At 64.7% G+C, this 57098-nt stretch carries 48 protein-coding genes and 4 pseudogenes (2 of these 52 cut by a window edge); 31 read left to right on the top strand and 21 right to left on the bottom strand.

The window, feature by feature from the left end:
* Positions 1-668 carry the 5' portion of an SMP-30/gluconolactonase/LRE family protein gene (locus QO207_RS09625; protein ID WP_301532220.1) on the bottom strand. It extends 298 nt beyond the left edge of the window, so only the first 668 of its 966 coding nucleotides appear in the window; the start codon lies at positions 666-668; the stop codon falls past the left edge of the window.
* Between the two features lie 81 nt (positions 669-749).
* On the opposite strand from QO207_RS09625, the gene QO207_RS09620 reads away from it, so the two are divergent.
* Positions 750-1616, top strand: coding sequence for a protein phosphatase 2C domain-containing protein (locus QO207_RS09620; RefSeq protein WP_301532219.1), 867 nt, complete (start codon positions 750-752; stop codon positions 1614-1616).
* A 247-nt stretch (positions 1617-1863) separates the two neighbouring features.
* Here the strand turns inward: QO207_RS09620 and QO207_RS09615 are convergent, their stop codons facing one another.
* The 3 genes from QO207_RS09615 to QO207_RS09605 all read right to left on the bottom strand — a co-directional run bounded on the left by QO207_RS09615 (position 1864) and on the right by QO207_RS09605 (position 6137).
* Positions 1864-4272 (bottom strand): TonB-dependent siderophore receptor, encoded by a 2409-nt coding sequence (locus QO207_RS09615; RefSeq protein WP_301532218.1) that lies wholly within the window; start codon positions 4270-4272, stop codon positions 1864-1866.
* A 387-nt stretch (positions 4273-4659) separates the two neighbouring features.
* The gene (locus QO207_RS09610) at positions 4660-5622 is read right to left on the bottom strand and encodes a FecR domain-containing protein (protein WP_301532217.1); all 963 of its coding nucleotides are present in this window, start codon (positions 5620-5622) and stop codon (positions 4660-4662) included.
* Positions 5619-6137 carry an RNA polymerase sigma factor gene (locus tag QO207_RS09605; RefSeq protein ID WP_301532216.1) on the bottom strand — a complete coding sequence of 173 codons (519 nt, stop codon included), beginning with the start codon at positions 6135-6137 and terminating at the stop codon, positions 5619-5621. Before QO207_RS09605 ends, QO207_RS09610 begins: the two co-directional genes overlap by 4 nt.
* A gap of 173 nt (positions 6138-6310) precedes the next feature.
* On the opposite strand from QO207_RS09605, the gene QO207_RS09600 reads away from it, so the two are divergent.
* Positions 6311-7063, top strand: a complete 753-nt coding sequence (locus QO207_RS09600) for a glutathione S-transferase family protein (protein ID WP_301532215.1) — start codon at positions 6311-6313, stop codon at positions 7061-7063.
* A gap of 59 nt (positions 7064-7122) precedes the next feature.
* Here the strand turns inward: QO207_RS09600 and QO207_RS09595 are convergent, their stop codons facing one another.
* Both QO207_RS09595 and QO207_RS09590 read right to left on the bottom strand, forming a co-directional pair.
* Positions 7123-8652: an NCS1 family nucleobase:cation symporter-1 gene (locus tag QO207_RS09595; RefSeq protein WP_301532214.1), complete on the bottom strand. Its 1530-nt coding sequence runs from the start codon at positions 8650-8652 to the stop codon at positions 7123-7125.
* 447 nt (positions 8653-9099) lie between these two features.
* On the bottom strand, positions 9100-11277 hold the full coding sequence (locus QO207_RS09590) for a malate synthase G (RefSeq protein WP_301532213.1): 2178 nt from the start codon (positions 11275-11277) through the stop codon (positions 9100-9102).
* A 294-nt stretch (positions 11278-11571) separates the two neighbouring features.
* On the opposite strand from QO207_RS09590, the gene QO207_RS09585 reads away from it, so the two are divergent.
* Both QO207_RS09585 and QO207_RS09580 read left to right on the top strand, forming a co-directional pair.
* Positions 11572-12021 carry a GNAT family N-acetyltransferase gene (locus QO207_RS09585; RefSeq protein ID WP_301532212.1) on the top strand — a complete coding sequence of 150 codons (450 nt, stop codon included), beginning with the start codon at positions 11572-11574 and terminating at the stop codon, positions 12019-12021.
* Positions 12022-12040: 19 nt separating this feature from the next.
* Complete coding sequence (locus tag QO207_RS09580; RefSeq protein WP_301532211.1) at positions 12041-12559, top strand: glycine cleavage system protein R; 519 nt, start codon at positions 12041-12043, stop codon at positions 12557-12559.
* Between the two features lie 636 nt (positions 12560-13195).
* On the opposite strand, the gene rarD is transcribed toward QO207_RS09580, so the two are convergent.
* The 6 genes from rarD to QO207_RS09550 all read right to left on the bottom strand — a co-directional run bounded on the left by rarD (position 13196) and on the right by QO207_RS09550 (position 17767).
* Positions 13196-14083 carry an EamA family transporter RarD gene (rarD, locus tag QO207_RS09575; RefSeq protein WP_301532210.1) on the bottom strand — a complete coding sequence of 296 codons (888 nt, stop codon included), beginning with the start codon at positions 14081-14083 and terminating at the stop codon, positions 13196-13198.
* Positions 14084-14335: 252 nt separating this feature from the next.
* Positions 14336-15310, bottom strand: coding sequence for a serine/threonine protein kinase (locus tag QO207_RS09570; RefSeq protein ID WP_301532209.1), 975 nt, complete (start codon positions 15308-15310; stop codon positions 14336-14338).
* A 68-nt stretch (positions 15311-15378) separates the two neighbouring features.
* On the bottom strand, positions 15379-15750 hold the full coding sequence (locus QO207_RS09565; protein WP_301532208.1) for a hypothetical protein: 372 nt from the start codon (positions 15748-15750) through the stop codon (positions 15379-15381).
* Between the two features lie 103 nt (positions 15751-15853).
* Positions 15854-16618 (bottom strand): TOBE domain-containing protein, encoded by a 765-nt coding sequence (locus tag QO207_RS09560; protein WP_301532207.1) that lies wholly within the window; start codon positions 16616-16618, stop codon positions 15854-15856.
* Between the two features lie 93 nt (positions 16619-16711).
* Positions 16712-17434: a ComF family protein gene (locus QO207_RS09555; protein ID WP_301532206.1), complete on the bottom strand. Its 723-nt coding sequence runs from the start codon at positions 17432-17434 to the stop codon at positions 16712-16714.
* 39 nt (positions 17435-17473) lie between these two features.
* Positions 17474-17767 (bottom strand): hypothetical protein, encoded by a 294-nt coding sequence (locus tag QO207_RS09550; protein WP_301532205.1) that lies wholly within the window; start codon positions 17765-17767, stop codon positions 17474-17476.
* A gap of 241 nt (positions 17768-18008) precedes the next feature.
* Here QO207_RS09550 and bioB point away from each other — a divergent pair, with 241 nt between their 5' ends.
* From bioB to QO207_RS09500, 10 genes and pseudogenes are all read left to right on the top strand, one after another.
* Entirely contained in the window at positions 18009-19064 is a 1056-nt protein-coding gene (gene bioB / locus QO207_RS09545; protein ID WP_301532204.1) for a biotin synthase BioB, read from the top strand.
* A 98-nt stretch (positions 19065-19162) separates the two neighbouring features.
* Positions 19163-20368, top strand: a complete 1206-nt coding sequence (gene bioF / locus QO207_RS09540) for an 8-amino-7-oxononanoate synthase (protein WP_301532203.1) — start codon at positions 19163-19165, stop codon at positions 20366-20368.
* The gene (locus QO207_RS09535) at positions 20361-21086 is read left to right on the top strand and encodes an alpha/beta fold hydrolase (RefSeq protein WP_301532202.1); all 726 of its coding nucleotides are present in this window, start codon (positions 20361-20363) and stop codon (positions 21084-21086) included. The genes bioF and QO207_RS09535 overlap by 8 nt, the downstream gene beginning before the upstream one ends.
* A complete protein-coding gene (gene bioC, locus QO207_RS09530; protein WP_301532201.1) occupies positions 21079-21885 on the top strand; it encodes a malonyl-ACP O-methyltransferase BioC in 807 nt (268 codons plus the stop codon). Before QO207_RS09535 ends, bioC begins: the two co-directional genes overlap by 8 nt.
* Before the next feature lie 88 nt (positions 21886-21973).
* Positions 21974-22657 carry a dethiobiotin synthase gene (bioD, locus tag QO207_RS09525; protein WP_301532200.1) on the top strand — a complete coding sequence of 228 codons (684 nt, stop codon included), beginning with the start codon at positions 21974-21976 and terminating at the stop codon, positions 22655-22657.
* 74 nt (positions 22658-22731) lie between these two features.
* On the top strand, positions 22732-22962 hold the full coding sequence (locus QO207_RS09520) for a hypothetical protein (RefSeq protein WP_037015742.1): 231 nt from the start codon (positions 22732-22734) through the stop codon (positions 22960-22962).
* Positions 22963-23272: 310 nt separating this feature from the next.
* Positions 23273-25078 (top strand): phenylacyl-CoA dehydrogenase, encoded by a 1806-nt coding sequence (locus tag QO207_RS09515; protein ID WP_081519678.1) that lies wholly within the window; start codon positions 23273-23275, stop codon positions 25076-25078.
* A gap of 165 nt (positions 25079-25243) precedes the next feature.
* Positions 25244-26403, top strand: a pseudogene (locus tag QO207_RS09510) (diguanylate cyclase).
* A gap of 120 nt (positions 26404-26523) precedes the next feature.
* Positions 26524-28320 carry an acyl-CoA dehydrogenase C-terminal domain-containing protein gene (locus QO207_RS09505; protein WP_301532199.1) on the top strand — a complete coding sequence of 599 codons (1797 nt, stop codon included), beginning with the start codon at positions 26524-26526 and terminating at the stop codon, positions 28318-28320.
* A gap of 328 nt (positions 28321-28648) precedes the next feature.
* On the top strand, positions 28649-30427 hold the full coding sequence (locus tag QO207_RS09500; protein ID WP_301532198.1) for an acyl-CoA dehydrogenase C-terminal domain-containing protein: 1779 nt from the start codon (positions 28649-28651) through the stop codon (positions 30425-30427).
* 518 nt (positions 30428-30945) lie between these two features.
* On the opposite strand, the gene QO207_RS09495 is transcribed toward QO207_RS09500, so the two are convergent.
* Positions 30946-31824 carry a LysR family transcriptional regulator gene (locus tag QO207_RS09495; RefSeq protein ID WP_301532197.1) on the bottom strand — a complete coding sequence of 293 codons (879 nt, stop codon included), beginning with the start codon at positions 31822-31824 and terminating at the stop codon, positions 30946-30948.
* Positions 31825-31924: 100 nt separating this feature from the next.
* Here QO207_RS09495 and QO207_RS09490 point away from each other — a divergent pair, with 100 nt between their 5' ends.
* Positions 31925-32632 carry an MOSC domain-containing protein gene (locus QO207_RS09490; RefSeq protein ID WP_301532196.1) on the top strand — a complete coding sequence of 236 codons (708 nt, stop codon included), beginning with the start codon at positions 31925-31927 and terminating at the stop codon, positions 32630-32632.
* Positions 32633-32838: 206 nt separating this feature from the next.
* On the top strand, positions 32839-34812 hold the full coding sequence (locus QO207_RS09485) for a PhoX family phosphatase (protein ID WP_301532195.1): 1974 nt from the start codon (positions 32839-32841) through the stop codon (positions 34810-34812).
* A 406-nt stretch (positions 34813-35218) separates the two neighbouring features.
* Here the strand turns inward: QO207_RS09485 and fnr are convergent, their stop codons facing one another.
* Positions 35219-35929, bottom strand: a complete 711-nt coding sequence (gene fnr / locus QO207_RS09480; RefSeq protein WP_301532194.1) for a fumarate/nitrate reduction transcriptional regulator Fnr — start codon at positions 35927-35929, stop codon at positions 35219-35221.
* Between the two features lie 291 nt (positions 35930-36220).
* Between fnr and QO207_RS09475 the strand changes: the two genes are divergently transcribed.
* From QO207_RS09475 to QO207_RS09455, 5 genes are all read left to right on the top strand, one after another.
* Positions 36221-36979 carry a hypothetical protein gene (locus tag QO207_RS09475; protein ID WP_301532193.1) on the top strand — a complete coding sequence of 253 codons (759 nt, stop codon included), beginning with the start codon at positions 36221-36223 and terminating at the stop codon, positions 36977-36979.
* A 105-nt stretch (positions 36980-37084) separates the two neighbouring features.
* Entirely contained in the window at positions 37085-38374 is a 1290-nt protein-coding gene (locus tag QO207_RS09470; protein WP_301532192.1) for an FAD-binding oxidoreductase, read from the top strand.
* A gap of 13 nt (positions 38375-38387) precedes the next feature.
* Positions 38388-38939, top strand: a complete 552-nt coding sequence (locus QO207_RS09465; RefSeq protein ID WP_045212753.1) for a helix-turn-helix domain-containing protein — start codon at positions 38388-38390, stop codon at positions 38937-38939.
* A 76-nt stretch (positions 38940-39015) separates the two neighbouring features.
* A complete protein-coding gene (locus QO207_RS09460; protein ID WP_301532191.1) occupies positions 39016-40365 on the top strand; it encodes a glutamine synthetase family protein in 1350 nt (449 codons plus the stop codon).
* A gap of 304 nt (positions 40366-40669) precedes the next feature.
* Entirely contained in the window at positions 40670-40828 is a 159-nt protein-coding gene (locus QO207_RS09455; RefSeq protein ID WP_184596848.1) for a YqaE/Pmp3 family membrane protein, read from the top strand.
* Here QO207_RS09455 and QO207_RS09450 read toward each other — a convergent pair.
* The 4 genes from QO207_RS09450 to QO207_RS09435 all read right to left on the bottom strand — a co-directional run bounded on the left by QO207_RS09450 (position 40825) and on the right by QO207_RS09435 (position 45998).
* The gene (locus tag QO207_RS09450) at positions 40825-42393 is read right to left on the bottom strand and encodes a PAS domain-containing methyl-accepting chemotaxis protein (RefSeq protein WP_301532190.1); all 1569 of its coding nucleotides are present in this window, start codon (positions 42391-42393) and stop codon (positions 40825-40827) included. The two genes, QO207_RS09455 and QO207_RS09450, sit on opposite strands and share 4 nt — an antisense overlap.
* The gene (locus QO207_RS09445) at positions 42390-44570 is read right to left on the bottom strand and encodes a bifunctional diguanylate cyclase/phosphodiesterase (RefSeq protein WP_301532189.1); all 2181 of its coding nucleotides are present in this window, start codon (positions 44568-44570) and stop codon (positions 42390-42392) included. The genes QO207_RS09450 and QO207_RS09445 overlap by 4 nt, the downstream gene beginning before the upstream one ends.
* Positions 44571-44734: 164 nt before the next feature.
* Positions 44735-45058, bottom strand: a complete 324-nt coding sequence (locus QO207_RS09440; protein ID WP_301532188.1) for a hypothetical protein — start codon at positions 45056-45058, stop codon at positions 44735-44737.
* A 454-nt stretch (positions 45059-45512) separates the two neighbouring features.
* Positions 45513-45998: a Bro-N domain-containing protein gene (locus QO207_RS09435; RefSeq protein WP_301532187.1), complete on the bottom strand. Its 486-nt coding sequence runs from the start codon at positions 45996-45998 to the stop codon at positions 45513-45515.
* 479 nt (positions 45999-46477) lie between these two features.
* Between QO207_RS09435 and QO207_RS09430 the strand changes: the two genes are divergently transcribed.
* The 3 genes and pseudogenes from QO207_RS09430 to QO207_RS09420 all read left to right on the top strand — a co-directional run.
* Positions 46478-46795: a type II toxin-antitoxin system RelE/ParE family toxin gene (locus QO207_RS09430; RefSeq protein WP_301532186.1), complete on the top strand. Its 318-nt coding sequence runs from the start codon at positions 46478-46480 to the stop codon at positions 46793-46795.
* On the top strand, positions 46795-47085 hold the full coding sequence (locus tag QO207_RS09425; RefSeq protein ID WP_301532185.1) for a DNA-binding transcriptional regulator: 291 nt from the start codon (positions 46795-46797) through the stop codon (positions 47083-47085). The genes QO207_RS09430 and QO207_RS09425 overlap by 1 nt, the downstream gene beginning before the upstream one ends.
* A 272-nt stretch (positions 47086-47357) precedes the next feature.
* Positions 47358-47503: pseudogene (locus QO207_RS09420) on the top strand (transcriptional regulator); the annotation flags it as partial.
* Between the two features lie 54 nt (positions 47504-47557).
* Here the strand turns inward: QO207_RS09420 and dsr1 are convergent.
* The 3 genes and pseudogenes from dsr1 to QO207_RS09405 all read right to left on the bottom strand — a co-directional run.
* On the bottom strand, positions 47558-51358 hold the full coding sequence (gene dsr1, locus QO207_RS09415; RefSeq protein ID WP_301532184.1) for an anti-phage defense-associated sirtuin Dsr1: 3801 nt from the start codon (positions 51356-51358) through the stop codon (positions 47558-47560).
* Positions 51359-51438: 80 nt separating this feature from the next.
* Complete coding sequence (locus QO207_RS09410) at positions 51439-52209, bottom strand: nuclease-related domain-containing protein (protein ID WP_301532183.1); 771 nt, start codon at positions 52207-52209, stop codon at positions 51439-51441.
* Positions 52210-52314: 105 nt separating this feature from the next.
* Positions 52315-52856 (bottom strand): annotated as a pseudogene (locus QO207_RS09405) (Fic family protein); the annotation flags it as partial.
* A gap of 103 nt (positions 52857-52959) precedes the next feature.
* Here QO207_RS09405 and QO207_RS09400 point away from each other — a divergent pair.
* The 7 genes and pseudogenes from QO207_RS09400 to QO207_RS09370 form a co-directional block, all read left to right on the top strand.
* Complete coding sequence (locus tag QO207_RS09400) at positions 52960-53178, top strand: hypothetical protein (RefSeq protein WP_124166503.1); 219 nt, start codon at positions 52960-52962, stop codon at positions 53176-53178.
* Between the two features lie 273 nt (positions 53179-53451).
* Positions 53452-54114 (top strand): hypothetical protein, encoded by a 663-nt coding sequence (locus tag QO207_RS09395; RefSeq protein WP_301532182.1) that lies wholly within the window; start codon positions 53452-53454, stop codon positions 54112-54114.
* On the top strand, positions 54011-54520 hold the full coding sequence (locus QO207_RS09390; RefSeq protein ID WP_301532181.1) for a hypothetical protein: 510 nt from the start codon (positions 54011-54013) through the stop codon (positions 54518-54520). The genes QO207_RS09395 and QO207_RS09390 overlap by 104 nt, the downstream gene beginning before the upstream one ends.
* A 199-nt stretch (positions 54521-54719) precedes the next feature.
* A pseudogene (locus QO207_RS31520) lies at positions 54720-54821 on the top strand (type I restriction-modification system subunit M N-terminal domain-containing protein); the annotation flags it as partial.
* A 134-nt stretch (positions 54822-54955) separates the two neighbouring features.
* Entirely contained in the window at positions 54956-55909 is a 954-nt protein-coding gene (locus QO207_RS09380) for a GIY-YIG nuclease family protein (protein ID WP_301532180.1), read from the top strand.
* The gene (locus QO207_RS09375; protein WP_301532179.1) at positions 55902-56582 is read left to right on the top strand and encodes a PIN domain-containing protein; all 681 of its coding nucleotides are present in this window, start codon (positions 55902-55904) and stop codon (positions 56580-56582) included. Before QO207_RS09380 ends, QO207_RS09375 begins: the two co-directional genes overlap by 8 nt.
* A gap of 50 nt (positions 56583-56632) precedes the next feature.
* Positions 56633-57098, top strand: partial view of a hypothetical protein gene (locus QO207_RS09370; protein WP_301532178.1) — the beginning only. It continues 1181 nt past the right edge of the window; only the first 466 of its 1647 coding nucleotides appear in the window; it begins with the start codon at positions 56633-56635; its stop codon lies beyond the right edge, outside the window.

The following is a 57098-nucleotide window of genomic DNA, read 5'->3' as shown; positions in this document are numbered from 1 at the left end:
AGCCACAGGCGGCCGACCGAATCGGCCCACAGGCGGCGCGGCCCGCTGTCCTTGCCGGGCGCATCGAAGGTGGTGGCGCTGTCGGCGATGCCGTCGATCTGGCCGATGTAGTTGCCCGCCTGCGAGGCGAACCAGATGCCGCCATCGGGCGCCACGGCGATCCCGCGCGGACCCTTGCCGCGTGGCGCCTGCCAGACCTTCATGTCGCGGCTGGTCGGATCGAGGCGGCCATACACACCGCTCTGCCCGGTGAACCACAGCACGCCATCGTCATCGAATACCGCAGAGTCGAGGTTGGCGCGGGCCACTTCCTTGGGCAGGGGAATGACCTCCACGCCCAGGCGCTCGGCATCGACATGGAGGATCGCGTTGCGGCCGCTGTCGACGATCCAGGCGTCGCCGTTGCCATCGGCCACCACGCCCTGCGGGCTGGAGCCCTTGCCCAGGCTGACCTGCTCGCTCTGCCCGGTCTGCGGGTCGAGGCGGCCGAGTACGCCGAGTTTCTGCGCGGTGTACCAGACCTTGCCGTCTTCGGTGGGTGCCACGGCCTGCGGGCCGGAGCCCTTGGGCAGGTCGAAGTACTTCACCTCGGCGGCGGATGCGCCGGTGGCCAGCAGCAGGCCGGCGAGAAGAAGGCCGCTCAGGGGAAGGGACAGGACGCGAAGCATGGGGCTCTCCTTGGCAGAGTCCGGAATCAGGTGAGACTGTACGCCGGTCAGTGTGGCCGACGAAACGAGGGAGAACGGCTTGTGACGACGATTTCCGTACGCGGGGCGGCCTGCCGCCAGGGTTCACCGGTGAACGACGACGCCATCGGCTACACCGCCCAGGCAGCCTGGGTGCTGGACGGGGCGACCAGCCTGGGGCCGGGCCTGGTGGATCGCGAAAGCGACGCGCGCTGGCTGGCGCAGTGCGCCAATGGCCATCTGCAGCGCCTGCTCGAAGCCGAGCCGTATCTGCCGGCCGAAGAGCTGCTGGGGCAATTGCAGGCTGGCATCGCCGAGGATTTCCTGCGCGATGCCGGTGTTGCCGCGACCACTGCGCTGGACCTGCCCACCGCCTGCCTGAGCCTGTTACGGGTTCTGGAGGATGGTTCGCTGGAGCTGCTCAATCTTTGCGACACGCGTATCCACCTGGCCTGGGACGACGGCCACGTGGAAAGCTTCGGCGAGACGCCGCTGGAGGAAATCGACCGGCAATCGGTGCAGCGCCTGCTGGCGCTGCGCGAGGCGAACCCGGACTGGAGCCACGCACAGCTGTGGCAGGCCAGCCGCGAGTGGGTGCGGCGCAACCGCGCGCTGGCCAATACACCGGAGGGTTACTGGGTGCTCGACCCAACCAGCCGCTGGCTGCCCCATGTGCAGCGCCGCGTGCTCGATCCTTCGCGGCTGGCGGCGTTCATGCTGGTCACCGATGGCTTCGACCGCCTGCTGGATTTCCGTCGCTACGAGCTGCAGACATTGTTCGCCGAGTTGCCCGAGCGTGGCGTGGAAGCATTGATCGACGAACTGCGCGCGCTGGAAAGCGCCGATGGCCAGGCGCTGGACTATCCGCGCCTGAAGATCCATGACGATGCGAGCGTGGTTTGGGGAGAAGTGAGGGTGGGCATGGCGTAGGAGCGGACTCCGTCCGCGATGGCATCCGGCGCGATGCGGATCTATCGCGGACGGAGTCCGCTCCTACGCTGTCTGATGTACCGGAGCGGTCTGGCGGATAACGCTGGCGCGTTATGCGCCCTGCGGGTGCCGGTGATGCCGTGGGGAGGTTGGGACGGTAGGGCGAATAACCTGGAACAGGTTATCCGCCGTCTTTTGCTCGGCGGATAACGCTGGCGCGTTATCCGCCCTACGAAGGGCTGTTACGTCAGAACTTGTAGTTGACGCTGGCCACCACGTTGCGACGATCGCCGTAGTAGCAGTAGAAGCCGTCGCAGGTAGAGATGTATTCCTTGTCGAATACGTTGTTGGCGTTCAGAGCGACGTTCAGGCCGTTGAGGCTGTTGTCCAGGCGGCCGAGGTCGTAATGCACCGCGGCGTCGTAGAGGGTGTAGGAGCCGGTGTCGCCGTCCGACTTGTCGCGCACGTAGCCCATGCTGCCGATGGCGATGTTGTGGGTCTCGCCGACGTAGCGGGTGCCGAAGCCCAGGCCGAAGCCGTCGAGCAGGCCGTCATGCCAGGTGTAGTCGGCCCACAGCGAGGCCTGGTTTTCCGGAGTGAGCGGCAGCGGACGGTTCTTGTCCAGCGGGTTGGCGACCTTGGTCATCTTGCTGTTGGCGTAGGTGTAGGCAGCGGTCACCTTGAGGTTCTCGTTGACGTTGCCTACGGCCTCCAGCTCGAAGCCGCGGACCTGTGCTTCGCCCACCGGGCGGCTGATGAAGTCGCTGCCGGTGAGGACGATGTTGTTGCGGGTCAGGTCGTAGACGGCGGCGCTGAGCATCAGATCGGTGCCCACCGGCTGGTACTTCACGCCCAGTTCGTACTGCTTGCCGGTGCTCGGCTCGAAGGCCGCGCCGTTGGTGCCGCCGGCTTCGGTCTGGAACGACTCGGCATAGGACACGTAGGGCGCCACGCCGTTGTCGAACACGTAGCTGAGCGCCGCGTTGCCGCTGAAATTGCTGTCGCGACGGGTATCGGTGGCGCCGTTGGCGTTGTAGAACTTCGAACCGGTGTGCGCCCAGTCCTGGCGGCCGCCGAGGGTCAGGCGCCAGTTGTCGAGGGCGATCTGGTCCTGGGCGTACAGGCCGGTGTCGCGCATCTTCTGGTTGTAGTCGTTGTACGCGGTGTAGGCGACGTTGCTGAAGTCCTGGCCATAGATCGGCTTGGTGATGTTGCTGGTCGGTGCGGCACCGTACAGCCACTTGTAGTTGGTGTTGGCGCGCTGGTGATCCAGGCCCAGCAGCAGGGTGTGCTTGAGCGGGCCGGTGGAGAAGTCGGCCTGCAGGTTGTTGTCGATGGCGAACTGGCTGATGTCTTCGTCCACCACGTTGGCGCCGCGGGACAGGGTGCCGTCGTCGGCCACCGAGGTGGCGGTGCCGCCGGCGGTGATGCCCTGGAACGACAGGTCGCTCTTGGTGTAGCGCAGGTTCTGGCGGAACTGCCAGACGTCGTTGATGCGGTGCTCGAAGGCGTAACCCAGGGCGTAGTAGGTCTTGTCGTAGAACTCCCAGTCCGGGTCACCGAGGTTTTCGTGGTACTTCACCTCGCCCGCCGGGGTCGACAGCTTGGTGCCCTGCAGCGGCAGGAACTGGCTGGTGATGCCGGTATCGTCGCGGTTGAACTGCGAGAGGAAGGTCAGCTTGGTGTCTTCGTCGAAGTTCCAGGTCAGGCTCGGCGCGATGTTGTAGCGCTTGTTGTCGACGTGATCGACCTGGGTGTTGCTGTCACGCACCACACCGCTGACGCGGTACAGCAGGTTGCCGGCGTCGTCGACCTTGCCGGTGCTGTCGAAGGAAATCTGCTTGTGCTCGTAGCTACCGACCTGCAGCTGCACTTCATGGCTGCTCTCGGCTTCCGGACGGCGGCTGGTCATGTCCAGAAGGCCGCCGGGCGGGGTCTGGCCGTACAGCGAAGAAGCCGGGCCGCGCAGCAGGGCAACACGCTCCAGGTCCCAGGTTTCCAGCTTGGGCATCACATAGGAGCCCTTGGGCAGCGGCAGGCCGTCGAGGAACTGGGTCGGCTCGAAGCCACGCACCTTCAGCCACTCGGCACGTGTGTCGTTACCGTAGCTGCTGGCAATCACGCCGGGCATGTAGCGCACCGCGTCGTCCAGGCTCTGCACGTTGCGGTCCTGCATCTGCTCGCGGGTGGCGACGGAGATCGAGCGCGGCGCTTCCAGCAGCGGGGTGTCGGTCTTGGTGCCGGCGCGAGTGCGGGTGGCGAGGTAGCCGATGGCCGGGCCGTCCGGGTCTTCCTGCACGGCGCTGATGGTGGTGGCCGACATCGACAGGGTGTCGCTCGGCTCCGGGCGCAGGCTGAAGCTGCCCGACTCGCTCTCCACCAGCTCCAGGCCGGTGCCCTTGAGCGCCTGGCGCAGTGCGCCGACGGTGTCGTAGCGACCCTGCACGGCATGCGCGCTGCGGCCCTGGGCCATGGCCGGGTCGAGGCTCAGCGACAGGCCACCTTCGGCGGCGATGCGGTTGAGGGTGCTGGCCAGCGGGCCGGCGGGCACTTGGTAATCACGCACGGCTTCGGCGGCGATGGCCGAAGAGGTGGCCAGCAGGATGGCGGTGGCCAGCAGGCAGGGGCGAAGCGACAGTTCGAACGGGCGGCGCATTGAAAACGACTCCTGAATGAAAACGTTTCTCGATGCCTCCTTGCCGGACGAGAATTGAAAAGTGATAGGGCTGGGTGAAAATAATTTTCCGAGGCGGTGTCGACGCTGGGTGGAGCGAGCTTTTCGTAGGAGCAACTGTCTTCTCCTGGATGACTCTGCGCCTGTATATCCCCCTCACCCCAACCCTCTCCCTCAGGGAGAGGGGGCAGACTGTGCCGGCTGATGCTGTGGGTTCATCCTGCGCCGAACGGTCCCCTCTCCCTCTGGGAGAGGGCTAGGGTGAGGGCCGATCCGAGCATCGAGCTACCCCGTAGGAGCGGAGCTTCTCCGCGAGGCATTCAGCCGCTTGCGGATTCGCGGACAGGGTCCGCTCCTACGGGATGTGCTTTACCCGCGCGGCACCACGCGGGACCACCACTGGCCGTGCTTCTCTATTCGCACCGGCAGCGTCGGCTCCAGCGAACTGAGCGCCAGGTCGATGTTCTGCAGCGGGAAGCTGCCGGTGATGCGCAGGTCCGCGACCGCCGGATCGACGCCCAGGTAGCCGGGGCTGTAGCGCGCCAGTTGGTCGAGCAACTGGCCCAGGCGCACGTTGTCCACCACCAGCATGCCGTGGGTCCAGGCGTCGGCCGTCGGGCTGTTGGCGTGCTGATCACCGAAGCCGTCGGCGCGCACGCGCACCTGCTGGCCCTGGTTGATCACGCGCTCGTCCGGCAGTTGCTCCGGGCGCGCGGCCACGGCGGATTGCAGGACGCTCAACAGGGTGCCGTCGCCATCGTCGCGCTCCACCAGGAAGCGCGTGCCGAGGGCGCGCAGACGGCCTTCGTCGGTCTCGACGATGAACGGCCGGCTGTCGCCGTGGGCGGTTTCCACCATGATCTCGCCGCTGAGCAGGACGATGCGCCGCTGCTCGGCATCGAAACGCACGTCGACGGCGGTGCGGCTGTTCAGTTTCAGCAGGGTGTTGTCCGGCAGGCGCAGTTCACGCTGCTCGCCGGTGGCGGTGACCAGGTCGGAGAAGGCGTAGCGCACCGGCGTGTAGCGGTTGCCGACGCCCAGCGCCAGCGCGCCGACCAGCAGCAGTGACAAGCCGGTGCCAGCCAGGCGGCGGACCTTGCGCCGGGATTCGCCGGGCGAGCGCAGCAGGGCATTGCGCGCGGCCTTGGGCGCGGCGCCGGCCAGGGTGCGGTCGAGCATGCCCAGCTGGCTCCAGGCGCGGGCATGTTCGCTGTGCGCGGAATGCCAGTGGGCGAACTCGGCTTCGTCGTCGGGACGCGCTTCGCCGGAGCCCAGTCGCAATTGCCAACTGATCGCCTCGTCGAGCACCTGCAGGGAAACCGGTCCCTTCACGTCGGCTCGCCATACAGCGCGATGTAGCACTGGCGCAGGCCCTGGGCGATGTACTGGCGCACGCGCGGTACGGAAACGCCCAACTGCTCGGCAATCTCGGCATGGCCCAGGCCATCCAGGCGGTTGAGCAGGAAGGCGCTGCGTGCGCGGGTGGACAGTTTGCCCAGGAGGCGGTCGATCTCGCGCAGGTCGGCGAGGATCAGGCAGTGCTCCTCGGCCGAGGGCTGCACGGCTTCGGGCAGGCATTTCAGTTCTTCGAGATAGGCGTGCTCCAGCGCCACGCGGCGCCAGTGGTCCACCAGCAGGCCCTTGGCGACGGTCACCAGGAAGGCGCGCGGTTCGCGCAGGGAGGGCAGCTCGCGACGGCCGAGCACGCGGACGAAGGTGTCCTGGCTCAGGTCTTCGGCGCGCTGCGGACAACCCAGGCTGCGGTTCAGCCAGGCAGTCAGCCAGTCGCGGTGATCGCGATACAAGGCGCCAACGAGTTCGCCGCTACCCATCTGGATGGCCGACAAGCTACTCCCCCAATGATCTCGAATGGGATCAAGTTAAAAAACGATAACCATTCGCAAATGATCGCAAAGTGCAGTCACCGGCGCAATTGGCACCCGTCGGCTTTTATCGGTCATCGCCCAGGAATAGTCGGCGTTCTACAATCGAACAGGCCATTTCAACGAAAGATCCCGCCATGTCCGAGCCCTTGCTGATCATCGGTTCCTACCTCTCGCCCTGTGTGCGCAAGGCGCTGGTCCTGCTGGAAATTAAGGGCGTGGAGTACCGCATCGACTCCATCGTGCCGTTCTTCGGCAACGTCGAGTTCGAGCGCCTGAGCCCGCTGCGCCAGGTGCCGGTGCTGGTGGACGGCGAGCTGGTGCTCAACGATTCCTCGGTGATCTGCCAGTACCTGGAGGAGCGTTATCCACAGCCCGCGCTATACCCGGCGGACATCGCCGACCGTGCCCGCGCCCGCTGGATCGAGGAGTTCGCCGATGGCCGCATGGGCCAGGTGGTGATCTGGCAGTTGTTCGACCAACTGGTGATCGGCCGCGGCGTCTGGGGCCGTGAGCCGGACGCGGCGGTGCTGGAGAAGACCTACCAGCAGGACCTGCCGTCGATTTTCGACTACCTGGAAGCGCAGCTGCCGGAGAGCGGCTGGCTGTTCGGCGAGCTGTCCATCGCCGATATCAGCGTCGCCTGCTTCATGCGCAACGCGCAGTTCGCCCGCTACACGCTGGACGCCGGGCGCTGGCCGAAACTGGCCGCCATGCTGGAGCGCACCTTTGCCTTGCCGGCTTTCCAGAAGCTGCACCGCTTCGAGCTGGCCATCGCCCGCACGCCCATCGTCCAGCAGCGCCAGGCGCTGATCGCCGCCGGCGCACCCGTCAGCGCAACCAGCCTGATGCGCGAGCAGCCGGTGCGTGGGCCGATGAGCCGCAGCTGAGGCGCTGAGCAAAAAAAGGCCGCCTGAGGGCGGCCTTTCTTGTTTATCCACCGGCAAGATCAATGGTGCGCGGCATCCACCGCGATGGGCTCGCCGGAGACGTCGGCGTAGCTGCGCTTGCGGTCGGCCAGGGTGTAGTGGATCAGCGCGCCGAGGCCAGCGCCGAAGAACCAGGAGAACTGCGACAGCGCATCGAACGCCGGCGCCAGTGCCAGCACGATGGCGATCAGCGCTGCCGGTACGAACGCTGCCACCGCGCGCAGGTTTACGCCGCCGCTGTAGTGGTAGCTGGCGTCGCGGCTCTCGCTGTACAGCTCGGGCAGGTTCACCCGGCTGCGGCGCACCAGGTAGTAGTCGGTGACGATGATCCCGTACAGCGGGCCGAGCAGCGCGCCCAGGCCGCCGAGGAAGTACACGATCACCGCCGGGCTGTTGTACAGGTGCCAGGGCAGGATCAGCACCGCGATGGTAGCGCTGAGCAGTCCGGCGCGGCGGAAGTTCAGCAGGTTCGGCGCCAGGTTGGTGAGCACGTAGGCCGGGGCGACGAAGTTGGCCATGATGTTCACCGCCACGGTGACGATCAGGAAGGCCAGGCAGGCCAGCACCAGGCCGAAGGTGTTGGGGATCGCGGCGACGATTTCCGTGGGGTTCTGCACCAGCTTGCCGTCGATGCTGAACTGCGCGCCGGCCAGCACCACGGCGATCAGCGCGAAGCCCAGCATGTTCACCGGCAGGCCCCAGAAGTTGCCGACGCTGATGGTGCGGCGGTCCGGGCAATTACGGGTGAAGTCGCAGAAGTTGAGGATCATGGTGCCGTACAGCGACACCCACAGCGCGGCGGCGCCAAACACCTTCAGCCACATGGTCGAGCCGGTCGGCGCGTTGCCGCTGGACCAGGAGATCGACAGGCCGGCGCGCCAGTACATCCAGCCGGCGAGGCTGGCGAAGGCCACCAGGATGATCGGCCCGGCGAAGGATTCGTAGCGGCGCACCATCTCCATGCCGTAGGCGAAGATCACCAGCTGCACGCACCAGATACCGAGGAAGGTGATCCAGCCGAGGGTCGACAGGCCGAGGATCGAGTCGTGGTCGTAGGCCGCCAGGCTTGGCGCGATGGCGCTGAGCAGGACGCGCAGGACCACCGAGGCGAGGTAGGTCTGGATGCCGAACCAGGCGATGGCGATTACCGCGCGGATCAGCGCCGGCACCTGGGCACCGTGGATGCCGAAGCTGATGCGGCACATCACCGGGTAGGGCAGGCCGGTCTTCTGGCCCATGTAGCCGGACAAGTTCATCAGGCCGTAGATCACCAGCGCACCGAGGGCGAAGGCGGCGAGGATCTGCGCGCCGCTCATGCCGAGGGCGAAGAGGCCGATGGCGAAGGAGTAGTTGGCGATGTTGTGTACATCGTTGGTCCACAGCGCGAATAGGCTGTAGCGCCCCCAGTTGCGCCCGGCCGCTCGGGTCGGCGCCAGGTCGGCGCTGTACAGGCGCGGGCTCAGGGTTGGCGCGGCGGTCTTCGCGGACGCCGCGCCAGCGGCAGGTTGGGCAGGGGCAACGCCAGACAGGTGGGTAGGGCTGGAGTTCATGGGCTACTCGGCTTTTGTATGCACGGCTTTTTGTGGTTTGTGTGCAAAGCCAGAAGCATGCCAGTGCATCAGCACACTGCCTTTCCGCTCTCTCCGAAGTCGACTGCGAATTCCCCCGCGCCCTTGATTGGTGCGGGCTGGATGGCTGTCCTAATCGACAGGAAATTATTTTTCCATAGCAATCATTGACTTGATAGTCAGGTTGATAAAGATCCCTGGGTGGGTGGGCTGTGGATTTTGTACACAATAATTGTGCACATGCGTTACGCCTCCCGTTCGGAGTGACCGGTAAGCAATCGCGGACGAAGTCCGCTCCTACGCAGGGTCTACCCGCTGGCGTAGGAGCGGACTCCGTCCGCGATAGGCTGGGCATTGCACCGATTCCTTGATCTGCGGCCATAAAAAAACCGCCCCGGAGGGCGGTTTCTTCAACGCGGCGCGAAGTGCTTACAGGCCGTTCTTGGCCTTGAACTCGCGACGACGGCGGTGCAGGACCGGCTCGGTGTAGCCGTTGGGCTGTTTGGTGCCTTCGAGGACCAGTTCCAGCGCAGCCTGGAAGGCCACGTTGTCGTCGAAGTTCGGCGCCATCGCACGGTACTGCGCGTCACCGGCGTTCTGGCGATCCACCACCGAAGCCATGCGCTTGAGGCTTTCCAGCACCTGCTCCTGGGTGACCACGCCGTGGCGCAGCCAGTTGGCCAGCAGTTGGCTGGAGATACGCAGGGTGGCGCGGTCTTCCATCAGGCCGACGTCGTTGATGTCCGGCACCTTGGAGCAGCCGACGCCCTGGTCGATCCAGCGAACCACGTAGCCGAGGATGCCCTGGGCGTTGTTGTCCAGCTCGTTCTTGATCTCTTCCGCGCTCCAGTTGGTGTTCGGGGCGAGCGGAATGGTCAGGATGTCGTCCACCGAAGCCGGTGCACGCTTGGCCAGTTCGGCCTGACGGGCGAACACGTCGACCTTGTGGTAGTGCAGCGCGTGCAGGGTGGCGGCGGTCGGCGACGGAACCCAGGCGGTGTTGGCGCCGGCCAGCGGGTGAGCGATCTTCTGCTCGAGCATGGCGGCCATCAGGTCGGGCATGGCCCACATGCCTTTGCCGATCTGGGCCTTGCCCTGCAGGCCGGTAGCCAGGCCGACGTCGACGTTGTTGTTCTCGTAGGAACCGATCCACTTCTCGGTCTTCATGGCGCCCTTGCGCACCATGGCGCCGGCTTCCATGGAGGTGTGGATCTCGTCACCGGTGCGGTCGAGGAAGCCGGTGTTGATGAACACCACGCGCTCGGCGGCAGCCTGGATGCAGGCCTTCAGGTTGACGGTGGTGCGGCGCTCTTCGTCCATGATGCCGACTTTCAGCGTGTTGCGCGGCAGGCCCAGCAGGTCCTCGACGCGGCTGAAGATTTCGGCGGCGAAGGCGACTTCTTCCGGGCCGTGCATCTTCGGCTTGACGATGTACACGCTGCCGGTGCGGCTGTTCTTGCGAGTGGCGCTGCCGTTCAGGTTGTGAATGGCGATCAGGCTGGTGAACACGCCGTCCTGGATGCCCTCGGGGACTTCGTTGCCCTCGGCGTCGAGGATCGCCGGGTTGGTCATCAGGTGGCCAACGTTGCGGATGAACAGCAGGGAGCGGCCGTGCAGGCTCAGCTCGGAACCATCGGCCTTGGTGTAGACGCGGTCCGGGTTCATGGTGCGGGTGAAGGTGCTGCCGCCCTTGGAAACCTGCTCGGCGAGGTCGCCTTTCATCAGGCCCAGCCAGTTGCGGTAGACCACGACCTTGTCGTCGGCATCGACGGCGGCCACGGAGTCTTCGCAGTCCATGATGGTGGTCAGCGCGGACTCCATCAGGACGTCTTTCACGCCAGCGGCGTCGGTCTGGCCGATCGGGCTGGTCGGGTCGATCTGGATTTCGAAGTGCAGGCCGTTGTGCTTGAGCAGCACGGCTTGCGGCTTGGCGGCGTCGCCCTGGAAGGCGAGGAACTGAGCGGCGTTCTTCAGGCCGGTCTCGCTGCCATTCTTCAGGGTCACGGCCAGTGCGCCGTTCTTCACCGCGTAGGCGGTGGCATCGACGTGGGAGCCAGATTCCAGCGCGGCGGCTTCGTCGAGGAAGGCGCGGGCGAAGGCGATCACCTTGTCACCGCGGACCTTGTTGTAGCCCTTGCCCTTCTCGGCGCCGTTCTCTTCGCTGATCGCGTCGGTGCCGTACAGTGCGTCGTACAGCGAGCCCCAGCGGGCGTTGGCGGCGTTCAGGGCGAAGCGCGCGTTCATCACCGGCACGACCAGCTGCGGGCCGGCCATGCGGGCGATTTCTTCGTCGACGTTCTGGGTGCTGGCCTGGAAGTCGGCCGGCTCGGGCAGCAGGTAGCCGATTTCCTGGAGGAAGGCCTTGTAGGCAGCGGCGTCATGGGGCTTGCCGGCGCGAGCCTGGTGCCAGCCATCGACCTTGGCCTGGATCTCGTCGCGCTTGGCGAGCAGGGCCTTGTTCTTGGGGGCCAGGTCGTTGATTACGGTTTCTACGCCCGCCCAGAACTTGTCGGCTGCGATGCCGGTGCCGGGAATGGCTTCGTTGTTCACGAAGTCGAAAAGGACTTTGGCGACCTGCAGGCCACCGACTTGAACGCGTTCAGTCATTGCTTGCCTCACTCTGCTCAGGACCAGCTCTGGACACAGGCAAAACGCCTTGTAGTCCGAGCCGCGGAATACTACATGATGCCGTGGGAAAAATCAGTGGGCTAGCGTCGCGGTTAGACCAAAGTACGCATATCAGTCACGTAGCAGGTCTTATGTTCGCAAATATCATCTGGATTGTTCCAGATAAATCTTAAAACTGTACACGAATTACCCGAACGGGTACCTGTGGCAGCCCGTCGCAGTCCGCTAGTCTCGCCGTGCCTATACTGCCTTTTCCCTGTCGGAGAATCCCGCATGTCCGTGACGCTTGCCACCCCCACCGATCTGGACGACCTGGTCCCGCTGTTCTCCGGCTACCTGGATTTCTACGAGGTACCGGCACCCCACGCGAAGATTCGCGAGTTCCTCGCCGCGCGCATCGGCAGCGGGCAGTCCACGGTGTTCATCGCCCGCAGCATCGACGGGCTGGCGCTGGGCTTCGTGCAGCTTTATCCGCTATTCGCCTCGCTGGCGCTGCAGGCGTCGTGGCTGGTCAGCGATCTCTACGTGCTACCCGCCGCGCGCCGCGACGGTTATGGTGAAGCGCTGATGAACGCTGCCCGCGCCCACGGCGAGGCCAACGGTGCCTGCGGCCTGATGCTGGAAACGGCGAAGATCAACCACGCCGGCCAGGCCCTCTACGAGCGGCTGGGCTACAAGCGGGACGACAAGTTCTATACCTATTGGCTGGACCTCACGGCCTAGCCCTTCGCGGAGACTGCCCATGGACCACCTCGTACTGACCGTCATCGCCCAGGACCAGCCCGGCCTGGTGGAGCGCGTGGCCAAATGCATCGCCGCCCACGGCGGCAACTGGCTGGAAAGCCGCATGTCGCGCATGGCCGGACAGTTCGCCGGAATTCTCCGGGTGGCGGTGCCTGCCGAAGGTTATGACGAGCTGGTGGAAGGCCTGCAGGGGCTGAGCGAACACGGCATCCGCGTGCTGGTGGCCGAGAGCGGCATCGAGCCGGCCTGCAACTGGAAGCCGATCCACCTCGACCTGGTGGGCAATGACCGTCCCGGCATCGTCCGTGATATCACCCGGCTGCTCGCCGAAAACGGCGTGAACCTGGAGCGCCTGACCACCGAGGTACTGCCGGCGCCGATGAGCAGCGAACCGCTGTTCCACGCCGAAGCGCTGCTGGCCGTACCGCTGACCCTGCCGCTGGATACCCTGCAGGAGAAGCTGGAAGAGTTGGCGGACGACCTGATGGTCGAGCTGAATTTCCACAGCGGCGAGTAATCACAGCGCCTTTGGCGCAAGGCCTGTGGAAAAACCTGTGGGCTCTCTGTTGATGGATTGACAGAGAGCCCATTTCATATGGGCTCCTGGCTGCTTAATTTATCCACGTCCTGCTGCGCGGCTGTGCACAGATTGCGGGGATCGCGCCGTGGGCAAACTGTTGATAACTAGCCACAGCCTTCTGTTTCCGGGCGCCACAAGGATTTGAGTGCTTTTTGTACAGGTTCCAGCTCATCCCATGAGTGCTGCGCCTGACCCTACTGCTGTGCACAAATGCATTGGAAGAGTCTGTGGAGAAGCCGTTCATGGATCGCTACAGCCCCCGTCGGTATTGAGTTACAGGAGCTTGTCCACTTTCTGATCGGGTAGCTCCGGCCCATCCACACGAAACGGGGATCAGCCTGTGGAAAAGCCGGGGGAAGAATGCTGAAGGCCAAGAGAGGCGGGGCTTGTATGGAATCGATCAATAATTGATCGGGTCGTGTGGAAGCAGGAGGGCGAGGGAAGAACTGGGAATGGCTTGTGGAGAATTTTGCCCTTATCCCCGCAATCGCGGGATAGAGCTGTGGACAATCTGCGGGTGACTGCCTGCAAGCCACGCCAATTGTGGCTTGCAGGCAGTGGATCAATTAATGATCAGTCGCCGCGGGACAGGCGGTACCAGATGTCCACGCTGTAGACGACCAGTCCCGCCCAGATGCAGCAGAGGGAGATCAGGCGGGTGCTGTCCAGGTGCTCGCCGAACAGCAGGATCGCCTGCAGCAGCACCAGCGTTGGCGCCAGGTACTGCAGGAAGCCGAGGGTGGCATAGGGCAGGTGGCGCGCTGCGGCGTTGAAGCACACCAGCGGTACCAGGGTGATCGGGCCGGCGGCGGCGAGCCAGATGGCGTCCTTGGTGGTCCAGAAGTCCGCGTGCACGCTCGGGCCGTCGGCGAACAGCACCAGGTAGCCGATGGCCAGTGGCAGCAGGATCCAGGTTTCCACCACCAGGCCGGGCAGCGCGGCGACTGGCGCCTGCTTGCGGATCAGCCCGTAGAAGCCGAAGGTCAGCGCCAGCGTCAACGATACCCAGGGCAGGCTGCCCAGTTGCCACAGCTGCTGCGCCACGCCCAGCGCGGCCAGGCCGACCGCGACCCACTGCAGCGGGCGCAGGCGTTCGCGCAGGATCACCAGGCCGAGCAGAACGTTGATCAGCGGGTTGATGTAGTAGCCCAGGCTGGCCTCGATCATGTGGCCGTTGTTCACCGCCCAGACGTAGACCAGCCAGTTGCTGGCGATCAGCAGGCCGCTGGCGGTGAGCACGGCGATGCGCTTGGGGTTCTCGCGCAGCTCGCGCCACCAGCCGGGGTGCTTCCACACCAGTAGCAGCAGGGCGCCGAACACCGCCGACCAGATGGCCCGGTGGGTGATGATTTCCAGGGCGGGAATGCTTTCGAGCAGCTTGAAGTAGATCGGGAAGAGTCCCCAGATGACATAGGCAGTCAAGCCCAGGGCGTAGCCCCGGCGGGGATTGGCGGTGGCCATGGAACATCCTTGGTTAGGCAGCTAATGAGTGGCTGCACAATTCTAGGGCGCTCGCGCTGGCTTGTCTGTGCCGCTTCGCTGGATGTCCCGGTGGTGCGGGCGGTTGTGCGTAACGATGGCGTTACGGCGATGCCAGCTGTTGTAGGAGCGAGCTTGCTCGCGAACCCGCCCAGCCGCGTTGCTGCGAGTGAATCCGTTCGCGAGCAAGCTCGCTCCTACAAAAAGCCATGAGGCGTTCCCCTGGCAGGGTGATCAGAACAACCGCAACGGCTCCTCATCCAGCGCCGCCATTTGCTCGCGCAGCACCAGCACCTGTTCGCCCCAGTAACGCTCGGTGCCGAACCAGGGGAAGCTCGGCGGGAATGCCGGGTCGTCCCAGCGGCGTGCCAGCCAGGCGCTGTAGTGCATCAGGCGCAGGGCGCGCAGGCCTTCGATCAGCGGCAGTTCGCGGGGATCGAAATCGTGGAATTCCTGGTAGCCGTCGACCAGTTCGGAGAGCTGCCCGAGGCGCTCCTGGCGGTCGCCGGCGAGCATCATCCACAGGTCCTGCACGGCCGGGCCCATGCGGCAGTCGTCGAGGTCGACGACGTGGAAGGTCTCGTCGCGGCACAGCAGGTTGCCGGGGTGGCAGTCGCCGTGCATGCGGATGGACGTGTATTTCACCCGGGCGTAGAGGTCGTCGATCTTCTTCAGCAGGTCACGGGCGACCGACTCGTAGGCCGGCAACAGGCTTTTCGGGATGAAGTTGCCTTCCAGCAGGGTGGCCAGGGACTGGTGGCCGAAGTTCTGCGGCGTCAGCGCCTCGCGGTGCTCGAACGGGCGGTTGGCGCCGACTGCATGCAGGCGGCCGAGCAGTTGGCCGAGGCGATACAGTTGATCGAGGTTGCCCGGCTCCGGCGCCCGGCCGCCGCGGCGCGGGAACAGGGTGAAGCGGAAGCCGGCATGTTCGAAGAGGGTTTCGCCTTCGTGTACCAGCGGCGCCACCAAGGGGACTTCGCATTCGGCGAGTTCGGCGGAGAAGGCGTGTTCTTCGAGGATCGCCTCGTTGGTCCAGCGGCCGGGGCGGTAGAACTTGGCGATCAGTGGTTCGCCGTCCTCGATGCCGACCTGGTAGACGCGGTTCTCGTAGCTGTTGAGCGCGAGTACGCGGGCGTCGCTGAGGAAACCGATGCTTTCCACCGCATCCAGCACCAGGTCGGGGGTGAGGTCGGAGAAGGGATGGGACATGGCGACGTTCCGGCAATGGTAAAGCTGCCTAGTTTACCCAGTCCGCCCCCTTTGGGTGGGCTGCCGCCTCAGCGGTCGGCGCAGTGTTTTCTCAGGTACGCGACGAAGTCCGTGGCCAACGCCCGCCGCTCGCCCTTCACCAGGGTCAGTTTCTGCATCGTGCGGACCTTGCACTTCAGCGGCTGAGCCTGTTTGTCCGCACTGTGCAATGGCGTCAGCAGCAGGTCATAGGGCGTGCCCTGGCGAACCTGTTCGGCGAGATCGGCTTCCTCGCCGCCGATCAGCAGGACCTTGTTGTGGGTGTCGAGCTGGTACTGGTCGACCACCGGTTCGAGAATCGACATCAGCTCGTCGCTGGCGCCGACCCGCAGCACGTCGGGGCCGGCCTGGCTGGCGAAGGGCAGGAAGAGCAGAGCGAGCAGCAGCAGTGGGCGGCGCATGGTGGGAGCTCCGGATGATCGAGGTTCCGCCCGAGCCGGACGGAATTGCGATCACCATTGGAGCGCGGCGCAGCGTCGCCGGGCTTGATATGAGGCAGGGAAATCAGAGTGGCGTGCCGAGGATCACCTGGGCCGGGGAGAACTGCGCGCGCACCTGGGTGCCCGGCTTGAGACGCAGGATCTCGATGCGCTCGGGGTCGATCAGCGCGCAGAGCATCTGCCCGCTGGGCAGCTGGATGCGCACCTCGCTGGGGCCGTCGTCGGCTTCGCGGATGTCGTCGATATGCCCTTCCAGCGTGTTCAGCCCGTCCGGGCAGGGGATATGCGGCAGATCGACATACAGCCAGCCGGCCTTCATCAGCGCCACCACCGGCACGCCGTCCGCCAGCTCCAGCTTCTCGGTACTTTCGCGGGTGACCCGCGCCTGGATGCGCGAGCCGCCGGGCAGTTCGAGGGTGATCATGTCGTTGAGCCCGGACGGCTCCACCGCGCAGACGCGTCCGTGCAGCTGATTGCGCGCGCTGGTGCGCATCATCAGGCGGCCGATCAGCTCCAGGTCGGCCTGGTGCTCGACGTGCTCGACTATGTGTTCGCGCAGGGTTTCCAGGCGCTGGTACAGCGCCAGCAGGCGCTCGCCCTCGGTGGTCAGGCGCGCGCCACCGCCGCCCTTGCCGCCGACGCTGCGTTCCACCAGCGGGCGGTCGGACAGGTTGTTCAGTTCATCGATGGCGTCCCAGGCGGTCTTGTAGCTCATCCCGGCGGCCTTGGCGGCGTGGGTGATCGAGCCGAGCTGGGCGATCTGCGCCAGCAGGGCGATGCGCTGCGGGCGGCGGGTAACGTGTTGGGTCAACAGGCTGAGGGTGGTCATGGGTTCGCAGGTGCTTGTTGGTATGCAGCGAGGCTCCTTTGCTGGCGGGCAAAACGCAAGGGGCAGATGTCAGTAATGTGGCCGAACGGTCGTCTATTCCGGGGCTGGCGTGCGCGCCAGGCAGTAGACGTCGACCCGCCGCGCACCCGCGCGGCGCAGCAGGCGGGCGATGCGCTCGGCGGTGGCGCCGGTGGTCAGCACGTCGTCCACCAGCGCCAGGTGCAGGCCCTCGACGCTCGCGCCGGCGGCCAGGGTGAAGGCATTGCGCAGGTTCTTCTTGCGGGTGGCGGCGTCCAGGCCCTGCTGGGCGGGGGTGTCCTGCGTGCGCAGGACCAGTCGGTTATCCACAGGCAACCCCAGCGGCGCGGCCAGCCAGCTCGCCAGCAACTGTGCCTGGTTGAAGCCGCGTTGCCGCTCGCGCCGGCGTGACAGCGGCACCGGGACCAGCCGGTCCGGGCGCGGCAGTCCTTCTTCATAGGCATGCAGCAGATGGCGTTCGAGCAACTGGCCGAGCAGCCGCCCGAGCGGCGCATTGGCCTGGTGCTTGAAGCGAGTGACCAGCGCGTCGACGGGGAAGCCATAGCGCAGCGGTGTCTCGACTCGATAAAAAGCCGGCGCGCGGCGCAGGCATTGCCCGCAGGTCAGTCCGCAAGCGGGGAGGGGGAGGGCGCATACCGAGCAGTGCCCGCCGAGCCAGGGCAGGTCGTCGTCACAGCCGGCGCAGAGCGGCAGGCCGGTCTGCTCGGCCGCAGCGCCACACAGCAGGCATTGCACGCGAGGGCGCCACCAGACGGGACGCCATTGAAGCCAACGCATTCAGCCCCTCCATGGTCGGGGCTGTGCGGCTGAGGCGGCTCAGTGAATCAGCCAGCTCAGCACCACCAGGCCCAGCACCGTCCAGATCAGACCGCCAAGGATCGAGCGCCGCAGGAAGGCGCGGATGCCACTGTAGAGCAGCAGCAGGCCGATGAAGAGCAGGACGAAGCTGAAGATCGAGACGTCGATTCCCACAGCCCGTGCCAGGCCGTGGAAGAACTCGTCCATGGCGCGCCACAGGCCGCCGAGCACGCCCGACAGCAGATCGACGATGAAGCGGATGGCCTTGCCGACCATCTGGCCGAGGCCGTCGAAGAATCCTTCTGTTCCCATCTGGGGTATGACTCCTGAATGTTCTGCCTGATTGGAGCGGCGATTGGGCGGATCGGTTCAGCCGCAAGCGCAACGGCACCGCTGTAGTTGATCAATAAATGGTCACTTGTCGACCTGTGTCGCGAGAGTGGTTGACAGCGTCACAGCTCCACATATGATGCCTTGAGCCTGATTTCCCCGGTGGCGCGCCGCCGGGGCACCTTAGACAAGAGGCGCCCCCAAGCGTCGAAGGACTTTGCCGATGAGTGCCACCGCAGCCCAAGTAACCCGCCACGACTGGACCCTTGCCGAAGTCCGCGCCCTGTTCGAACAGCCCTTCAACGACCTGCTGTTCCAGGCGCAGAGCATGCATCGCGCGCATTTCGACCCGAACCGCGTGCAGGTTTCCACCCTGCTGTCGATCAAGACCGGCGCCTGCCCGGAAGACTGCAAATATTGCCCGCAGTCCGGCCACTACAACACCGGCCTGGACAAGGAAAAGCTGATGGAGGTGCAGAAGGTGCTGCAGGCCGCGGCTGAAGCCAAGGCCATCGGCTCGACGCGCTTCTGCATGGGCGCCGCCTGGAAACATCCTTCGGCCAAGGACATGCCCTACGTGCTGGAAATGGTGAAGGGCGTGAAGAAGCTCGGCCTGGAAACCTGCATGACCCTGGGCAAGCTGACCCAGGAGCAGACCCAGTCGCTGGCCGAGGCGGGCCTGGACTACTACAACCACAACCTCGATACCTCGCCGGAGTTCTACGGCAACATCATCACCACCCGCACCTACAGCGAGCGCTTGCAGACCCTGGCGTACGTGCGTGAGGCGGGGATGAAGATCTGCTCCGGCGGCATTCTCGGCATGGGCGAGTCGGTGGACGATCGCGCCGGCCTGCTGATCCAGCTGGCCAACCTGCCCGAGCACCCGGAGTCGGTGCCGATCAACATGCTGGTGAAAGTGAAGGGCACCCCGCTGGCCGAGGAGAAGGACGTCGATCCGTTCGACTTCATCCGCACCCTGGCGGTCGCCCGCCTCATGATGCCGAAGTCCCACGTGCGCCTGTCCGCCGGCCGCGAGCAGATGAACGAGCAGATGCAGGCCCTGGCCTTCATGGCTGGCGCCAACTCGATCTTCTACGGCGAGAAGCTGCTGACCACCACCAACCCGCAGGCCGAGAAGGACATGCAGCTGTTCGCGCGTCTGGGCATCAAGCCCGAGGAGCGCGAGGAGCACGCCGACGAGGTGCACCAGGCCGCCATCGAGCAGGCACTGGTGGAACAACGCGACTCCCAGCTGTTCTATAACGCGGCTGTTTAAAGCCGCTGCAGGCTACAGGCGGTAGGCCGCAGGCGGGAGCGTCGCAGCCTGCTGTGGCTCAGCCTGCTGCCTATAGCCTGCCGCCTGGAGCCTGCTTCATGCCCTTCGATCTCTCCGCCCGCCTGGCCCAGCGCCAGGCGGACGACCTCTACCGCCGCCGTCCGCTGCTGCAATCGCCGCAGGGGCCGGAAGTGGTCATCGACGGCCAGCCGATGCTGGCCTTCTGTTCCAATGATTACCTGGGCCTGGCCAATCACCCCGAGGTGATTGCCGCCATGCGTGCCGGCGCCGAGCGCTGGGGCGTCGGCGGTGGCGCCTCGCACCTGGTCAACGGCCACTGCGGCCCGCACCACGAGCTGGAGCTGGCGCTTGCCGAGTTCACCGGCCGCCCGCGCGCGCTGCTGTTCTCCACCGGCTACATGGCCAACCTCGGCACCGTCACCGCCCTCGTCGGCAAAGGCGACAGCGTGCTGGAGGACCGCCTCAACCACGCCTCGCTGCTGGACGCCGGCCTGCTCTCCGGTGCGCGCTTCTCGCGCTACCTGCACAACGATGCTGCCAGCCTCGCTTCCCGCCTGGAGAAAGCCGAAGGCAACACGCTGGTGGTCACCGATGGCGTGTTCAGCATGGACGGCGACCTGGCCGACCTGCCCGCACTCTGCGCCAAGGCCAGGGAAAAGGGCGCCTGGGTGATGGTCGACGACGCCCATGGTTTCGGCCCGCTGGGCGCAACCGGCGGCGGCATCGTCGAACACTTCGGTCTGGGGATGGATGATGTGCCCGTGCTGGTCGGCACCCTCGGCAAGGCCTTCGGCACCGCTGGCGCCTTCGTCGCCGGCAGCGAGGAGCTGATCGAGACGCTGATCCAGTTCGCCCGCCCCTACATCTACACCACCAGCCAGCCGCCCGCCGTGGCCTGCGCCACGCTGAAGAGCCTGGAACTGCTGCGCGCCGAGAGCTGGCGCCGTGATCACCTGAATGCGCTGATCGCGCGCTTCCGTGCTGGCGCCGAGGCTATCGGCCTGAGCCTGATGGACAGCCCGACGCCGATCCAGCCGATCCTCATCGGCGGCAGTGCGCAAGCCATGGCGCTGTCCGCCGAGCTGCGCCAGCGCGGTATTCTGGTCGGCGCGATCCGCCCGCCCACCGTGCCGGCCGGCACCGCGCGCCTGCGCGTGACCCTTTCCGCCTCGCACACCGAGGCGCAGGTCGACCGCCTGCTGCTGGCGCTCGCCGAAAGCTGGCAGCGTGTGTCGTCTAGCCTTCTGGCAGAGATCGATGCCGAGGAGGGCGATGATGCGTGACCAACTGATCCTGCTGCCGGGCTGGGGCCTGGGCAGTGCGCCGCTGGAACCGCTGCGCGACGCGCTGCTGGAGCAGGCACCGCATTTGAATGTGCAGATTGAGCCGTTGCCGGCGGACGCCGACCCAAACGCCTGGCTTGATGAGCTGGACGACAACGTCGCTCACGACGCCTGGATCGCCGGCTGGTCGCTGGGCGGCATGTTGGGCGCGGAGCTGGCGGCGCGGCGTGGCGAGTCCTGCCGCGGGCTGGTCACGGTGGCGAGCAACGTCTGCTTCCGCCGCCGCGAGGACTGGCCGGACGCCATGGCCAATGACGTCTTTGAGGACTTCTTCGAAGCCTTCCTGCTGGAGCCACACCTGGTGCGCAAGCGCTTCACGATGCTGGTCAGCCAGGGCGCCCGCGACCCGCGCACCCTTGCACGCCAGCTGCAGGTGGCGCTGCCGCAACTGAATGTCGAAGGCCTGACCGCCGGCCTGCAACTGCTCGGCCAGCTCGATGCCCGCGCCGCCCTCGGTCGCTATCCCGGCCCGCAGTTGCACCTGTTCGCCGCCAACGATGCGCTGGTCCCGGCAAGTGCCGCCGACGCGCTGCTGGAATGGCTGCCGGACGTTGAAGTCAGCCTGCTGCCCGGCGCCAGCCATGGCCTGCCGCTGGAGCAGCCGGACGAAGTGGCCGGCGCCATCCTGAAGTTCATCCACGAGGGCGACGATGCCTGATTGCAGTACCAGCGCGCTGCCCGACAAACGCCAGGTAGCCGCCTCCTTCTCCCGCGCCGCGTCGACCTACGACGCGGTGGCCGAACTGCAGCGCGCCGTTGGCAACCGCCTGCTGGAGCTGCTGCCGGCGCAGGCCGCGCTGCAGCGCTGGATCGACCTGGGCAGCGGCACTGGCTATTTCACCCGCGCCCTGGCGGCGCGTTATCCACAGGCGCAGGGCCTGTCCGTCGATATCGCCGAGGGCATGCTGCGGCACGCCCGCGAGCAGGGCGGTGCGCAGCACTTCATCGGCGGCGACGCCGAGCGCCTGCCCCTGCGCGATGGCGCCAGCGACCTGCTGTTTTCCAGCCTGGCGATCCAGTGGTGCGCGGACCTGCCGGCAGTGCTGGGCGAGGCGCGCCGCGTGCTGCGCCCCGGCGGCGTCGCGGCCTTCAGCAGCCTGTGCATCGGCACCCTGGGTGAGCTGCGGCAGAGCTGGGAAGCGGTGGACGGCTTCGTCCACGTGAACCGCTTCCGCGCCTTCGAGCAGTACCAGCAGCACTGCGCCGGCAGCGGCCTGGAAGTGCTGGAGTTGCGTACCGAAGACCGCGTCCTGCACTTCCCCGACCTGCGCAGCCTGACCCACGAACTCAAGGCGCTCGGCGCGCACAACCTCAATCCGGGGCGGCCCGACGGCCTCACCGGGCGCGAGCGAGTGCGTGCGCTGATCGCTGCTTACGAGCGCTTCCGCCAGTCCGAGGGGCTGCCGGCGACCTATCGGGTGGTATACGCCGTCCTGCGCAAACCTGAATTCCCGTAGGAGCGGACTCCGTCCGCGATGATTTCCGGCGCGATGCGGACCTATCGCGGACGGAGTCCGCTCCTACGAAAGACGCCAGAGGAAAGCCATGTCCCACGCCTACTTCGTCACCGGCACCGACACCGAGATCGGCAAGACCACCATCGCCGCCGGCCTGCTGCACGCAGCACGGTTGACTGGCCTATCAACGGCAGCCGCCAAGCCGGTGGCGTCCGGCTGCGAGCGCAGCTCCGAGGGCCTGCGCAATTCCGACGCGCTGGCGCTGCTGGGCGAGTGCAGCGTGCCGCTGGCCTATGAACAGGTGAATCCCTTCGCCTTCGAGCCGGCCATTGCCCCGCACCTGGCCGCCCGCGAACAGGGCGTCAAGCTGACGGTGGAAGCGCTGAAAGGCCCGGTGCGGTCGATCCTGGAACTGGGCGCCGACTTCACCCTGGTGGAAGGCGCCGGCGGCTGGCGCGTGCCGCTGGCAGGGGAGGAGAACCTCTCCGACCTGGCCATCGCCCTGGAGCTGCCGGTTATCCTCGTCGTCGGCGTGCGCCTGGGCTGCATCAACCATGCGGTGCTCAGCGCCGAGGCGATCCAGCGCGACGGCCTGCAGCTGGCCGGCTGGGTGGCGAATATCGTCGACCCGACGACCTCCCGTCTGGAAGAAAACCTCGCGACCCTCGCCGAACGCCTGTCCGCGCCCTGCGTCGGACGCGTGCCACGCCTGGCCCGCGCGACTCCGGCGGCGGTGGCGGCGCACGTGGACCTGGGCATCCTGGATTTGTAACCGACCCTTGGCCTGCCGGGCGGGGTCTGCTTGAATAATGGCCACTTGCTGCTTTTTGCTCTGGAGGCGTGTCGATGGAAATCTCCGGTAATGCTTTCTCTGCGGGCCTTTACGGCGTGCAGAACGGCCAGCGCCGCGTCGACCGCGCCAGCACCGACATCGCCACCGCCGGCACCGCGCCCAGCGAAGTGCTCAACGACCGCCTGGTCGACCTGCGCCGCGGCGAGCACGAGGTGAAGGCCAACGCCAAGGTCATCCAGGCAGCCGACGAAACGCTCGGCACCCTCATCGATATCCGCGCCTGACGGCGACCGTTTCCCATCCCTGAATCTTTCCGAGCGGCCGGCTGTCCTTGAGACACGCCGGCCGCTCTGCCATGGGCTTTAATTAGCCTCATGGGCGCTGCGTGAAGGCACCCCGCAGACACCCCGGCAAGCGTGACCGCACGGTCGGTTTGCGCGCTTGACAAGGGTATGGCGTAAACGTATGTTTCAAACGCCTGTTTGACTGTCCGGATGCGTGCGCGCACCGACTGGGCGGCCGGGAATGCTCCCGCACTGCGACCGCAGCTATCGGTCGCCCATTAACCAGAACCCTTCGTAGAGGTTTACCGCTATGCCTGATTACAAGGCCCCCTTGCGTGATATCCGTTTCGTTCGCGACGAGCTGCTGGGCTACGAAGCGCACTACCAGAACCTGCCGGGCGCCGAAGACGCCACCCCGGACATGGTCAATGCCATCCTCGAAGAGGGTGCGAAGTTCTGCGAACAGGTAATCGCTCCGCTGAACCGCACTGGCGACCTGGAAGGCTGCAAATGGAGCCCGGAAGGCGTCAAGACTCCGACCGGCTTCAAAGAGGCCTACCAGCAGTTCGTCGAAGGCGGCTGGCCGAGCCTGGCCCATGACGTCGAGCACGGCGGTCAGGGTCTGCCCGAATCCCTGGGTCTGGCCATCAGCGAAATGGTCGGTCAGGCCAACTGGTCCTGGGGCATGTACCCGGGCCTGTCCCACGGCGCCATGAACACCCTGCACGCCCACGGTACCCCGGAGCAGCAGCACGCCTACCTGACCAAGCTGGTTTCCGGCGAGTGGACCGGCACCATGTGCCTGACCGAGCCGCATTGCGGCACCGACCTGGGCATGCTGCGCACCAAGGCCGAGCCGCAGGCTGACGGCACCTACAAGATCACCGGCACCAAGATCTTCATCTCCGCTGGCGAACACGACATGGCCGACAACATCGTCCACATCGTGCTGGCCCGCCTGCCCGACGCCCCGCAGGGCACCAAGGGCATCTCGCTGTTCATCGTGCCGAAGTTCCTGCCCAACGCCGAAGGCAACGTGGGCGAGCGCAACGCCGTTTCCTGTGGCTCCATCGAACACAAGATGGGCATCCACGGCAACGCCACCTGCGTGATGAACTTCGACGCCGCCACCGGCTTCCTGATCGGCCCGCCGAACAAGGGCCTGAACTGCATGTTCACCTTCATGAACACCGCTCGCCTGGGTACCGCGCTGCAAGGCCTGGCCCACGCCGAAATCGGTTTCCAGGGTGGCATCGCCTACGCTCGCGAGCGTCTGCAGATGCGTTCGCTGACCGGCCCGAAAGCTCCGGAAAAAGCCGCTGACCCGATCATCGTGCACCCGGACGTACGCCGCATGCTGCTGACCGCCAAGGCTTTCGCCGAAGGCAACCGCGCCATGCTGTACTTCGCTGCCAAGCAGGTCGACATTGTCCAGCGCAGCCAGGACGAAGAAGAGAAGAAAGCCGCTGACGCGATGCTGGCCTTCCTCACCCCGATCGCCAAGGCGTTCATGACCGAAGTGGGCTTCGAAGCCGCCAACCACGGCGTGCAGATCTATGGCGGCCACGGCTTCATCGCCGAGCACGGCATGGAACAGAACGTCCGCGACAGCCGCATCTCCATGCTGTACGAAGGCACCACCGGCGTTCAGGCGCTGGACCTGCTGGGCCGCAAGATCCTCATGACCCAGGGCGAAGCGCTCAAGGGCTTCACCAAGATCGTGCACAAGTTCTGCCAGGCCAACGAAGCCAACGAAGCCGTGAAGGAGTTCGTTGCACCGCTGGCTGCGCTGAACAAGGAGTGGGGCGACCTGACCATGAAGGTCGGCATGGCTGCCATGAAGGACCGCGAGGAAGTCGGCGCCGCATCGGTCGACTACCTGATGTTCTCCGGCTACGCCTGCCTGGCCTACTTCTGGGCCGACATGGCTCGCCTGGCTGCCGAGAAGCTGGCTGCCGGTACCAGCGAAGAGGCCTTCTACCAGGCCAAGCTGAAGACCGCGCGCTTCTACTTCCAGCGCATCCTGCCGCGCACCCGCGCGCACGTCGGCTCCATGCTGTCCGGTGCCAACAACCTGATGGACCTGGCCGAGGAAGATTTCGCCCTCGGTTACTGATCACGGCAGGGCGGCATGCCGCCCGTCCGCTGACCAGTAGAAAGCCCGCCGCCAGGCGGGCTTTTTCGTATCGCGATCCGTACAAATAGCCGCAGAAAATGCCATCATTACGCCACTTGCCGATCGACTGACGGCGAGCCCGGCACCCACTCTGCGGAACCCTTTGTGCGACCCACGGCCCCTTACCGGCTCAGCCATTTCATTGCGCCATTGCTGCTGATCCCGGCCGGCATCGCCGTCGGCTCCCTGGGCCAACTGTCGGACTTCTTCATCTCCCTGTTCAACGTCCTGCCGACCCTGTTGCTGCTGCTCGGCGGCGCCCTGTGCATGGTCTACGGACGCCAGCGCCAGCTGTTCATGCTGGCGGCGGTGTACATCGCCTACTTCCTGCTCGATACCCAGGTCGACTACTTCCAGGCCAAACGCGTGGTGATGCCGGATGCGGCGCTGGTGTTCCACCTGTGCTGCGTGCTGCTGCCGCTGCTCTACGGGATGTACGGCATCTGGCAGGAGCGCATGCACGTGCTGCAGGACCTGCTGGCGCGCAGCGCCGCGCTCATCGCCGTCGCAGGCGTGGCTACAGCACTGGCCAGGCGCTTCCCCCAGGGGCTGGCGGAATTGCTCAGCGACACCTACTGGCCGGCCCTGCACGGCCAGTGGATGAACCTCGCGCAGCTGTCCTATTTCGGCTTCCTGCTGGCCTTCATCGCCCTGATCGCCGCCTACGTGCGCCAGCCGCGGCCGCTGCACGCAGCTCAGTTGATGGGGCTGCTCGGGCTGCTGTGGATGCTGCCCAAGGTGTTCATCCTGCCCCATGCGCTGACCGTGATGACCAGCCTGGTGATGCTCACCCTGGCCGGCGCCGTCGCCCACGAGGCGTACCAGATGGCCTTCCGCGACGAGCTCACCGGCCTGCCCGGACGCCGCGCGCTGAACGAGCGCTTCCAGCGCCTGGGCCAGCAGTACGTGTTGGCGATGATCGACGTGGACCACTTCAAGAAATTCAACGACAGCCACGGCCACGACGTCGGCGACCAGGTGCTGCGCATGGTCGCCAGCCAGCTGCGCCGCACCGGTGGCGGCGGCAAGGCGTATCGCTATGGCGGCGAGGAGTTCACCGTGGTCTTCGCCGGCAAGACGGTGGAGCAGTGCCTGCCGCATCTGGATGGCGTGCGCCAGGCCATCGAGGGCTATGCGATGCACCTGCGCGATCGCGGCAGGTGATCAAAGGTGCCGACCAGGCGCTGTACTCGGCCAAGAGCGGCGGACGCAACCGCGTTGCCGTGCACGGCCAGACGCGCCGGGGCGCCGTACGTACCGCCTGAAGCGCAACCGGTTATGACCGCGCATTCAGCGCGTGCAGCGTGATTGTCCGCGCCGTCGTGCGCCGTTAGGTTCGAGGTTTCCGCGCCACGCTGGCGCCCCGAACCGAACGGAGATTCGCGATGCCCGAGTACAAGGCCCCCCTGCGCGACGTGCGCTTCCTCACCGACGAAGTCTTCGACTTCACCGGCCGCTACGAAGCTCTCGGCGCCACCGACGCCACCCCGGACATGTTCGCCGCCATCCTCGAAGAGGGCGCCAAGTTCTGCGAGCAGGTCATCGCCCCGCTGAACCGCTCCGGCGACGAGGAAGGCTGCCACTTCGACAACGGCGTGGTGACCACGCCCAAGGGCTTCAAGGAAGCCTTCGCGCAGTACGTCGAGGCCGGCTGGAACGGCGTTTCCAGCGACCCGGAATTCGGTGGCCAGGGTCTGCCGCCATCCCTCGGCCTGCTGGTCAGCGAGATGATCGGCGCATCCAACTGTTCCTGGGGCATGTACCCCGGCCTGACCAAGGGCGCCATGGCTGCCATCCACGCCCACGGCACGCAGGAGCAGAAGGACACCTACCTGCCGCGCATGACCAGCGCGGTGTGGACCGGCACCATGTGCCTCACCGAGCCGCACTGCGGCACCGACCTGGGCATCATCAAGACCCGCGCCGTGCCCAACGCGGACGGCAGCTACGCGATCACCGGCACCAAGATCTTCATCTCCGCCGGTGAGCACGACCTCTCCGAGAACATCATCCACCTGGTCCTGGCCAAGCTGCCCGACGCGCCGGCCGGCACCAAGGGCATCTCGCTGTTCATCGTGCCGAAGTTCAATCTCGACGCGAACGGCGAGGCCGGCGAGCGAAACGCCGTCGCCTGCGGCTCCATCGAACACAAGATGGGCATCAAGGCTTCCGCCACCTGCGTGATGAACTTCGACGGCGCCCGCGGCTTCCTCATCGGCGAAGCCAACAAGGGCCTGGCCTGCATGTTCACCATGATGAACCACGCGCGCCTGGGCACCGGCATGCAGGGTCTCTGCCTCGGTGAGACCAGCTACCAGGGCGCCGTGCGCTACGCCCAGGACCGCCTGCAGATGCGTTCGCTGACCGGCCCGAAGGCGCCGGAGAAGCCCGCCGACCCGATCATCGTCCACCCGGACGTGCGCCGCATGCTGCTGACCATGAAGGCGTTCAACGAAGGCAACCGCGCGCTGGCCTACTTCACCGCGCAACTGCTGGACATCGAGCACCTCTCCCAGGACGCCGAGGAGCGCGAGCGCGCAGGCAACCTGCTGGCCTTCCTCACCCCGATCTGCAAGGCCTTCATGACCGAGACCGGCCTGGAAGTCACCAACATCGGCATGCAGGTGTTCGGCGGCCACGGTTTCATTCGCGAGTGGGGCATGGAGCAACTGGTGCGTGACTGCCGCATCGCGCCGATCTACGAGGGCACCAACGGCATCCAGGCGCTGGACCTGCTGGGCCGCAAGGTCCTCGGCAGCCAGGGCAAGCTGCTGATGGGCTTCACCAGGCTGGTGCACCAGCTCTGCCAGCAGCACGCCGAGCACCCGCAGCTGAAAGCGCAGGTCGCCCAGCTGGCGACGCTGAACAAGCAGTGGGGCGAGCTGACCCAGAAGGTCGGCATGGCCGCCATGAAGAACCCGGACGAAGTCGGCGCCGCCTCGGTCGACTACCTGATGTTCTCCGGCTACGTCACCCTCGGCTACTTCTGGCTGCGCATGGCACTGGTCGCCGGACAGAAGCTGGAGGAGGGCGCCGGCGAGGCGGCCTACTACCAGACCAAGCTGGCCACTGCCGAGTTCTACTTCAGCCGCCTGCTGCCGCGCGCCCAGGCACACGTTGCAGCGGCGGAAGCCGGTTCCGAGGTGCTGATGCGCCTGTCGGCCGAGCAGTTCGCCCTGTAATCCCCGAATGGCTGCGTAGGGCGCATAAAGCGGAACGCTTTATCCGCCGGCCGGAATGGCGGATAACGCCGGTGGCGTTATGCGCCCTACGCGCTGTCGGCGGAGCGAATCGTTCGCTAATCCGCGTGCTAGACCCGGAGGCCCGCTTCTAGCGGGCCTCCTCGGTTCTCGCTACATATTGTGACCAATATGTCATTGCTCGGTCACAACATGACGCTTAAAGTCTGAAAAGTTGTTGGAGTAAACTCCGGCGGCGTACCTTCGTGTACCTCCTATTCTGATACCGCTGGCTGCCTGATCAGCCGTCGTTTTCGTTCGAGGATCCATCATGGCTGACTACAAAGCTCCCCTGCGCGACATGCAATTCGTCCTCAATGAAGTCTTCGAGGTCGCCAACCTGTGGGCCGAACTGCCCGCCCTGGCCGAGACCGTCGACGTCGAGACCGCTGCCGCGATCCTCGAAGAGGCCGGCAAGGTCACCGGCGGCGTGATCGCCCCGCTGAACCGCAGCGGCGACGAAGAAGGCTGCAGCTGGAGCGCCGAGGGCGTGAAGACCCCGACGGGCTTCCCCGAGGCCTACCGCACCTATGCCGAAGGCGGCTGGGTGGGCGTGGGCGGCGCGCCGGAATTCGGCGGCATGGGCATGCCCAAGGTGATCGGCGCCCAGGTCGAGGAAATGGTCAACTCGGCCAACCTGTCCTTCGGCCTGTACCCGATGCTGACCGCCGGCGCCTGCCTGTCGCTGCTCAACCATGCCAGCGAAGAATTGAAAGCCAAGTACCTGCCGAACATGTACGCCGGCACCTGGGCCGGTTCCATGTGCCTGACCGAGCCGCACGCCGGCACCGACCTGGGCATCATCCGCACCAAGGCCGAACCGCAGGCTGACGGCAGCTACAAGATTTCCGGCACCAAGATCTTCATCACCGGCGGCGAGCACGACCTGACCGAGAACATCATCCACCTGGTCCTGGCCAAGCTCCCCGACGCGCCGGCCGGCTCCAAGGGCATCTCGCTGTTCCTGGTGCCGAAGGTGATGGTCAATGCCGACGGTTCGCTGGCCGAGCGCAACGCCGTGTCCTGTGGCTCCATCGAGCACAAGATGGGCATCAAGGGTTCCGCCACCTGCGTAATGAACTTCGACGGTGCCACCGGCTGGATCGTCGATGCGCCGAACAAGGGCCTGGCCGCCATGTTCACCATGATGAACTACGAGCGCCTGGGCGTTGGCATCCAGGGCCTGGCCACTGGCGAGCGCTCCTACCAGAGCGCCGTGGAATACGCCCGTGAGCGTATCCAGAGCCGCGCACCGACCGGCCCGGTTGCCAAGGACAAGGCCGCCGACCCGATCATCGTCCACCCGGACGTGCGTCGCATGCTGCTGACCATGAAGGCGCTGAACGAGGGCGGCCGCGCCTTCTCCAGCTACGTCGCCATGCAGCTGGACACCGCCAAGTACAGCGAAGAGCCGACCACCCGCAAGCGAGCCGAGGAACTGGTCGCCCTGCTGACTCCGGTGGCCAAGGCATTCCTCACCGACATGGGCCTGGAAACCACCATCCACGGCCAGCAGATCTTCGGCGGCCACGGCTTCATCCGCGAGTGGGGCCAGGAGCAGCTGGTGCGCGACTGCCGCATCACCCAGATCTACGAAGGCACCAACGGCATCCAGGCGCTGGACCTGATGGGTCGCAAGATCGTCGGTAGCGGTGGCGCCTACGCCAAGCTGTTCACTGATGAAATCCGCGCCTTCACCGCCTCGGCCTCCGCCGAGCTGGCCGAATTTACCGGCCCGCTGAACGCCGCCGTGCAGAACCTCGATGAGCTGACCGCCTGGGTCCTGGATCGCGCCAAGGGCAACCCGAACGAGATCGGCGCCGCTTCGGTCGAGTACCTGCACGCCTTTGGCTACACCGCTTACGCGTACATGTGGGCTCTCATGGCCCGCGCTTCGCTGGGCAAGGAAGGCCAGGACGAGTTCTACACCAGCAAGCTGGGCACCGCGCGCTTCTACTTCGCCCGCCTGCTGCCGCGTATCCACTCCCTGTCCGCCTCGGTGAAGGCCGGCAGCGAATCGCTGTACCTGTTGGACGCCGCGCAGTTCTAAGCGGCTGACGAAAAAGCCCCGCTTCGGCGGGGCTTTTTCATGGGGTTATTTCTTTTGCGAAGGACGGTATTTCGAATCCGTGTAAGCCAAAGCTTACAAACAGCGGTGGTGATCGGCGTCTTTCTGATAACGGCCTGCGGCGGTAACCTTCTCCTCAGTCAGGACATTGCGCAGGAAGCGCCAAAGACAACACGGAAATATAGGGATTCCACCACGGATGGTGGCCTGCATGGACGTCAGGATATCGGTCTGCAAAACCCCGCTTCGCAAGAAGCGGGGTTTTTTCTTGCCCGCGATTTCCTCTCGCCTCGGGACTCTACCTTGGCGTAGGAGCGGACTCCGTCCGCGATAGGCTCGCAGCGCGCCGGAAACCATCGCGGACAAAGTCCGCTCCCACGCGCGGTCGAACGTCACCGTAGGGCGAATAACGCGCCAGCGTTATCCGCCGCTGGTTATCGGGACGGCGGATAACCTGTTCCAGGTTATGCGCCCTACGTGGCTGATTGGAGCCCGCCTCGTCACACCGCCCCATCCAGCAACGACCGCAGCAGCTCCACCGTCGGTTGCTGCCGCTGCGCATCGCGATAGACCAACCCCACGCTCAGCGGAATGCGCGGTTCGCTCAAGGGCTTCCAGAGCAGGTCCTTGTGCGCATGCATCTGCCTTGCGCGTCCCGGTAGCACCGTGGCGAAGCGGCTCTGCGGCAGGCTGTCGAGGATGCCGCCCATGTGGTTCAACTCCGCCTGCACCCGTGGCCGCCGGCCGATGGCGGCCAGTTGTTCCTGCCAGATCTGCCGGGCGCGGAATTCCTCGCCGAAGAGCAGCATCGGCAGTTCCGCTGCCTGGGCCAGCGAGACCTTCTTGAAGTCCTTCAGCGGATGCTCCGCCGGGATCACCAGTTGCAGCTCGTCCGGGTACAGCTCCAGGCCGTGCAGCGCCGGCTGGCGCGGCGGCAGGAAGCCGATGCCGATATCCAGCTGGCCGGCCAGCAGGCGCCGTTCGATCTCCACCCCGGAGAGTTCGTAGATGCGCACCTGCAGGTGCGGCTGCGCTGCGTGCAGGCGTTCTACCAGGTGCGGCACCAGGCTCGCGTTGACCGTCTGCAGTACGCCGATGACCAGGCTGCGCGCGCTTTGCCCACGAAAACCGCGCAGCGCCTCGCGGGCGCGTTCCAGGCCTTCCAGCAGCGGCACCGCGTGGTTGTACAGCGTGTGCGCGGCGGCGGTCGGCAGCAGGCGCTTGCCGCTGCGCTGGAACAGCGCCACGTCGAGGTTCTGCTCCAACTGGCGAATCTGCTGCGACAGCGCCGGCTGGGAAATTGCCAGGCGTTCGGCCGCGCGCCCGACATGGCCTTCCTCGTAGAGCGCGACGAAATAGCGGAGCTGGCGGAAATCCATAAGGTCTGCTTATCAACGAAACTGGAAAATCGAAATGGATAGTCGCCTATCCAAGCCTCTACTCTAGCGCTTGTCCGCTGTCTCAGATGGGTAGACAAAGGTGGAAAGCATCGTCATCCAGGGCGTTTTCATAGGCAAAGTCGAAGAAAGCTGGGGAGGTCTGCTCAGCGATATCGACCGCCTGGAAGCGCATCAGGAAGTCTGGCTCGGCGCCGAAGGGCTGCCGGGGGACGCACGGCCCGACCTGCGCCGCGCCGGCGGCCTGGACCGCGCGCTGCACCACTACCCGGCCGAGCACTACCGCCACTGGCGCAAGCAGCACCCGCAGACGCGCTGGCGACAGCCGGCCTTCGGCGAGAACCTGTCGACCTTCGGCCTCAGTGAACAGGAGGTCTGCATCGGCGACCTGTTCCGCTGGGGCGAGGCGCTGATCGAAGTGAGCCAGCCGCGCTCGCCCAGCTACCGCCTGGCGCGGCGCTGGAACCTGCCCGAGCTGCCGCAGCAGGTGCAGGAGCAGGGGCGCTGCGGCTGGTTCTACCGGGTGCGCCGCTCCGGCATGGTTGCCGCCGACGCGCCGCTGGAGCTGGTGCAGCGGCACTACCCGCAGCTCAGCGTGGCGAGCCTGCTGGACTGGTACTTCGGCCACCCGCTGGAACGTACCGGCCTGCGCCTGATGATGGCCTGCGACGCGCTTTCCCTGCGCTGGCGCAAGACCACCGCGCAACGCCTCACCAGTGGCGTGCTGGAAGACTGGACGGCTCGCCTGGCGGGCCCCGAATGTTTGGAGCAGGGCGGCCTGCAAAGCTGAGCCGCACTGTTCCGCAAATGCCCTCGCGCCCGCCCCCGGACGTCGTCTTGGTCCTGTGGGGCGGCTTTTATCCTCGCCGCCGAGCCTGTCACAGGGCTCGGCGGCGTTGTCATGCCGACGTAACACCGCGTTCCTAACCTTCCGCCGATAGCTTCTACTGACAACCCGAGCCGTCAGAAAGGCGGCCGCGCGGAAGGAACCTTCTGATGAGCGAGCGTTTCCAGGATTTCCACGACCGACTGGCTGCCTTCGACGACGAGTCGATCAACCCCTCCGGCAACGTGCCGATGAGCGAGATCATCGATGCCTCACGCCGCCGCCTGCTGAAGAACAGCCTGGTGCTGGGTGCGGTCGGCTTCCTTGGCGGCAGCCTGTTCCCCGGCCGTTCGCTGTTCGCCGCCGACGCACCGGTGCCCACCGCGCTGCTGGGCTTCAAGGGCGTGCCGGTGCAGCAGGACCCGAAGTTCGACCGGGTAATCGTTGCCGAAGGCTACAGTGCGCGGCCGTTCTTCTCCTGGGGCGACGCCGTGGTGAGCGGCTCGCCAGCCTGGAAGGGCGACGCCAGCGAAGACTGGAAAGCCCAGGAGCTGCAGGCCGGCGACAACCATGACGGCATGCACTACTTCGCCTTCCCCGATGCGCCGGACAGCCACGGCCTGCTGGTGATCAACCACGAGTACATCAACCCGACGCTGCACCCCAGGGGCCAGACCTTCGAGGATCGTCCCGACGGTTCGCGCGGCCGCCCGGAAGGCGAGGTGCGCAAGGAAATCGCCGCTCACGGCCTGAGCGTGATAGAGGTGAAGAAGGACGCCGGCGGCCAGTGGCAGCGCGTCGAAGGCTCGCGCTACAACCGCCGCATCACCGGCAGTTCGCCGCTGGACCTGTCCGGTCCGCTGGCCGGCCACGACCTGCTGCGCACCGCCAGCGACCCCGAGGCCAAGCAGGTGCTCGGCACCCTGAACAACTGCTCCATGGGCGTCACGCCCTGGGGCACCTACCTGGCCTGCGAAGAGAACTGGCATCAGTACTTCGTCAACCGCGACAAGGCCGACTACGCCAAGCGCGTTTCGCACAAGCGCTACGGCCTGTCCAACGGCCAGTTCAGCAACTACTACGCCTGGGAAGCGGTGGATCAGCGCTTCGACGCCACGCCGAAAGCCGACCAGCCCCACGGCGGCCACGTCAACGAACCGAACCGCTTCGGCTGGGTGGTGGAGATCGACCCGTTCGACCCGACCTCCACGCCGAAAAAGCGCACCGCCGTCGGCCGCTTCTGCCGCGAGTGCTCGACCCTCTCGCTGGGCGCCGACAACCGCATGGCGTTCTATTACGGCGACGACACCAAGGGCGAGTACATCTACAAATTCGTCCCGGCCGGCAAATACGACGCGAGCAACCGTGCAGCGAACGCCGACCTGCTGGACGAAGGCACCCTCTACGTCGCCCGCTTCAATGCCGACGGCAGCGGCCAGTGGCTGCCGCTGGTGCATGGGCAGAACGGCCTGACCGCCGAGAACGGCTTTGCCAGCCAGGCCGAGGTGCTGGTGAATGCCCGCGCCGCCGCCGACAAGCTCGGCGCCACGCCCATGGACCGCCCCGAGTGGGTCGCCGTGCAGCAGACCACCCGCGAGGTCTACGTCAGCCTCACCAACAACGATGCCCGCGGCAAGAAGCAGCCGGTGGACGCCGCCAACCCGCGCAAGGAAAACCTCCACGGGCAGATCCTGCGCTGGAACGAAGCCGGCGGCGACCCGACCGCCACCAGCTTCCAGTGGGAAATCTTCCTGCTGGCCGGCGAGCACCAGGGCGCCAGCGCGCCGGAGAACCTGATCGGCACCATCAACGGCGACATCTTCTCCTCGCCGGATGGCCTGTACTTCGACACCGCCGGGCGCCTGTGGATCGAGACCGACTACGACGACGCCGAAGCGCCGATGCAGGCCATGGGCTGCAACCAGTTGCTCTGCGCCGACCCGCACAGCCGCGAGGTGCGCCGCTTCCTGGTCGGCCCGCGCGGCTGCGAGCTGACCGGCATTACCCAGACCCCGGACGGCAAGACACTGTGGGTGAACATCCAGCACCCGACCCTCAGCTTCCCGGCCAGCGATGGCAAGAGCATCCCGCGCTCCACGACGCTGGTGATCACCAAGGATGATGGGGGAGTGATCGGGACTTGATGGCAACTGAGGGGAGGCCTGGCGCCAGAGCTTTCCCCTCACCCCAGCCCTCTCCCGCAGGGAGAGGGAGCCGTCCGTGCCGGCTGGCGGCGCCGTTTTATCCTGCTCCGATCAGTCCCCTCTCCCGCTTGCGGGAGAGGGTTAGGGTGAGGGGCTCTGCTCTCTTGCTGGATGGTGGGGGCCTAGGCTGTGCCCGTGAAGCGGCAAGCCATTGCACCGCTATCGCGGTGATCGCGGAGAAGCTCCGCTCCAAAGAAGGACGGCCCTGTGCAGGCCAGGGGATACGGTACGGGGGCGGTTCGCGAGCAAGCTCGCTCCTACGAAAAGCGGTTTGGCGCATCTCGCCAGGCCGCCATTGAACCTGTAGGAGCGAGCTTGCTCGCGAACCCCGCCCCCACGCGGAAACTCAAAGCTCGACCTCACCCCCGGCCAGCGCGCACAGCTCGGTGAAATCGATAATCTCCGTCTCCCGCCCATCCACCCGGATCAACCCGTGTTTCTGCAGGCGGGTGAAGCTGCGCGAAACCGTCTCCACCGCCAGCCCCAGGTAATCGCCGATCTCGTTGCGCGACATGCTCAGGCGGAAGCGCGTGGCGGAGAAACCGCGCTCGCGGAAGTGCGCGGAAATGTTCAGCAGGAAGGCTGCGATGCGCGAGTCGGAGTTGAGCCGCGAGAGCAGCAGCTTCATCTGCTGATCCTCGCGGATCTTGCGGCTCATCATCAGCATGATCTGGTGCGACAGGCCGGGAATCTGCAGCGACAGCTCCTCCAGCTGGTTGAACGGAATCTCGCTGCACAGCGTGCTTTCCAGCGCCTGCGCCGACACCGGGTAGCTGCCTTCGCCCATGCCGGAGAAGCCGAAGATCTCGGTGGCGAAGTAGAAGCCGGTGATCTTCTCCAGGCCCTGTTCGTTGGTGGTGAAGGTCTTGATCGAGCCGGAGCGCACCAGGTACACGCTATGGAACGGGTCGCCCTGGCGGAACACGAAGTCACCCTTGTGCAGGAGATGGCCCGGCTTGATGATCGCCTCCAGCTCCATGACCTTGTCGTCGCTCAGGGTCGGCGGCGCCAGTCGGCAGTTCTTGCAGTACGGTTGCGGTTTGATCATCTGATTCATCCATATCCCCATGCGCCGGCCAATCGCGCGCAATCAAGCGGTTCTCGGGCGCATCGCCCCCACGTAAAACCATAGCAACTGAACGTGATCTGTCATCCGTCGGCTGCTCGATGGGGAAGTCAGCCAATGGATTTTTCATACCGGCTTGACCCTTTCTTCACCGCGCCGCCCGCAGTCTCCACGTCCATGCGCCAGGGGGTTATCGGGGGAGCCCACCAACTCCGGGGTGCAGCGACGCGCTTTGTCAGCAAGGGGCGCGCGTCGATCCCGCTCACTTCCGGAGACATGCCCATGAACAAACTGCCACAGATCACCCTGGCCTTCTGGGTGATGAAAATCTGCGCCACCACCCTGGGGGAGACCGCCGGCGACCTGCTGTCGATGACCCTCAACGTCGGCTATGCGATCAGCTCGCTGATCCTCATCAGCCTGTTCCTCGTCACCCTGGTCGGCCAGCTCGCCAGCAAGCGCTACGTGCCCTGGCTGTACTGGCTGGTGATCCTCTCCACCAGCACCGCCGGCACTACCATGTCGGACTTCATGGACCGCACCCTGGAGCTCGGCTACGCAACCGGTTCGGCGATCCTCATCAGCATCCTGGTGGCGATCTTCGCGGCCTGGCGTTTCAGCGGCACCTCGCTGTCGGTGGACAACATCCGCAGCTTCAAGGGCGAGATGTTCTACTGGATCGCCATCCTCTTCTCCAACACCCTGGGCACCGCGCTGGGCGACTTCCTCGCCGACGACTCCGGCCTGGGCTTCGCCGGCGGCGCGCTGCTGATCGGCAGCCTGATCGCCGTGGTGGTGCTGCTGCACTACTTCACCAAGTTGTCCTCGGTACTGCTGTTCTGGGTCGCCTTCGTGCTGACCCGGCCGTTCGGCGCGACCCTGGGCGACGTGCTGACCAAGTCCCACGAGAAGGGCGGGCTGGACTTCGGTACCATCGGTTCCTCGGCCATCCTCGCCGCCATTCTGGTGGCGCTGGTGGTGGTGGTCAGCGTGCGGCAGAAGCGCGAGGAGCAGGGCAGCGCCGCGGTGCTGTCTTCCTGACGAGGTGAAGCGCAGCCCGTCCGCGAAAGTGCGACGGGCTAGCCTTGTGAAATTTGTTCTGTTATTTTTCATGAAAAATAATCAGAACAATTTCACGAGGTAGCGATGTTCCTGCGTTCGCCCGAACCGGTCGGCACCTACTACGCCGGCGCCAACCCCGAGCTGATCCAGCCCCGCGAAGCCCTTCGCGAGCCGCTGGAGTGCGAAGTCCTGGTGATCGGTGCCGGTTTCAGCGGCCTGCATACGGCGCTGCAACTGGTCGAAGGCGGCCGCCAGGTCTGCATGATCGAAGCCAGCCGCATCGCCTGGGCTGCCTCCGGGCGCAACGGTGGGCAGGCACTGCCGGGCTGGTCCAGCGACCTGGGCCCCATCGAGGACGACCTCGGCCACGAAGGCGCGCTGCGCCTGTGGCAGGGCATGCTCTGGGCTGCCCACGAACTGCGCGACCTGCCGCAACGCCACGGCTTCGACTGCGACTACCGTATCGGCCACCTGTGGACCGCCGTGCTGCAACGTCGGGTCGGTTCGCTCTACGACTGGCAGGCCGAAGCCAACCGTCGCTGGGGCTATGAAGGCCTGCAATTCATCCCCCGTGAAGAGCTGCCGCAGTGGATCGCCAGCGACCGCTACCAGGCCGGCCTGTACGACCCCAACTCCGCACACCTCAACCCGCTGAAGCTGGCCTACGGCCTGGCCGGTGCCATCGAACGCGCCGGTGGCCGCATCTTCGAACAGACCCGTGCGCTGAGCTTCCGCGAGACTGGCACCGGCTATGAGGTCACCACAGAGCATGGCAGCGTGCGCTGCGCCTCCCTGGTGCTGGCCTGCAACGCCTACATCGACGGGCTGGACCGCGACGTCTCCGAGCGCATCTTGCCGGTCGGCACCTACCAGGTCGCCACCGCGCCGCTGGGCGAGGAACTGGCCCGCTCGCTCCTGCCGAAGAACTGCTGCGTCACCGACAACCAGTTCGTCCTCGACTACTTCCGCCTGACCCCCGACCATCGCCTGCTGTTCGGCGGCGGCTGCACCTACCTGGGCGGCATGCCCACGGACATCCGTGCCGCCACGCGCCCCTATGTCGAGCGGGTGTTCCCGCAGCTCAAGGGCGTGGAGCTGGAATACGCCTGGGGCGGGCACATCGACTGCAGCATGCGCCGCACCCCGGACATCGGCCGGCGCGGTGATCTCTACTGGCTGCAGGGCTATTCCGGCCACGGCGTGCTGCCGAGCCTGGCCGCGGCCCACGCCGTGAGCGAAGCCATGTGCGGTCGCAGCGACGAGCTTGACCTCTATCAACGCATCCGCAATCCCGGGTTCCCCGGCGGCCAGCGCTTCGCCGCGCCACTGGAAGCCGCCGGCAAGGCCTGGTATCGATTACGGGATTTCATCTGATCCGGACCCTGCCATGACCCAGACGGCCACCAACGAACACCTTGCCACGCTGATCCGCGACCTGCGCAAGCACAAGAACCTCACCCTGGGCGAGCTGGCTGAGCAGATCGGCCGCTCGGTGGGCTTCCTGTCCCAGGTCGAGCGCGGCCTGTCGCAACCCACAGTCGCCGACCTCACCGCCATCAGCGAAGCGCTGGGTGTACCGACCACCTACTTCTATGCCGGCGATACTCGCCGCGAGCGCGACTGGGTCACCCGGCCGAACGACCGCCGCACCCTGTACTACGCCGGCGGCGTCACCGACATCCTCGCCTCGCCGAACATGTCCGGCGGCTTCTCCATGCTCGACAGCATCCTCGCCCCCGGCGCCACCAGCGGCGAAGGCCATCTGGACGACAGCTCGGAGCAGGGCGGCTTCGTCCTCGAAGGCGAGCTGACCCTCTGGTACGAGGACGACACCGTCACCCTCTACCCCAACGACAGTTTCCAGCTGCCGCCGCACAGCCAGTTCCGCTACGGCAACCTCACCGACAAACCAACCAGGGTGCTGTGGATCTTCACGTGATTTCCCAAGCCAGCCCGCGAGGGTTGGCTTGGGAAAACGATCCGGCCGCCCCCGCACAAAGGCCCCAGAGAACATCATGAACCGCCCGATGCATCCCGACCTGCTCAGCGAAGTCCGCGCCTTCCGCCAGCAATACCCGGACATCCGCTACGTCGACCTGATCTGCCTGGACATTCCCGGCCACTTCTACGGCAAGCGCTACCCCGTGGACATGCTGGAAAAAGTCGCCGCCGGCAGCCCGCTGAAACTGCCGCAGAACTGCGTGCTGCTGGGCGTGCAGGGCGGCCTGCACCCCATCGGCGACTACTGCTTCAACGACGGTGACCCGGATGCGCCGCGCCGCCTGATTCCCGGCTCGCTCAAGCCGGTGCGCTGGGAGAACCAGCCGCTGGGACAGATGCTGATCAGCTCCGACGGCACCGAGGCGCCCATCGAATTCGAACCGCGCGAAGTGCTCGCCCGCGTCATGCAGCGCCTGGAGGCCAAGGGCATCCGCCCGGTGGTGGCCTTTGAGCTGGAGTTCTACCTGTTCGACAGGAAACTCGACGCCGGCCTGCCGCAGTACCCGCGCGACCCGCTGTGCGACGACGAGGACGACCAGCCGAACATGCACATCGAGCGCCTGTCGCGCTTCTCCGATGTGCTCCATGAGATCGTCGAGGCTTCCCGCGAACAGGGCGTGGACGCCAACGTCATCACCGCCGAGATCGGTCCGGGCCAGTTCGAGATCAACTTCGCCCACTGCGACGACGGCCTGCACGCCGCCGACCAGGCTGCGCTGTTCACCCGCGCCACCCGCGGCGTGGCGCTCAAACACGGCTACCGCGCCAGCTTCATGAGCAAGCCCTACCTGCACGCACCGGGCAGCGGCATGCACGTGCACGTCAGCCTGTACGACCGCGACGGCAACAACCTGCTCGACCGCGACAACCAGCAGGCCCTGCGCCATGCCGTGGCCGGTTGCCTGGAGCTGCTGCCGCACTGCATGCCGATTTTCGCCGCCAACCACAACGCCTACCGCCGCTACGGCTCCCGCGTGAACGCCGCGAGCAAGGCCAGCTGGGGCTTCGAGGACCGCGATGCGTGCATCCGCATTCCGGAGTCCGACGGCAGGAACCTGCGCATCGAGCACCGCCTGGCTGGCGCCGACGCCAACCCGTACCTGGTGCTCGCCGCGATCCTCACCGGCATGGAACACGGCCTGGAAGCCCGCCAGGAACCTATCCCGCCGCTGAACGAAGATCGCGACAGCGGCATCGACTTCCCCCGCGACATGCTCGGCGCCGTTGCCGAGATGGAAGACCACCCGGTGGTCAAGGAAGGCCTGGGCAGCGAGTTCGTCTTCGTCTACTGCGAGAACAAACGCCACGACCACCTGGACTTCATGAACGAAGTCAGCGCGCGGGAGTACCGCTGGTTCCTTTGAGAGCCGGAGACCAAAGCCGATGTTGGAATTTTGTAGGAGCGAGCTTGCTCGCGAACCCGGCCCCGCTACGGAGCCGTTCGCGAGCAAGCTCGCTCCTACGAAAAGCAGACGCTCCCGGAGGGCTCGATTCCCGACGCCACACCGAACGGCCCCCTATCCCTTCAGGGAGAGGGTTGGGGAGAGGGCCGCCAGCCCTGCCGCAATCTGCACAAGCCCACACGCCGGCTCGCACAAATTCTCTGAACCCGCTCCGCTCGCCAGCGGTCAATTCCATGCACGAGAGAGACTCACAAGGAGCCACCGCATGGACCTCATCCGCATCATCATCGCCATCATCCTGCCGCCGCTGGGCGTGTTCCTCCAGGTCGGTTTCGGCGGCGCGTTCTGGCTCAATATCCTGCTGACGCTGCTCGGCTACATCCCCGGCATCGTCCACGCCGTGTACATCATCGCCAAGCGTTAACCCGCGCGGCTGCCCTCCCAGAAATGCTCCGCCAGCATCCGTAGCTCCGCCGACAGTTCCGCCATCCGCGCAGCGCTGCGCTGACAGGTGCCGACCTGCGCCGCGTTGCTGTCGGCCGAGCCGCGGATGGCGTGCAGGCTGCGCTGCACGTCTTCGCTGGCGGCGCCCTGTTCCTCGATGGCCTCGGCGATCTCCAGGCTCATGCGCTGGATCGCCGAGACCTGCTCGCTGATCTTCTCCAGCGTGCCCGCCGCCTGGCCGGCCTGGGTCAAGCTGGCCACTGCCTGCTCGCAGCACAGCCATAGCGCACGCACGGACTCCTCGGCGCCCTGCTGGAGATTGCCGACCAGCGACTGGATGTCCCGCGCGGAGTCTTCCGTGCGCGAAGCCAGCGCCCGCACCTCGTCGGCCACCACCGCGAACCCGCGTCCGCTCTCCCCGGCGCGCGCTGCCTCGATGGCGGCATTGAGCGCGAGAAGATTGGTCCGCCCGGCCACGTCGCGGATCACCTCCAGCATCCGCGAGATCGCCTCGCTGTGTTCCTTCTGCTGCTCGACCGCCACGCTGGCCGCGCGCACGCCAGCTTCCAGCTCCGCCAGTTGTCCGCGGGTGCCGTGCACGTCCTGGTGGCCGGACTGGGTGATGCGCTCGCTGCACTGCGCCGCCACCGCGCTGTGCTGCGCATGGCGGGCGACCTCCTGAACGCTTTGCGCCAGTTGCTGCATGGCGCTGGCGACCTGCTCCGTCTCGCGCTGCTGCAATTGCGTGGCGACGCTGCCGCCGGCCATGGCGTCGGCCAGCGCGGCGGCGTGCTCGGCCAACTGCTGCGACGCGTCGGCCATGCGCCCGACCACTGCGGCGGTCTCCGCCTCCAGCATGCGCAAGGCAAAATCCAGCTCGCCGAATTCGTCCGCGCGGCCCGAGTAGAGCTGCTGGCTCAGCGGGTTGTCGGCAATCTTCCGCGCACGCCCGAGCAGCGCGCCGAGTGGTTGCAGACGCAACACCAGCCAGGTGCCGGACGCCCCAAGCGCCAGCAGGAAGCCCAGCACCGTCAGCTTCGGCAATAGCAGTGCCAGCAGCGCACCGCCTGCCTGCGCCAGCACCAGTCCGAGCACCAGTTGCGCCACCAGCGGCAAGCGTGGGCGGCGCAGAGGCTTGCCGGCGCGCATCTGTCCATACAGCCGCTCCGCCGCCTCGATCTGCGCGGCGCCAGCGCGGGTGCGCACGGACTGGTACTCGATCACCTTGCCGCCATGGCGGATCGGCGTGACGAAGGCGCTGACCCAGTAGTGGTCGCCATTCCTGCAGCGGTTCTTCACCAGCCCCATCCAGCTGCGCCCGGCCTGCAGGGTCTGCCAGAGGTGGGCGAAGGCGGCGGGCGGCATGTCCGGGTGGCGCACGCGGTTGTGGTTGAAGCCCAGCAGTTCCTCGGCGGAAAACCCGCTGATCTGCAGGAAGTCCGGGTTCACGTGGGTGACCGCGCCCTTCAGGTCGGTGGTGGACAGGATGTTGGCGTTCACCGGGACATCTACCTGGCGCCCGCTGACTGGCAGGTTCAGCTTCATCGCTGGTGCTCCAGGCTGTCGTGGAAGAGTTGTTCCGGTGCCAGCGGCTTGCTGAACAGGAAGCCCTGGGCGTGGCGGCAGCCTTCGGCGCGGAGGAAGTCCAGATGCTCCTGGCGTTCCACCCCTTCGGCCACCACCTCCAGGCCCAGGCTGTGGCCCAGGCCGATGATGGCGCGGCAGATGGCGCTGAGTTCCGGGTCGTCCGGCACGCGGGTGATGAAGCTGCGGTCGACCTTGAGGATGTGCAGCGGGTAGCGCTTGAGGTAGCCCAGCGAGGAATAGCCGGTGCCGAAGTCATCCAGTGCCAGGCGCACGCCCTCGGCGGCCAGTTCGCGCAGGCAGGCGAGGGTTTCCGCGCCGTCCTGCATCAGCAGGCTCTCGGTGATTTCCAGCACCAGGCTGCGCGGCGCCAGGCCGCTTTCCGCGAGGATCTGCTGGACCCGCGCGGCGAAGCCCGGCTGCTGCAGCTGGCGGCTCGACAGGTTCACCGAACAGTACAGGTCGCGGTGCCCCTGGCGCTGCCACTGGGCCGTCTGCCGGCAGGCCTGGCGCAGCACCCAGTCGCCGACGCGGACGATCTCGCCGGACTCCTCCAGCGCCGGGATGAAGTCCAGCGGCGACACCGAGCGGCCCTGGTGCTTCCAGCGCAGCAGCACCTCCACCGCTTCCCAGCGCGGCGGCTCGCTGTCCAGGTGGACGATGGGCTGGTAATGCAGACTGAATTCCTCGTGGCGCAGGGCCTGGGCCAGTGCGCTTTCCAGCTCCAGGCGGCGCTGCGCCTGCTCCTGCAGCTCGCGGCTGAAGCGCGCGTACTGCGCCTTGCCGGCCTCCTTGGCGCGATACAGTGCCAGGTCCGCGGCCTGTAGCGTGTCGATGGCCTGGCCGTCGCTGATCAGCCCGGTGATGCCGATGCTGGCGCTGACCACCAGCGTGCGGCCGTCCACGTGCAGCGGCTGGCGCAGGCAGTCGAGCATGCGCTGGGCGACCTGTTCGGCGTCGCACAGGCTGGCGAGGTCATCCAGCAGCACGACGAACTCGTCGCCGCCGAAACGCGCCAGGTGATCGCCAGGGCGCAGGCAGCGCAGCAGGCGCTGGGCAACCTCCACCAGCACGCGGTCGCCCACCGCATGGCCGAGGCTGTCGTTGATCAGCTTGAAGCGATCCAGATCGATGAACAGTAGGCCGGACTCCCGCGCGCCGGGTCGGTTCTGGCGCATCAGCGCCTGCTGCAGCAACTCGTCCAGGCGCAGGCGGTTGCCCAGCCCGGTGAGCGGGTCATGCCGCGCCGCGTGGCTGAGCTGGTGCTCGCTGGCCTTGTGCTGGCTGATATCGGTCTGCGAGCCGGCCATGCGCCCGTCGGTGACGATGCCGCGCGCCAGTACCCAGAGGTAATTGCCGTCGCGCTGGCGGATGCGGTACTCGTGGCTGAGCAGCGCGCTGTTGCCGCGCAGGTGCGCGTCGATGGCCTTGCGCAGGCCGGGCAGGTCGTCCGGGTGGACGCGGGCGAACCAGCTGGTGCTGCCTTCGCCGAGATTGTCGCGGGACAGCCCGAGCATCCGCGCCCAGCGGTCGGAGACGTACAGGCGGTCGTTGCCCAGGTCCCAGTCCCAGATGCCGTCGTTGGCGCCGCGCAGGGCGCGGGCATAGCTCGCCTCGCTGTCCTCCAGCGCCTGGCGCTGGGCGGCGCCGTAGGTGTCGATGGCCAGCGACATGTCGAAGAACACCCGCTTGAGCAGGCTGGCGTACGTCTTGGCTTCCGGGGCATCGCCCAGCAGGTCGGCGAGCATCTGGTTCAGGTACAGGCGATAGGCGCCCAGGTACCACTTCAGCTCGACGCCGACCTGCTGGTGCACCAGCCCGATGCGCAGGCGGTCGCGCACGTAGTCGGCGTCCTGCGGGGCGTCCCATAGCTGGCGGTAGTATTCGAGCTGGCTGCATTTCAGCCGCGCCAGCGTCGCCGGTTCGGCGAGGATCGACGCCAGTGGCGGATACTCGCGCAGGTGATCGTAGAGCTGCTCGACGAAGCGCTGGTGGCAGCGCTCCAGTTCGCCGGCGCGGCCATTGAGGTGCCGCGCATCCTCGTCCTGCCACTCCAGGTAATTCAGGCGCTGTTCGACTTCCTTCGTCGACAGGCCGATGCGCTCGAGCACGCTCTCGAGCTTCGGTCCCAGGCCCATGTTCGGCTCCTTGCGGGTCTGCTGTTTTTGTCGGGCATGAAAAAAGCGCCGGCCCGTCGGCAGTCGAAATCGACGGCGACAGACTCGGCGCTTTGTCTTGCAGGCCCACATGTCCTGCCCGGCAAAGCCAGCTTCCGCAACGGCGGAACGCGGGTGGAAGTCTTTTACACCAGCGGCGCGGGCCCCGACAACTCTGCCAGCGCGCCGCTCAGGCGCTGGCGCAACTCGCCCAGCTCGCGGGAGCGGAAAGCGTGACGGGTGCGCTCCAGCACACCGATGGCATCGGCCAGCAGCGCGGTGATCTTCCCGGTCTCGCCCAGCGGTGCATCCTGGAACCAGCGGCACAGGGGCGCCTGCTGGCAATCACAGGGGCCTTCCATCACGCCGCAGCGCAGCTCATAGGCGGCCAGCAGCGCACGAACCTGACGGGCCAGCGCCGGGTCCTCGGACGCGACAAGCAATTGGACGGGATGCCGGTGGAGAGTCATGAGGGGATTACTCATATCAGGGAGATGCCAATTTAATGGCTAATGGCTATCTGATATTGACCCCTGTCATAGGCTGAGGCGTCTTCCGCCAGAGAGTCGACGGCTGGTGTGAAATTTCTCGCATTGCGCTGCCGGTAAATTGCCAGAAACGCTCGGTAAACGTAGGGCGCACAACCTGGGACAGGTTATCCGCCATACCCTTGGCGGCGGATAACGCTGGCGCGTCAGGCGCCCTGCGTGCTGGATTCTGGCTGAGGGGACGAATAGTGCCGGCTGACTCCAGGCTTTCATCCCGCTCCGAACTGTCCCCTCTCCCGCTTACGGGAGAGGGCCAGGGTGAGGGGCCTTTGATCCTGCAGGAGCGGACCTTGTCCGCGATGCTCATCGGGTTGGGGCGTGAAGCGATGGGTATCGCTCCGCTCCACGCCATCCTACGACGTGCACCGGGGCGCTATCAGTGCAGCGAACGCACCTGGTTTTCCATGATGCGCACCGCATCGGTCCAGCGCACCCAGACCTTGCCCTGCCAATCCATCACGCTGGTCGGCTGGCCCTCGATCTGCTCCATGCGCCGGCGCGGCAGGTGCGGATTGTTCTGCTGCGCATCGCGCAGGGCCGGCAACACCTCGGTGCTGATCCACTGCCGCAGGCTGCGGTTCTCCGGGTGATAGAAGTGCACCAGCAGCAGTGCGTAGAGGCCACTCTCGCTGACCAGATAGAGCTTCTCCTTCGAGCCCATCAGCAGCTCGTGGCGAATCTGGTCCGGGTCGAGCTTGCTCGTCACCCGCTCGCCGATTTGGCTATTGGTCAGCTTCGCCAGGTCGCGAATGACGAACCACGCCTGCTTCTCGATCAGCAGCCCGCGCAGGCGACGGTTGTAACGGGGGAACACGGTAGGAATCAGGCCTTCGTCGGCCGACGTCGAATCGGAAAACTTCATGCTGTTACTCCATGTACGTCCAGAAGCCGCCGCCCGAACAACCACAGAGGGAGGCGGACCGTGCAAGGGTGGAATACCGAGACATCTAGAGGACGAAAACCCGGTCGAGCCGAAGCCCGCCTTACACGGTCCGCCATGGAGTGCCGGAAGACGCTGAGTCTTACAGGCAGCGTTATCCGCCATAGCGTGTGCATTGCCGTCCTCCCATGTCTTCAGGATTCCACTCCTGGCCACGGCGAACCGTGGCAGGCAGAACGCTACGCAGAGCCCCTGTAGGACAGCAATGCAGTTGGGGCGTAGGGCGATTCTTGATTTGCCGGCCATTGCTCGGCTGCATCATTTGCCATGGCGAAATACGCGGCCTGGGGTGGCGCAAGGACCAACGGATGCTCCATCGGTCTGATTCGACCTTGAGGCTGCAGGTTTGAATTTCTATAGTGTGACTGCGCCATTGGCGTAGTTGTGCTGACAGGAATGTCATGATCTTCATCGAGACGCCGGTTTTCACCGAAGACCTGCATGAGCATTTGAGCGACGAGGAGTATCGGCAATTTCAGCGGTATCTCGCCGCGAATCCGGAAGTCGGTGACGTCATTGTGGGAACGGGCGGACTGCGCAAGGTTCGGTGGACCTGCGGAGGAAAGGGTAAGCGCGGAGGTGTGCGGGTGATCTACTACTACTGCCTCTGCCTAGCCAGTCAGATTCGCCTGCTGCTGATCTACCGCAAGGGTGCCAAGGACAATCTCACGGAGCTGGAGAAAGGCCTGCTCCGCAAACTGAACCAAGGGTGGCAGTGATGGAAAAACGTCTCTTCGACCGGCTCGTTGAAAGCATGGAGCAAATGAACGAGATCGAGAGTCGCGCGCGCGAGCCCTCCCGGGTTTTCCACGTCGATGCATTTCAGGTGCGCAGCATCCGCAAGGCGACAGGCCTTTCCCAGGTCGCGTTCGCCCGGACAATCGACGTGGCGGTGGGCACGTTGCGCAATTGGGAGCAGGGGCGTCGCGAGCCGGACGGTCCTGCCAGGGCGCTGCTGCGCGCGATCCATAACGATCCAGAGCATGTGCTCGCAGCGCTTCGCGAATAGACACTGGTGAGGCCAGAAACGAAAAAGCCGCGCATCTGCGCGGCTTTTTGCTGAAAGGGTGGTGGGCCCACACGGACTTGAACCGTGGACCAAAGGATTATGAGTTGCCTAGAAATGCTGCAAGCCCAGTGAAATCGGGCGTAGTTCAGCGCAGGTACAGTTAGCTGAAAGTTGCGCCGTAGAGCTGGTTAAGCGTAATTTAGTGAAATCTGTAAAAGCTGGGCACTGTACCGCCAGTGTACTGTTTTTTGTACCGTTAAGGCTTCAGAAACCAAGCGATCAGCCTGGCCGTTGAGAAGGGCGACTTGTCGGTAAGCATGATGGTCTACGTGCGAGTTTTAGGTGGCTTTGACTGCGATTTCGCAGTCGTGCCGGCAAGAATGCCCCCTTGGATGAAATCCAGGGGGTGTTTGACTGATAGCTGCCGTGCTGCAGGTTCGACGCCAGAGGGTGAAAGAGGGGGAGCCCAGTCCTATCCCACTCTTCCATGTCTGCGTAAATACGCCATCAGTTGCTCAAAACGCGGGTCAGCCGCGAGTTCCGGCGCGGATGTCCGTATCGCCTCAAGGCAGGCGTCGAGGTTGCTCGGTGGCCATTGGGTCTGATCTCCTATCACCAGGCTCAGAAAGTCCAGCGCCTGCTCTGGGTACTTGCCGCAAAGAGCGGCGTCATGAAGACGATGCACCAGGTAGTCGGGGTGGGGCAGCGATTGCAGCCAGGCGCGGAGCAGCGCCAAGGCTTCGGGGAACGCGTCTTGTGCCGCTACGCACAGGCGGCCGAGGCTTTCGGCAATGGCGGGTGAAATGTTGTCCCGGGTTTTGGGCCAGATAGCATGGAGGTAAGGGACAACCCGGTTGGTCCAGTAGTCGGCTCGTTGATCGCCCGCACCCTCTAGCGCTCTCACCAGAGCTTGCGCTGAGCTATGCAGACCGTCCAGAGGTAGTGAACGTGTCGCGGCCGACAGCTCAGCAGTGGTGAACGTGTCACCCGGATCGAGGGCGGCGAATGTCAGCAACGATGCGTATTGCTCGTCGTGCTTGCCCAATGCCGCATAGTGGCGCGCGGTCTCGAGGAAAGCCGTCTTGAGCATTTCCATCAAGGGCCGGTACAGACGCGGTGACCATAGGAAACCCTCCCACGCCGCACGTGCTTCGGCTTCGGAGCGCTGCCACTCGAAAAGCGGCAACAGGTGTTGCGTTGCCCAATCCTCGTCTACGCGGAACAACGCAATGATATGGGCTGCCAGCAATACGCGGCCATGTCGGAACTTGTCGATACGGGTGTCGCAAAGTTCGGTGAGTGTGGGCTTGAGTACTTCCGGCAAGCCGTGCCCATCCTCCAGCGAGCGTCGATACCACCAGCGCAGCAATGCTTCGGTGACGTGGCCCACGGGATGGTTGATGGCGCGCATTACTGGTTCGTCGGTATTGACGCCGTCCTGATGATCTTGAGTCAGGATACGGCGAGCGAGCACGAAGAAGAGTGCTTCGTGGCCTTCGAAGGTCTTAGCAATAGCCTGCAGCCACCAGCTGACGCCGTGGCTTAGGGTCTGCAGCATGACATCTGGAGCATTGACCAAGAATGGGGCCATGTACCGCCAAGAGCAGTTTTGTAGTTCCTCTTCTGACCACGCCTGTAAAGCGTCCCGCCAGCGATCATTTGGCCAGATATTTTGTCTTGCTAGGTGGCATAAGGCATATGCAGTGGCTTGGAAGCTATCTTTGCACCGCTCTCGCCAGTCATCTTGTTTGGACTCGGGCAGTACCGGGTTTGCAATCAAGTAGTTCAGCAACCCGCGCCTGCTGCGAGGTATTGATACGAAATCCCGCCATGGGTCCCTGTCTCCGACCCAGTCACTCCCAATCCAGTATGGAAATTCATCGCGCTGATCCGCCGCCAGGGTCCACTCTGGATATCGTGTCAAAAGCCCCGTTAGCCGCTGGTTGCCGTCAGCACCCAAGACCGCGCCGGCCTCGGCGATCTTTGCCAGTCGGAGCCAGATTTCGCGGTCTGCGATACGAGTCCAGCGCTCCGGCTCGATGTCGTCCCTGAACATGTCGCGCGGAGGCCCGGCGAGTACGGCCTGCTCCAGTTCCAGTAGCATCCCTTCATCGAGGTGTGGCGCCATCGCTACCAGCAAGCGTATGGCTTCCCGTTCGGTTTCCACCGACCACAGCCACCAGTGCTCGTCGGCTAGCAGCCAGCCGAGTGCCTGGCGATGGGGTATCACGTCTCCCTGCGCGGCAGCAAAGAAGGCGAGGCGCCGGAACAGTGGATAGGGCGTGTGCCACCAGGACTGCGCCACCAGTGCTGCCCGCGTAGGCGATTGCGCAACAGTGGCGAGCCACGCATCTCGAGTCAGGTCGATCAATGCGGTCCAGTCGTGGAAATCCCGGTTCTGTGAGTGTTCACTGATCGAGGGTTGATGCATGTAGGACAGGTCGCTCCTGTCCTCGACACTGCCAAGTTCGCGCATGAGATCAAGCGCGTCGCGTAACAAGGCACTGACATCGGACAGCAGCTCCGGTAATGCGGCGTCCCAGCGCTCATCCCTTGGCAGATCGCGCAGGCCGGAATGGACATGCTCCGTCGACAGCACGATCTCCCATTCCACCAGGTCCTTGATGCGCTTCGGCTCGCGGCTTTCACCTTCCTCGGTGTGCCAGCGGAACGGTTCGCGTAACGATACGCGAGGTGTCAGCATCTCCCGTAGTTCCAGGCGCAGGGTAGCGCTGAGCCCATCGCGCTTGAATCGGTCGATCCAGCGGTACAAGTCGAAGTCGCGCAGCCATGATTTCACGCGTCCGGTTAGCAGAAGCCGCCATAGGGTGTGCATCAGCGGGCTGGGGATCGCGTTGGGTGCGCCCTCACGAATGTGCGCCAACTCGGCGGTGTTGCCGTCACGTTCAAGCTTGGCCAGCTCGTCCAGACGGTGTTCGATTGACCAGATTAGATCGTCATGAAGCTGCCCGCCGTGCTTGACCAACCAAAGCAGCAGCGCCGGGTCGTTCAGATGACGGGTCAGCCATCGCGCCAGTTGCCGCATCACCTCGTCCCAGCGGCTGCCGCGCGCACCGGCATCAACGATACACATCGACGGTGCGAGCGAATACGGCGAAGGTCGGCGAGTCAGGCTGAAGGTGAGCTTTTCATCTACGGTCGTTCTGGGCGGGACACCGAAGCGGCCCAGGTCGGCATGCCGGTAGCGTCCCTCGCTCAGCGGCTCCAGCCAATCCAGTAATGGCACCGGGTCCAGATCGGCAAAGCGCCTGGCGGGCAGCCCGCCAGGATCGCTCAGAGCCCACAGCAGGCGCCCGACGAAGTCGTCCTGCCGGGTGCTTGCCAAGGGGCGGGCCATGGCGCATTCGACCACAATGCGCTCCTTGCCGCGCACGCCGTCCCGGTAGGTTTCGGCCCACGCGCGCAGGGTCTTGTGCAGGTAGGCATGCCGGTTGTGCTCGCGGTAGAGGATGGGTGTGACGTTCTTGGCACGCCACTCGTTGCTCCGTTCCTCTTCCTTGCCTTTGGAGAAACTTCCGAAGGCGAACATCTCCGGCGGTGACTCACCCAGCAGGCGGTCGGCGGCGAGCGCGTCCATCATGTAGCGCAGCACGGGGTCGTTGATGCTGTAACCGACGAAGCATACGGTGTAGTTGCGGAGCAGCTCGCTAACGAAACGTGCCGCCCAGCGCTCGTTGAGATAGGCCAGGCCGAAATCTCCGCTGGAGACGACCAGACGATCCAGCTCGCTCGCGGTCGGTGTGGTACCAAGCAGGCCATGCAGATACACCAGCCCATCCCAGCGGTTCTTCGGCACCGGCAGCAGTGGCGCCTGAAACTGGTTGATGGGCAGGGACTTCACCGAAATCACCTCCTCGAACAGACGATCGAAGTTGGTAGTGATGAGGCGGGTATGGCCATTACGGCACTTGCTCAGTGTCAGCAAGGCGTCATGGGTTGCAGTCGCGTTTGGGGCGCTGAGATTGGGTGTCAGGATGCCGGTCATCGCCCGGCGCACCGTCTCGCGGCCGCCGACGATGTCCGCTTCCAGCAGGCCGATGGCGGTGTCGAACTGCCCGGCCTTGATTGCTGCCTGCTGCACCGCGTTGGGTGTGGCACCCAGGGCTTCATACACCTTCGTTACCAGCCCGGCGAAGCCCGGCAAGCGCGCGGGGTATGAGATGCCTGCACCGCAAAAGAATACGACACGTCCGTCCTCATGCGCCTGCAGCAGGCGTTCAGGAATGTCGGGGCCTTGGCGGACAAACTGCATTCAGAGAGCCCCGGAAGAGTTAAGGGGGGCAGATTTATTCTTTGACGGGAACCATCTTGATCGTCTCACTGCTCTACCTCTCAAAGATTCTGCATAGTCCGGCATTTAGGGAACGCCGAGCAGCCCCAGAATTGCTGCCCCGCTTTCGGCCCTGACTTCACGGTGCGGATCAGCAGTGCACTGCCACATTTCGGACATTGCCGCTCAGCTGTCGGATCGCTACGGAGCTTGAGGTTTTGCACGTGCTCGCGGTGGGTGGCGAGGGTCGGTGCGCGGCGGCCGGTTTGCAGGGTATGCAGCATGGCGTCGACTTCAGCCTCGCTGAATACTGCCTGCTCGAATGACTTGATATAGCGAATAAAGCCGATGCCCTGGGTCACGTTGGCTGGCACTTCGGTTTTGAAGGTGCTGCCGCCGACAAAGGTGATTACCGAGTGCAGGTGCTCGGGGTTAACGCCAAGGGCGGCTTCCAGGGCTTTGAGGTGCTTGTAGTTCTGCCGCAGCGGGTTCTGGAATTTGAAGGTGCGTTTGTAGAGCTTCTGAGTCCATTGCGCTTGCTTCTCGCTGCCGAAGATCCAGCCGCTCATGTTCTTCGTTTCCAGTGCGAAGATGCCGTAGGGCGAGAGGAATACTTGGTCGATTTGCGTTGTGCCGTCTGGCGTGTTCAGGGTGACATTGTGCAGGCGACGGTAGGTTTGCTTGTCCAACTGCCAATGGGCGAAGAACCGCACCAGGAGTTCGCCAATATGGCCCTTCGCCCATGGCGACTTAAGCAAGCTGATCAGCAGTGCAGCCGGAATAAACCAGCCCAGCGTGCCCCAGAACTGCGCGATGATGGGAGTGAAGTCCATTTCCTGTCTCTGGGTAATCCTGAGTTAACTGGATAGTACCGAAACTTAGCGTAATGGCACGATGGTATTGCAGTGTTTCTGGCGCGCTACTTTGTTGCTGCGGTGTCAGCCCTGAGCGTTTGCCAAGTGCTGTATTGGGTAACGAGTGCTGCGCCCGCCGCCTGGTAGCCGGCAAGACAGCGCTACTCGACAAGATCGCTCAGATGGCGCGTGGCGGTAGCTTTCGAGACCTGGCTACGGCTAGGTATAGAGAAGCACTGTTGCCGTTCTGGAACCCCAGTTCGCCGCCATCGAGCAGGCGATTAAGCGCTTTGATCTGTTCGGCAGATAAGGTTTGGCTGCAGAAGTGTGGCTTGACCAGCAGACGGTCGATGCGAGCAAGGGCCTGCTCCTGCTCTTGACCGGCGTTGCGAGGAACCATTGCAGCCAAGCAGTGATATCCAACGTGCCTCTCTGGCTCGCTTCCAGAATGCGGTAATAGCCGGCCCGGTCGTCCAGAGGCTCGCCGACATGGCGTAAATCGGATGGCCTGCTGCTCGTCCTGAGCTAGTGCCTGGTCGGTGATGGCGCGCTTAGGGCGGTCGTTGCCATCATCGAAGGGGCAGGGTAACGAACTAGATGTGCACAATGCCGGCACGTATAAACGGGGCAGTCCTTCGGTTGCTCATCGCTATGGCGCAGGTGCGGTGATTGAAATGCGTGTCAAGATTACGTAAGTTGCGACTCTTAAGTAACTTCTCGAGAGTCACCATGCCCAATTCGAAAGCCCCAGCCCAAAGCGCAGCAGTCTTCAAGCGAGTTACCTTTTCGCTGACAGACCAGATCAGTGAGGAAATTGATCGCCTAAGCCTGATTCCTCGGGGGTTCCGAGCTTCTCGTTCTGATGTTGTTCGTGCTGGTGTCGCGGCGTTGGCTGCAATGCCAGAAGAACAGCTCGTGGCCCTACTGGATAAGGCTCGTCGCGAATGAATGGAGTCAACTTTGCGGTGTGCCTGGGAAAATAGGTTGGCCTCGTGCAGGTAATTTTACAGGGGAAAATAAACAAGCTTACGTAAGTTGCTTAAGTTAAGCGGGTGTACTATGATCTTACTACCGTAGGTCGTTCTTCGCTTGCTCGCTGGAATCTCCCTGCTGGGAGCCACGCCATGAATTGGGTTCGCACCAGAGCGGGGATCGCTGATCGACGGCAAAGCAGAGCTGAATCGACCGCTCAAATTCAGTGAAGGCAAAGGAGTTGCTTCTATGTCGGCAGTCAGATCAATTCTGTGGGCGTTCTGGTCGTATGGGGTTTCTCTGCCGATGCACTTGCTGAGGGCAGCGCTGTCCGGTGCCCTGAGCTTCTTCTATCCGCGTGGATTCATACCATGCAATGAGTTAGCTGATCCTTTTGCCGAGGAATGCGCGACCCGTCCGGTTGGGCAGAGCGTGCGGCTGCCGTGGGTGGACAGTTCGGCGTCCCAAACCCTGGCAATGAACAGCACTGGACGCCTGCTTTCCTATATCGCTATTGCGAGCGGCTGGTTCGGCGTGGCGGTGAAGGAGGGCACTAGCCGCTCAATCACGAAGCGATCCTACCGTTACTACTACCGCCGCAGCTTGACCGGCAACTGGTTTGCAGAAATCTGGTCTGTGCCAAAGTCGGGTGTTATCGCTGCGATCCTGGCGCTCCCGTTCATCGATATGGCACGTGCTGTAATGAAGGGCCAAGAGCATGGCCATGAAGGTCTGCTGTTGCTGGCTTCCGGCCTGCTGCTGGTGACGTGCTTCCTGCCGCGTGCGTTGCTTGGCAGGGGCACTCACTTTGCTGCAGATCAACTGCAGTGGGTTCGGTGGCTATGGCTTCGCCCACATCATCAATATGGCTGCGGCTCTGGGGGGCCTGTCGTTCCTTTGGGTTGCATTTAGCGCCGGGTGGAGCGCCTCGGCATCCGCGAGTTACGCCGCAGGCTTTCTCAGCGGGCAAGTGCAGATGTTCGCCCATGAGGCTGCGGTCAATGGCGTACTGATGACCGTCGCCACGACACCGGTCTGGGTGGCGTTGGGTTGCCTATTCGGTATGGTCTGGACGGTATTGCCGGCAGCCGCGTTCTGGGACGTGTCCCTACGCTTCATGGCCGCACGCAGCGCCAAAACCAGACTGGAATCCCTGCCGTTCAACTCGATTCAGGCCGCGATGTATCGTGGTAGCGACTTTGAGAGAGCCGCCGAGTTGGTTGCCCCACAGGTGACCCTTGGTTACTTGGTCTACATCGGCCTGACAGTTGGCATCATCCTCTACCCCATCCAGGTGTGGGTGCGGTCACTTTTCTGATCTCATCCAGACGCGCTATGTGATGAAGCCCCGTACCCGGGGCTTTGCCTCGGCTAACTAACCCGGAAAGTCAGTGCCTCACCCGGTGGCACCTACTGGCCCCAGGCTACCCAACCGGTTAAGGTGCGGCATCGATTACACACAGCTCGCAGGGAAGTGTCGCAGCGCCGCCTTCCCTGCCCCGTGGAAGGAATGCCGCGTGAACCAGCAAAACCTCGCCGACTTCATCTGGAGCGTGGCCGACGTGCTGCGTGGCGATTTCAAACAGCCCATCTACGGCCGCATCATTCTGCCCTTCACCCCGCGCGACGTGGTGCGCCTGACCACCACCCTGGAGTTCCCCCCGGATCACCAAGCACTCAATGGCGACGGTGTGGTGCGCACTGTGTACGACTGCGCCGCTGGCACCGGCCAGATCGATCTGAGGGAAACGGTATGAGCCAAGGCCGCAGCCTGCGTCTGTTTCTGGTAGATGGCACGCCTAATGGTCTGCTGACTGCCGAGATCATGAACTGGACCGGCCATGTGCTGACCGGCCCACGCTCTAAGCTGGCCGAGCTGGTGCAGCGCTCCGAGTGCGCACGCACCGGCGTGTACTTTCTGGTCGGCCCCGACCCGGACAACAGCCTGCGTTCGAAGGTGTATATCGGCGAGTCCGACGATGTGGCCAAGCGTCTCAAAACCCACAACCGCCCGGAGGATGCCGGCGGAAAGGACTTCTGGGAGCGCGTGTGCCTGGTCACGAGTAAGGATCAGAACCTGACCAAGGCCCATGTGAAGCACCTGGAAAGCCTGCTGATAGGCATCGCCGGCAATCTGGGGCGCTGCGAGCTGGTCAACGGTACCGCGCATGAATACGGCAGTAGCCTGCCAGAATCCGACCGCGCCGATATGGCCTTCTTCCTGGAGCAGATCCGTACTGTACTACCAGTGCTGGGCTTCGACTTCCTGCGTGAGCTGATCAAACCTTCCAAACTTGTTATTGCGCCAGCCGAGCAGCCCGTTAGTCAGTCGCCGCGCTTCACACTGCAGCTTCCTAAAAGCAAAGAACGCGCTCTAGCGCAAGAAGTCGATGGTGAGTTCTTTGTGCTAAAGGGCTCCCGGGCACGTGCTCAGTGGATTGGAACTGCGGACCATCACTACCGAAACCTTTACCTACAGTTGGTGAACGACGGTGCAATGGTCAACGACGGGAGCGAATATCTAGTGTTCAAGGACGATTATGCCTTCAGTAGCCCGAGTGCTGCTGCTGCGGTTGTATATGGACGCGCGGCCAGTGGTCGGACTTCCTGGGTAGTGGAAGGCTCCAGCGAAACTTACGCTGCCTGGCAGGACAGCAAACTGAATGGCATTGGTCTATTGCCGGAAGGCGAGGTAGCCAATGACTAAGGCTGAGCAGTCGCAGCGTTTAATCCTGGTGGACTACGAGAACATCGGCAAGATTGACCTGTCGGTGCTCCATGGCTCCTACCGGGCCATCATTTTTGTGGGCGCCAAGCAGAACACCCCCAAGGCTTCACGGACGCCTTCCACGGCACATCGCTTTTCTCGTGTGGATTTCCAGAAGATCGAAGGAGTGGGGAAAAACGCGCTGGATTTCCATATTGCTTTCCAACTGGGGCGTACGTTTGAGACCGCGCCTGAGACGAAGTGCGTCGTCCTGTCCAAGGACAAGGGCTTCGATCCGCTGTTGGCTTACCTGAACAAGAACGGCTTGGCTTGCCAGCGCATTGAAGGACTTGATGAGCTGGTGTCGGAGGAGTTGCCTGAGCCAGTGGTGCCAGCGTCGGAAAATGCCTGTTCGCGCTGCGGCAAAGCCAGTTGCGTTGATCACTTGGGGGGGCAGTGGTGCAGCCATTGCGGCAACTTCTCTAGCCCGCCCGATCCGCAACTGATGCCGTCGCGCCAGGCGAAGTATCGTGAGAAGAAAAAAGACAGCTACAGCTACGAGCCGCTGATGGGCACCTGTGCCTGGTGCCATCAACGCACCGACATGGGCGGTGGCATATACGATGACGGCGAGTGGATGTGTCCAGGCTGTGTAAGCAGATACGCCGGTTAAATCCAGAATTTTAGACCTATGGTTTTATCGCAATAAGGGATTAGGCGTCGATGAAACTCACCACCAGCTGGTTGAAACCACCCTACGCAAGTAGCGGCATTGACCACCTCGGCACTCAGGCGCCCTGTGTGATGATCTATGGCCAGCTGCTGCCAGGCATTACCAATGTTACCGATCGGGCGCGCTATTACTCGTTCTATCCTTGGTTGGTATGGTCTTATGACCAGCGCTATGCAAAGGATGATTACAGCCACTTCGTCGAACGGTTTCGGCGCGCGGACTGCCTGTTTACCCTGATTGCTGAGCGGCACGCGCAGGCGACCGATCACAAAAACGAGCGACACGGCGTCGCTATGGTCGGTCGCACCAAGCTGGTTCCCTCGCTCACCAGCCTGAAATCCGGTGAGCCACTACGGTTATCCCTCTACGCGACGACCGAGGAAACGCCCCAGCGCTACTTCATGAATCGGCTGGGTGGCCTTTCGCAGTACTACGCGGGAACTCTGGCCGATCTAC

This window comes from Pseudomonas sp. CAN1 (assembly GCF_030462585.1).
GTDB lineage: Bacteria > Pseudomonadota > Gammaproteobacteria > Pseudomonadales > Pseudomonadaceae > Pseudomonas.
Note: the sequence above shows the minus strand (reverse complement) of the source record. Positions and strands in the feature narration are given on the sequence as shown.

Bases quoted from the DNA above. Each gene is read 5' to 3' on its own strand.
- QO207_RS09565 (WP_301532208.1), bottom strand. From the start codon at position 15,750: ATGCGCCGCCCACTGCTGCTGCTCGCTCTGCTCTTCCTGCCCTTCGCC.
- QO207_RS09460 (WP_301532191.1), top strand. From the start codon at position 39,016: ATGAACCGCCCGATGCATCCCGACCTGCTCAGCGAAGTCCGCGCCTTC.
- QO207_RS09570 (WP_301532209.1), bottom strand. From the start codon at position 15,310: ATGTCCCATCCCTTCTCCGACCTCACCCCCGACCTGGTGCTGGATGCG.
- QO207_RS09465 (WP_045212753.1), top strand. From the start codon at position 38,388: ATGACCCAGACGGCCACCAACGAACACCTTGCCACGCTGATCCGCGAC.
- QO207_RS09580 (WP_301532211.1), top strand. From the start codon at position 12,041: ATGGACCACCTCGTACTGACCGTCATCGCCCAGGACCAGCCCGGCCTG.
- bioD (WP_301532200.1), top strand. From the start codon at position 21,974: ATGTCCCACGCCTACTTCGTCACCGGCACCGACACCGAGATCGGCAAG.
- QO207_RS09445 (WP_301532189.1), bottom strand. From the start codon at position 44,570: ATGGGCCTGGGACCGAAGCTCGAGAGCGTGCTCGAGCGCATCGGCCTG.
- QO207_RS09535 (WP_301532202.1), top strand. From the start codon at position 20,361: ATGCGTGACCAACTGATCCTGCTGCCGGGCTGGGGCCTGGGCAGTGCG.
- bioC (WP_301532201.1), top strand. From the start codon at position 21,079: ATGCCTGATTGCAGTACCAGCGCGCTGCCCGACAAACGCCAGGTAGCC.
- QO207_RS09375 (WP_301532179.1), top strand. From the start codon at position 55,902: ATGACTAAGGCTGAGCAGTCGCAGCGTTTAATCCTGGTGGACTACGAG.
- QO207_RS09450 (WP_301532190.1), bottom strand. From the start codon at position 42,393: ATGAAGCTGAACCTGCCAGTCAGCGGGCGCCAGGTAGATGTCCCGGTG.
- QO207_RS09500 (WP_301532198.1), top strand. From the start codon at position 28,649: ATGGCTGACTACAAAGCTCCCCTGCGCGACATGCAATTCGTCCTCAAT.
- QO207_RS09600 (WP_301532215.1), top strand. From the start codon at position 6,311: ATGTCCGAGCCCTTGCTGATCATCGGTTCCTACCTCTCGCCCTGTGTG.
- fnr (WP_301532194.1), bottom strand. From the start codon at position 35,929: ATGAATCAGATGATCAAACCGCAACCGTACTGCAAGAACTGCCGACTG.
- dsr1 (WP_301532184.1), bottom strand. From the start codon at position 51,358: ATGCAGTTTGTCCGCCAAGGCCCCGACATTCCTGAACGCCTGCTGCAG.
- QO207_RS09395 (WP_301532182.1), top strand. From the start codon at position 53,452: ATGTCGGCAGTCAGATCAATTCTGTGGGCGTTCTGGTCGTATGGGGTT.
- QO207_RS09555 (WP_301532206.1), bottom strand. From the start codon at position 17,434: ATGCGTTGGCTTCAATGGCGTCCCGTCTGGTGGCGCCCTCGCGTGCAA.
- QO207_RS09485 (WP_301532195.1), top strand. From the start codon at position 32,839: ATGAGCGAGCGTTTCCAGGATTTCCACGACCGACTGGCTGCCTTCGAC.
- QO207_RS09615 (WP_301532218.1), bottom strand. From the start codon at position 4,272: ATGCGCCGCCCGTTCGAACTGTCGCTTCGCCCCTGCCTGCTGGCCACC.
- QO207_RS09505 (WP_301532199.1), top strand. From the start codon at position 26,524: ATGCCCGAGTACAAGGCCCCCCTGCGCGACGTGCGCTTCCTCACCGAC.
- QO207_RS09440 (WP_301532188.1), bottom strand. From the start codon at position 45,058: ATGACTCTCCACCGGCATCCCGTCCAATTGCTTGTCGCGTCCGAGGAC.
- QO207_RS09410 (WP_301532183.1), bottom strand. From the start codon at position 52,209: ATGGACTTCACTCCCATCATCGCGCAGTTCTGGGGCACGCTGGGCTGG.
- QO207_RS09425 (WP_301532185.1), top strand. From the start codon at position 46,795: ATGGAAAAACGTCTCTTCGACCGGCTCGTTGAAAGCATGGAGCAAATG.
- QO207_RS09595 (WP_301532214.1), bottom strand. From the start codon at position 8,652: ATGAACTCCAGCCCTACCCACCTGTCTGGCGTTGCCCCTGCCCAACCT.
- QO207_RS09380 (WP_301532180.1), top strand. From the start codon at position 54,956: ATGAGCCAAGGCCGCAGCCTGCGTCTGTTTCTGGTAGATGGCACGCCT.
- bioF (WP_301532203.1), top strand. From the start codon at position 19,163: ATGCCCTTCGATCTCTCCGCCCGCCTGGCCCAGCGCCAGGCGGACGAC.
- QO207_RS09430 (WP_301532186.1), top strand. From the start codon at position 46,478: ATGATCTTCATCGAGACGCCGGTTTTCACCGAAGACCTGCATGAGCAT.
- QO207_RS09520 (WP_037015742.1), top strand. From the start codon at position 22,732: ATGGAAATCTCCGGTAATGCTTTCTCTGCGGGCCTTTACGGCGTGCAG.
- QO207_RS09455 (WP_184596848.1), top strand. From the start codon at position 40,670: ATGGACCTCATCCGCATCATCATCGCCATCATCCTGCCGCCGCTGGGC.
- rarD (WP_301532210.1), bottom strand. From the start codon at position 14,083: ATGGCCACCGCCAATCCCCGCCGGGGCTACGCCCTGGGCTTGACTGCC.
- QO207_RS09550 (WP_301532205.1), bottom strand. From the start codon at position 17,767: ATGGGAACAGAAGGATTCTTCGACGGCCTCGGCCAGATGGTCGGCAAG.
- QO207_RS09585 (WP_301532212.1), top strand. From the start codon at position 11,572: ATGTCCGTGACGCTTGCCACCCCCACCGATCTGGACGACCTGGTCCCG.
- QO207_RS09400 (WP_124166503.1), top strand. From the start codon at position 52,960: ATGCCCAATTCGAAAGCCCCAGCCCAAAGCGCAGCAGTCTTCAAGCGA.
- QO207_RS09560 (WP_301532207.1), bottom strand. From the start codon at position 16,618: ATGACCACCCTCAGCCTGTTGACCCAACACGTTACCCGCCGCCCGCAG.
- QO207_RS09515 (WP_081519678.1), top strand. From the start codon at position 23,273: ATGCCTGATTACAAGGCCCCCTTGCGTGATATCCGTTTCGTTCGCGAC.
- QO207_RS09475 (WP_301532193.1), top strand. From the start codon at position 36,221: ATGAACAAACTGCCACAGATCACCCTGGCCTTCTGGGTGATGAAAATC.
- QO207_RS09470 (WP_301532192.1), top strand. From the start codon at position 37,085: ATGTTCCTGCGTTCGCCCGAACCGGTCGGCACCTACTACGCCGGCGCC.
- QO207_RS09495 (WP_301532197.1), bottom strand. From the start codon at position 31,824: ATGGATTTCCGCCAGCTCCGCTATTTCGTCGCGCTCTACGAGGAAGGC.
- QO207_RS09435 (WP_301532187.1), bottom strand. From the start codon at position 45,998: ATGAAGTTTTCCGATTCGACGTCGGCCGACGAAGGCCTGATTCCTACC.
- bioB (WP_301532204.1), top strand. From the start codon at position 18,009: ATGAGTGCCACCGCAGCCCAAGTAACCCGCCACGACTGGACCCTTGCC.
- QO207_RS09590 (WP_301532213.1), bottom strand. From the start codon at position 11,277: ATGACTGAACGCGTTCAAGTCGGTGGCCTGCAGGTCGCCAAAGTCCTT.